General features: G+C 45.6%; 34 protein-coding genes, 1 pseudogene and 1 riboswitch. Of the genes and pseudogenes, 13 read left to right on the forward strand and 22 right to left on the reverse strand.

Going from position 1 to position 40,870, the window contains the following annotated elements; all coding sequences use genetic code 11:
• Positions 1-435 precede the first annotated feature (435 nt).
• Together ACN0V2_RS11485 and dinB are read right to left on the reverse strand one after the other, a co-directional pair.
• Complete coding sequence (locus ACN0V2_RS11485) at positions 436-1,089, reverse strand: hypothetical protein (protein ID WP_417550960.1); 654 nt, start codon at positions 1,087-1,089, stop codon at positions 436-438.
• A 58-nt stretch (positions 1,090-1,147) separates the two neighbouring features.
• Entirely contained in the window at positions 1,148-2,254 is a 1,107-nt protein-coding gene (dinB, locus tag ACN0V2_RS11490) for a DNA polymerase IV (protein ID WP_417550961.1), read from the reverse strand.
• Positions 2,255-2,411: 157 nt separating this feature from the next.
• Here dinB and ACN0V2_RS11495 point away from each other — a divergent pair, with 157 nt between their 5' ends.
• From ACN0V2_RS11495 to ACN0V2_RS11505, 3 genes are all read left to right on the forward strand, one after another.
• Entirely contained in the window at positions 2,412-3,950 is a 1,539-nt protein-coding gene (locus ACN0V2_RS11495; protein ID WP_417550962.1) for an AmpG family muropeptide MFS transporter, read from the forward strand.
• Between the two features lie 11 nt (positions 3,951-3,961).
• Positions 3,962-4,552, forward strand: coding sequence for a hypothetical protein (locus ACN0V2_RS11500; protein ID WP_417550963.1), 591 nt, complete (start codon positions 3,962-3,964; stop codon positions 4,550-4,552).
• 77 nt (positions 4,553-4,629) lie between these two features.
• Positions 4,630-5,010 carry a nuclear transport factor 2 family protein gene (locus ACN0V2_RS11505; RefSeq protein ID WP_417550964.1) on the forward strand — a complete coding sequence of 127 codons (381 nt, stop codon included), beginning with the start codon at positions 4,630-4,632 and terminating at the stop codon, positions 5,008-5,010.
• A gap of 9 nt (positions 5,011-5,019) precedes the next feature.
• Here the strand turns inward: ACN0V2_RS11505 and ppnN are convergent, their stop codons facing one another.
• From ppnN to ACN0V2_RS11555, 10 genes are all read right to left on the reverse strand, one after another.
• A complete protein-coding gene (gene ppnN / locus ACN0V2_RS11510; RefSeq protein WP_417550965.1) occupies positions 5,020-6,381 on the reverse strand; it encodes a nucleotide 5'-monophosphate nucleosidase PpnN in 1,362 nt (453 codons plus the stop codon).
• A 160-nt stretch (positions 6,382-6,541) separates the two neighbouring features.
• Positions 6,542-8,335, reverse strand: a complete 1,794-nt coding sequence (gene atzF / locus ACN0V2_RS11515) for an allophanate hydrolase (protein ID WP_417550966.1) — start codon at positions 8,333-8,335, stop codon at positions 6,542-6,544.
• Positions 8,335-11,931: an urea carboxylase gene (gene uca, locus ACN0V2_RS11520; protein ID WP_417550967.1), complete on the reverse strand. Its 3,597-nt coding sequence runs from the start codon at positions 11,929-11,931 to the stop codon at positions 8,335-8,337. The genes atzF and uca overlap by 1 nt, the downstream gene beginning before the upstream one ends.
• Before the next feature lie 88 nt (positions 11,932-12,019).
• A complete protein-coding gene (locus tag ACN0V2_RS11525; RefSeq protein ID WP_417550968.1) occupies positions 12,020-12,658 on the reverse strand; it encodes an urea amidolyase associated protein UAAP2 in 639 nt (212 codons plus the stop codon).
• A gap of 20 nt (positions 12,659-12,678) precedes the next feature.
• The gene (locus ACN0V2_RS11530; protein ID WP_417550969.1) at positions 12,679-13,419 is read right to left on the reverse strand and encodes an urea amidolyase associated protein UAAP1; all 741 of its coding nucleotides are present in this window, start codon (positions 13,417-13,419) and stop codon (positions 12,679-12,681) included.
• Entirely contained in the window at positions 13,412-14,197 is a 786-nt protein-coding gene (locus ACN0V2_RS11535) for an ABC transporter ATP-binding protein (RefSeq protein ID WP_417550970.1), read from the reverse strand. The genes ACN0V2_RS11530 and ACN0V2_RS11535 overlap by 8 nt, the downstream gene beginning before the upstream one ends.
• Positions 14,194-15,021, reverse strand: coding sequence for an ABC transporter permease (locus tag ACN0V2_RS11540; RefSeq protein WP_417550971.1), 828 nt, complete (start codon positions 15,019-15,021; stop codon positions 14,194-14,196). The genes ACN0V2_RS11535 and ACN0V2_RS11540 overlap by 4 nt, the downstream gene beginning before the upstream one ends.
• Before the next feature lie 24 nt (positions 15,022-15,045).
• Complete coding sequence (locus tag ACN0V2_RS11545; protein WP_417550972.1) at positions 15,046-16,113, reverse strand: putative urea ABC transporter substrate-binding protein; 1,068 nt, start codon at positions 16,111-16,113, stop codon at positions 15,046-15,048.
• A 60-nt stretch (positions 16,114-16,173) separates the two neighbouring features.
• Positions 16,174-16,274, reverse strand: a riboswitch (guanidine-I (ykkC/yxkD leader).
• Between the two features lie 267 nt (positions 16,275-16,541).
• Positions 16,542-17,042 carry a single-stranded DNA-binding protein gene (gene ssb / locus ACN0V2_RS11550; RefSeq protein WP_417550973.1) on the reverse strand — a complete coding sequence of 167 codons (501 nt, stop codon included), beginning with the start codon at positions 17,040-17,042 and terminating at the stop codon, positions 16,542-16,544.
• A 36-nt stretch (positions 17,043-17,078) separates the two neighbouring features.
• On the reverse strand, positions 17,079-18,464 hold the full coding sequence (locus ACN0V2_RS11555; protein ID WP_417550974.1) for an MFS transporter: 1,386 nt from the start codon (positions 18,462-18,464) through the stop codon (positions 17,079-17,081).
• Between the two features lie 50 nt (positions 18,465-18,514).
• Between ACN0V2_RS11555 and uvrA the strand changes: the two genes are divergently transcribed.
• Together uvrA and ACN0V2_RS11565 are read left to right on the forward strand one after the other, a co-directional pair.
• A complete protein-coding gene (gene uvrA / locus ACN0V2_RS11560; RefSeq protein ID WP_417550975.1) occupies positions 18,515-21,334 on the forward strand; it encodes an excinuclease ABC subunit UvrA in 2,820 nt (939 codons plus the stop codon).
• Positions 21,331-21,954: a CYTH domain-containing protein gene (locus ACN0V2_RS11565; protein ID WP_417550976.1), complete on the forward strand. Its 624-nt coding sequence runs from the start codon at positions 21,331-21,333 to the stop codon at positions 21,952-21,954. Before uvrA ends, ACN0V2_RS11565 begins: the two co-directional genes overlap by 4 nt.
• A gap of 6 nt (positions 21,955-21,960) precedes the next feature.
• Here the strand turns inward: ACN0V2_RS11565 and ACN0V2_RS11570 are convergent, their stop codons facing one another.
• The 3 genes from ACN0V2_RS11570 to gshB are packed head-to-tail and all read right to left on the reverse strand — an operon-like array spanning position 21,961 to position 24,999.
• Entirely contained in the window at positions 21,961-23,007 is a 1,047-nt protein-coding gene (locus ACN0V2_RS11570; RefSeq protein ID WP_417550977.1) for a TonB family protein, read from the reverse strand.
• A gap of 4 nt (positions 23,008-23,011) precedes the next feature.
• Positions 23,012-24,058 (reverse strand): FAD:protein FMN transferase, encoded by a 1,047-nt coding sequence (locus tag ACN0V2_RS11575; RefSeq protein WP_417550978.1) that lies wholly within the window; start codon positions 24,056-24,058, stop codon positions 23,012-23,014.
• Positions 24,055-24,999 (reverse strand): glutathione synthase, encoded by a 945-nt coding sequence (gene gshB, locus ACN0V2_RS11580; protein WP_417550979.1) that lies wholly within the window; start codon positions 24,997-24,999, stop codon positions 24,055-24,057. Before gshB ends, ACN0V2_RS11575 begins: the two co-directional genes overlap by 4 nt.
• Positions 25,000-25,177: 178 nt before the next feature.
• Between gshB and glyQ the strand changes: the two genes are divergently transcribed.
• Genes glyQ through ACN0V2_RS11605 form a run of 5 tightly spaced genes read left to right on the forward strand, consistent with a single transcriptional unit; the run spans position 25,178 to position 31,560 of the window.
• Entirely contained in the window at positions 25,178-26,113 is a 936-nt protein-coding gene (gene glyQ / locus ACN0V2_RS11585; RefSeq protein ID WP_292360530.1) for a glycine--tRNA ligase subunit alpha, read from the forward strand.
• On the forward strand, positions 26,110-28,188 hold the full coding sequence (gene glyS / locus ACN0V2_RS11590; RefSeq protein WP_417550980.1) for a glycine--tRNA ligase subunit beta: 2,079 nt from the start codon (positions 26,110-26,112) through the stop codon (positions 28,186-28,188). Before glyQ ends, glyS begins: the two co-directional genes overlap by 4 nt.
• A 9-nt stretch (positions 28,189-28,197) precedes the next feature.
• Positions 28,198-28,737: a D-glycero-beta-D-manno-heptose 1,7-bisphosphate 7-phosphatase gene (gmhB, locus tag ACN0V2_RS11595; protein WP_417550981.1), complete on the forward strand. Its 540-nt coding sequence runs from the start codon at positions 28,198-28,200 to the stop codon at positions 28,735-28,737.
• On the forward strand, positions 28,737-29,492 hold the full coding sequence (locus ACN0V2_RS11600; RefSeq protein WP_417550982.1) for a lysophospholipid acyltransferase family protein: 756 nt from the start codon (positions 28,737-28,739) through the stop codon (positions 29,490-29,492). Before gmhB ends, ACN0V2_RS11600 begins: the two co-directional genes overlap by 1 nt.
• Complete coding sequence (locus ACN0V2_RS11605) at positions 29,479-31,560, forward strand: EAL domain-containing protein (protein WP_417550983.1); 2,082 nt, start codon at positions 29,479-29,481, stop codon at positions 31,558-31,560. The genes ACN0V2_RS11600 and ACN0V2_RS11605 overlap by 14 nt, the downstream gene beginning before the upstream one ends.
• A 71-nt stretch (positions 31,561-31,631) precedes the next feature.
• Here the strand turns inward: ACN0V2_RS11605 and htpX are convergent, their stop codons facing one another.
• Genes htpX through ACN0V2_RS11630 form a run of 5 tightly spaced genes read right to left on the reverse strand, consistent with a single transcriptional unit; the run spans position 31,632 to position 36,525 of the window.
• Positions 31,632-32,513 (reverse strand): protease HtpX, encoded by an 882-nt coding sequence (gene htpX, locus ACN0V2_RS11610; RefSeq protein WP_417550984.1) that lies wholly within the window; start codon positions 32,511-32,513, stop codon positions 31,632-31,634.
• A gap of 54 nt (positions 32,514-32,567) precedes the next feature.
• Positions 32,568-33,677 (reverse strand): ATP-grasp domain-containing protein, encoded by a 1,110-nt coding sequence (locus tag ACN0V2_RS11615; protein ID WP_417550985.1) that lies wholly within the window; start codon positions 33,675-33,677, stop codon positions 32,568-32,570.
• 19 nt (positions 33,678-33,696) lie between these two features.
• Positions 33,697-34,602: an NAD(P)-dependent methylenetetrahydromethanopterin dehydrogenase gene (locus ACN0V2_RS11620; protein WP_417550986.1), complete on the reverse strand. Its 906-nt coding sequence runs from the start codon at positions 34,600-34,602 to the stop codon at positions 33,697-33,699.
• Positions 34,603-34,636: 34 nt separating this feature from the next.
• Positions 34,637-35,653, reverse strand: a complete 1,017-nt coding sequence (locus tag ACN0V2_RS11625; protein WP_417550987.1) for a beta-ribofuranosylaminobenzene 5'-phosphate synthase family protein — start codon at positions 35,651-35,653, stop codon at positions 34,637-34,639.
• An 8-nt stretch (positions 35,654-35,661) separates the two neighbouring features.
• A complete protein-coding gene (locus tag ACN0V2_RS11630; RefSeq protein WP_417550988.1) occupies positions 35,662-36,525 on the reverse strand; it encodes an NAD(P)-dependent methylenetetrahydromethanopterin dehydrogenase in 864 nt (287 codons plus the stop codon).
• 217 nt (positions 36,526-36,742) lie between these two features.
• Here ACN0V2_RS11630 and ACN0V2_RS11635 point away from each other — a divergent pair, with 217 nt between their 5' ends.
• Positions 36,743-37,102, forward strand: coding sequence for a hypothetical protein (locus ACN0V2_RS11635; protein WP_417550989.1), 360 nt, complete (start codon positions 36,743-36,745; stop codon positions 37,100-37,102).
• A gap of 77 nt (positions 37,103-37,179) precedes the next feature.
• Here ACN0V2_RS11635 and ACN0V2_RS11640 read toward each other — a convergent pair whose 3' ends face one another.
• Both ACN0V2_RS11640 and ACN0V2_RS11645 read right to left on the reverse strand, forming a co-directional pair.
• A complete protein-coding gene (locus ACN0V2_RS11640; protein WP_417550990.1) occupies positions 37,180-37,974 on the reverse strand; it encodes a quinoprotein dehydrogenase-associated SoxYZ-like carrier in 795 nt (264 codons plus the stop codon).
• Between the two features lie 17 nt (positions 37,975-37,991).
• Positions 37,992-38,924, reverse strand: a complete 933-nt coding sequence (locus tag ACN0V2_RS11645) for a quinoprotein relay system zinc metallohydrolase 2 (protein WP_417550991.1) — start codon at positions 38,922-38,924, stop codon at positions 37,992-37,994.
• A 91-nt stretch (positions 38,925-39,015) separates the two neighbouring features.
• Here ACN0V2_RS11645 and gltX point away from each other — a divergent pair, with 91 nt between their 5' ends.
• Together gltX and ACN0V2_RS11655 are read left to right on the forward strand one after the other, a co-directional pair.
• Positions 39,016-40,419, forward strand: coding sequence for a glutamate--tRNA ligase (gene gltX, locus ACN0V2_RS11650; protein WP_417550992.1), 1,404 nt, complete (start codon positions 39,016-39,018; stop codon positions 40,417-40,419).
• Positions 40,420-40,625: 206 nt separating this feature from the next.
• Positions 40,626-40,870, forward strand: a pseudogene (locus tag ACN0V2_RS11655) (PQQ-dependent dehydrogenase, methanol/ethanol family); the annotation flags it as partial.

The following is a 40,870-nucleotide window of genomic DNA, read 5'->3' on the forward strand; positions in this document are numbered from 1 at the left end:
GCCCAAAGAAAACGAACCAAAAGAAAAGGCACCCCATGTGTTGGCCTGCGGCTTCACTGCGTTGCGTTTTTTGTCAGGGAGACTCACCAAACTCGCTTCGCTCAAACAGGTAAGTCTCTTATCCTGACAAAAAGCCGCTACTCGTCAACACAAAAGGGGGATCCACGAGCACCACGCTTGAGGCATTTTCCTTGATGCCCTTATGCGAAGCCGAGCATCGCAGAGCTGGTCGGATCAGCATGACGGCTGTTTGAGCGTAGCGAGTTTCCGTCATGCCCGACCAGATTGAGAAGCGCAGGGAACCCGCAGGGCGAGTATGGGCTGTCTTTTTGTTTGGTTCGTTTATTTTGGACAAGCAAAATAAATGAACGCCCAGCGGCAGCGATAGAATGAAGTATAGGGTACTAATTATTGGGTTACGTAATTCAAACCAACCTATAAGCCTTTATCATCGATCTCCATGAAATTCTTAATCACTTCCAACGCTTTTGAATGCAATTCATCAAATAACGTATTCATGAGAACTTCAATATCATAAGATCTAAAATGTTGATCTAAATCCTCAGGACAAAATCTAGGGCCTGCAGATATACTAAAAATACCGCTGTCTATGCGTGGTATTCGGCGATGCTTTGAAACATTAACAAGATGTTCAAGTTCTTTATATGAAGTTGATTTTCTCAAAGCGAGTATTAAATCACGTGACCCCAAATAATAGGCTTTGTCCTCACAGTATTTCAAAATGCTATGCCACTTTATATATCTATTTTCAGAATCTTCATAATCATCCAAAAAAATATTCAGCAAGTACGGGATTGATTCAATCATTGAATGAAGTGCTCTAAAGAATGCAAATCCATGTGCTTCAAAGGCCAATCTGTAGTAGTGAGGCGAACTGTTATCCATTTCGTGAAGTTCACCATGGACTGCCTTTTTAAAGAAATCTAGTTCTTTAAGAAACTGTTCATAATGGAATCGGCAATAGCTATCTTGATATTCCAAACTACGAAATGCCAGATTAAAACGAATCTTTGTATGTTCGTCTAAATTGGGATGTAGTTTTTTTTGCAAATCTTCTAGCTTAAGCATGAAAGCATCCCCGATATCTTCTTATAAAAAAACTGTCCGTCACATCGACTCTTAAATTTCAAATTGAAAAATTCAGAGTGGCATCATTTAACAGCAAATCCAACTGCGCCTGCCCCTTCTCAACAACAACCCCCAAATCAAACCCACTCAAACTCAACCCCACCAACCTAATCGGTTTATACCCAGCCTCAGTCCGAGCCAACAACTTCGGAATCCATTCCTGCAAATCAGTAAAGCCAATACTGTGATCGAGTGTCTGAGCCCTAGTAACCTGCTGAAAGTCAGCATATTTCACTTTCACTGTAACGGTTCTGCCTTGCATATCGTGTTTGTTGAGGCTTTCAAGCACTTGTTCGGCGAGGTCGAGCAGGATGTTCGTCAACTCAGTAACGGACAGAATATCTTCAGCAAAGGTGGTTTCCTTACCAAGCGATTTACGGATTCGTGAGCTACGAACCGGACGTTCATCAATGCCCCGGGCGATGTTGTAATAATACTGACCAGATTTACCGAAGCGTTCGGTGAGTTCAGTTAAAGATTTCTGCCGTAAGTCATTACCAGTATGAATGCCGAGGTTTTTCATTTTGGCTTCGGTGGCTGGGCCGATGCCGTGAAATTTGCCGATGGGTAGTTTGTTTACAAATTCCTGGCCCTGTTCTGGGCGGATGAGATATAGACCATCGGGTTTATCCATATCGGAGGCAATTTTGGCGAGAAATTTATTGTAGGACACGCCAGCCGAAGCGGTGAGCCCGGTTTCTGCGAGTATTTCACTTTTGATGGCTTTGGCAATCAAGGTGGCAGAGCCGTTAAATGATTCAGTGTAAGTGACATCCAAATAGGCTTCGTCGAGAGACAGCGGTTCGACTTCCGAGGCATATCGCCAGAAGATTTCACGGATTTGGTTGGATGCTTCTTTATAGGCGTCAAAACGAGGACGAACAAAAATGGCTTCTGGACACAATCGATAGGCCCGCGATGATGCCATGGCAGAATGAATACCAAATTTGCGCGCTTCATAGCTGCACGCGGCAACCACGCCACGGCTATCGGGTTGACCTCCGACGATCAGCGGTTTGCCTTTAAGCTCGGGAAAGTCACGTTGTTCAACCGAGGCATAAAACGCGTCCATATCCACATGAATGATTTTTCGTTGTTTAGCCATTAAGAATTAGCGTTGATGAGTTCTCGATATTTTCTCATAAACCACATACGGATGTGGCAATAGATATTACTATCTTGATCCGACAGTCATTTCAGAGTGGATTGCAGGAAGCGTCAATGTTACTTTAGCGAATTAAACCTCATCAGTGAGCTTACGTTTGATTGCAAGTATCCGTTCCTGGCAGGAAAGTCTGCGGGCTTTTTTTACCCCCCAAGTTATTACCATGCTGTTTCTCGGCATTGCGGCGGGGTTGCCATTATTACTGATTTTTTCCTCACTCAGCCTATGGTTACGTGAAGCTGGCGTCGATCGCAGCGCCGTTACTTATTTCAGTTGGGCAGCGCTGGGTTATTCCTTCAAATTTGTCTGGGCTCCACTGCTAGATATTCTACCGTTACCGATCTTGCATCGGCTGTTAGGTCGACGACGTAGCTGGTTATTTCTGTCACAGATGATGATTATCGCTTCCATCGTTATGATGGCCATGGTCGATCCGGCAACGCACTCGCTGACCTTAATGGCTGTCGCGGCTGTGTTACTGGGGTTTTCAGCCGCTACGCAGGATGTGGTGATTGATGCTTATCGTATCGAGTCTGCTGATACCCGTTTGCAGGCATTAATGTCCGCCAGTTATATCGCGGGATATCGAATCGGCATGCTGATGGCTGGGGCGGGGGCATTAATGCTGGCCAGTTATTTTGGCTCGGAAATGGGTGAATATGATTATCTGGCGTGGCGACAAAGCTATTTGATAATGGCGGCACTGATGCTGATTGGTGTGGTCACCACCCTGTTAAGCCCTGAACCTGAAGTAAATAAAAAGGTTCATGAGGATCGCAAGCGGGATTATCTGGGGTTGATGCTGACGTTTGCATTGTCGATAAGCGGTTTTATTGCCAGTTTCTATCTCACCAGCGACTGGGCTGGTCAGGCTCGACTGCAGTTACTCAACGTGTTTAATAATGGCCCTATGTCGGCGGTCGGTGTTGAGTTAGTACGCTTAGTGCTCGCAATCATTGTGGCTGTGATTATTGCCAGAGTGTTGATATTAATGGGCTGGGTACAGAAAAGCATTGTGCATCGCAGCTATGTTGAGCCGGTGCAGGATTTCTTCAAGCGCTACGGCATGTCTATGGCGTTGTTATTACTGTTACTGATTGGCTTGTATCGGATTTCCGATATTGTGCTCGGGGTTGTGGCAAATATTTTTTATCAGGATATGGGCTTCACCAAACCGGAAATTGCCACGGTGGTAAAAACCTTTGGTTTATTTATGACCATTGGTGGCGGCTTTCTTGGCGGCATTTTGGCCTTACGTTTCGGAGTGATGCGGATCCTATTTTTAGGGGCGGTTTTATCGGCGTTGACCAATCTATTGTTTATGTTACTGGCCCAAATGGGCAATGATATCTGGATGCTGTATATCGTTATTTCTGCTGACAATCTGTCCGGCGGTATAGCCAGTGCAGCATTTATTGCGTTTTTATCCAGCCTGACCAATATCTCGTTTACCGCAGTGCAATATGCCATTTTCAGTTCATTAATGACCTTGTTGCCGAAAATCCTCGGTGGCTATTCCGGGACGATGGTGGAAAGCATTGGCTATGAACAGTTCTTTTTGCTGACAGCCTTAATGGGCGTGCCGGTGTTGTTATTAGTATTCCTGGCAGCCAGGCGTTTTCGCATTGATGGTTAGCTAATCAGCTTATGTGGCGTTGGCTATTCATTATCGTTGTTATTTTTTTCGGCTGGCGTCATTGTTCGACTGCTGAGATCAACTATGCTGCTCCTCATCAAGTTATAGATAACGCACCCCAACAATCCGAAGTGTCAGGCTTGCAGCCTATTCCTTTGCAGGACTATACGATACAACCGGTGGCGGAATTTACACTGGAAGCTAGAGTGTTATCACGTGAAGACTATTGGTTGGGGCGTGAAGCAGATTTATCACCCACCGATTTGGTATTGGGCTGGGGAGAAATGGCGGATCCGCAAGTCGTCAAGCAGATCACTATTCGTCAGTCCGGCCGCTGGTATTTCTGGCAGGTCGATTCATTTCCGATTCCTCGTCGGAACATTGAAACTCAAAGTGCCAATATGCATTTGATTCCGGCGAATGATGAAGTCGCCAGGACACTCAAGCAGATCCGTCCGGGACAGTTAGTGACTCTGCAGGGCTATCTGGTAAATGTGAATGCTGATGATGGCTGGCGTTGGCGCAGCTCGCTCACCCGTGAAGATACCGGTGCCAATGCTTGTGAGTTGATTTACGTAAAGCAGTTGAAAATCATTTCCTGACAGCTGAATTTAGCGGGAAATATCCCCGAAATGTTTATGCTATGTTGACTGCTGTGATCAATAACACGGAGTTAATTATGTCGAATACTGCTATTTCAATCGATGATTACGAGGCCATCAGCAAATTGATTCAACACTATATTGATGGTGCTGTGGCAGGCCGTGGAGAACTTATGAAACCGGCGTTTCATCAGGATGCGACCATTTATGGTTATGTTGGTCCGGATTTATTTGCCGGCCCCATTCAGGGTTTATATGACTGGAATGATGAAAATGGACCGGCCAAAGAGTTGAAGTCGATGATTACTCATATTGATGTGGTTGGCACAGCAGCCAGCGTTAGGCTCGAATCAGATAATTGGACCGGTCACCGCTTTACCGATTTTTTCAATTTATTAAAAATTGATGGTAAGTGGCTGGTGATGAATAAAGTATTTCATCTGCATGACGAGGCCTAAGCTGCTGGATTAATCCAGCAGCTTGTAACAGGGTTTGTAAGCATTTTCGTCCTGTCCCAGTTTCATACGTTTTTCACGGACAAAAATACGTAATAAGTCATCAATTGCTCGCATCAAGTCGGGATCGCCGTTGATGATGTAGGGCCCATGTTTGGCTACTTCGCGAATACCAAAGGCTTTGACATTACCAGCTACAATGCCAGAAAACGCTGATCGTAAGTTGCTGGCCAATTCATGACGTGGCATATCGGGATATAACCGGAGAGATGCCATATTTTCATGAGTAGGGATAAACGGCTGTTGTAGCATCGGATCGATATGTAATTGCCAGTTATAGTAATAGGCATCCTGCGATTCACGGCGAGCTTGATGCACTTGGTCGACAGACTCACGAATGATATGCCCAACGGTTGCCGGTTCGCCGATAACAATTTGATACAGCTCAGCTACCTCATCACCCAGACAACGGCGCAGAAATTTATCCAGCGTCTCGAAATACTCACGGCAGGATTCCGGGCCGGCAAATACCAGCGGAATGCCTTGTTTGTTTTCTGGATGTAACAGAATGCTCAGTAAGTAGAAAATTTCTTCCACGGTGCCAACGCCACCCGGAAACACAATAAAACTATGCCCGAGACGGACAAATGCTTCCAGGCGTTTTTCAATGTCCGGCATGATCACCAGTTCATTAACAATCGCATTCGGTGATTCTGAAGCAATAATGCCGGGTTCACTGATGCCGATATACCGACCGTTTTTAAATTGTTGCTTGGCGTGACCAACCGCTGCGCCTTTCATCGGGCCTTTCATCGCGCCAATACCGCAGCCGGTGATGATATCGAGACTTCTTAGTCCCAGTTCGTAACCTACATGTTTAGCGTAATCATATTCTTCCCGTGGAATCGAATGACCACCCCAGCAGACCACCAGATTCGGTGTCATATTCGGTTTTATGGCATCTGCATTACGCAGAATCATAAACACGCTATCGGTGATTTGCTCAGAGGTTGGTGACGTTTGCCGGGATAGAATTTTGAAATCGGTATAAATAATATCGCGCAGCGCTGAAGACAAATGCTCCTGAATACCGCGAATAATTTTATCGTCTACAAAAGACTGTGCAGGGGCATTTTTGATTTCTAACACCACACCACGCGATTGCGGTACCAACTTGATATCGAAATCCGCATAGGTATGAAAGATTTGCTCGGCATCATCCTGATGACTGTCGGTATTTAAAATCGCCAGCGCGCAATCTCGGAATAATTGATGCAGATCTTCGCTGGTATTACTGATGCGTTGGATTTCTTCCTGAGAAAGCAGATTTAAGGTTCTTAATGGGCGAATCGTGGTGTGTTGGATTTTGTTCATAGACTTCTATTGATAAAAAAAGGCGAGCCAACATACTCCCACTGTTGCGAGTGGGAATCAATGGAAGAGTGGATGCCCGTTAAAATAGTGGCCAGTTTTTTGTTACAGGAAAGCCAAGCCGGATTGATTCCGGCTCGGTTTGTTTTACAAATGAAGCTGTTTATTGCTGCTGAACGTATGCCCGCCAGCCTTTAAGATGACTAATATCGGTAGCGTTTGTGATGGCATACGGCTCACAGATAAAGCCCGTGTGCCATTGTTGATCGGCCAATTGGACCTTGCCAATACCTAATGGGGCAGGGATCCCAGCGACAAAAGAGCCAAAGCTGGCAGTGGGTAATTCCCATAATTCAACTTCAATCGATTCACCCTGTTGTTCATCTCTCACCAGGCCGGGTCTTGCAGGTGGACCGCCGGGAAGTGCATAAAGCCGATAATCGGGGCTTGTTTGAGTGGCTCGAATTAACTTGCCGCCGCGCTCCCGTAATTGCCAGTTGAGGGGCTGTCCCTCTAAATGTGCTCCACAGACAATGACCTGGATCCGGTCCATTACCCCGGTGTTTAACGCATGAGATTCAGCAAGCGGCAACGAGGTTGCTCCCAGCGGTAATTTCAATGTTTGTTGCAGTTGATTGGCATAAGACAACAAACGAGTATCACTGAATGCTCTGGAAAACAGTGTCACGCCAAACGGTAGCCCTTTTGCGTTGAAGCCTGCCGGAACGGCAACCGCGCTGCAGTCGAGCAGATTCATAAAGTTGGTGTAATAACCCAACTGGCTATTGAGTTTAATAGGTTCTGCCTGAACCTCTTTGATTTTGTAAATCGTGCCGGCGGTAGGGGTGAGAATAAAATCAAAGTTTTCCAGCAATGGCGTGACCTGCTGTTTGCAGCGCTGTAGTTGGTACTCAGCACTAAACAGATCTTCGGCCGAAGCAGTGTTATTGCTATCGAGAATTTGTTGTAAAACCGGCAGCATATCTTCACGTTTCACATTAGCAGTGGCAATGCGCCGTTCTGCCACCCACGGGCCTTCGTATAATAATCTGGCCGCCGTCAGAAACGGCTCAAAATCAATTTCATGACAGGTGCCGCCAAGTTTTTTCAGTGTTTCAACCGTGTTATAAAAGCCTTGTTTATTTTCCTGATCGCCAAAAAATGCTAATTGTCCAGCTTGCGGAATGGCAAAGTTAAAGCTATCAGCTGCAAGTTGGCCATAATTTTTTCGGTTGGTATCTTTATTGTGTCGGGAGTAATCATCCTTGGAATCAAACGCGGCAGCCACTTCAAATACCCGATTTGCATCATCCGTAGTCAGGCTGAAAATGGAAACACAATCTAAGCTTTTACAGGCAGGCACTACGCCGTGATTACTGAGTAAACCTCGCGACGGTTTTAAACCGATAAGATTGTTAAATGCAGCCGGTACCCGACCAGAGCCAGCAGTATCGGTGCCCAGCGAAAAACTCACCAGCCCCAATGCGACCGCTACCGCCGAACCGGAACTTGAACCGCCGGAAATATACTCTGGATCAAAACTGTTCTGGCAGGCGCCCCATTTATCCGGTGAACGCACACCGACCAGCCCGGTAGCAAACTGATCCATATTGGTTTTGCCAATCGGAATCGCCCCGGCATTAATCAGTAATTCCACCACATGAGCGGATTGCTCGGCTGTATAACGATAGGCTTCGCAACCAGCGGTGACATCGACACCGGCTAATTCAATATTGTCTTTTATCGCAAATGGAATTCCGTACAAGGGCAATTTATCAGGTGATTGGCCGATTAAATTGTCCAGATAAGGCTGGATGGCTTCGCGGGATAACAGGGTTATCCAGATATTTCGATCAGCATAGGTGGCGGCGCGTTTCAGCACCTCATCAATCATTTTATGCGGAGAGAGCTTGCCATCACGGTAAGCCTGATGGATGGCATCAATGGTCATATCCATTATTTTGCCTCCCCAGTAATAACGACCAGACGATCACCCATACCCACCTGCGCGCCGGCCTGTCGTGTAATTTCTGTGACGGTACCGGCTTGAGTCGCTGTTATCTGGATCTCCATTTTCATTGCTTCCAGGATCATCAATACATCGCCTTCTTGTACGGACGATCCGATTTCCACTTCCACTTTCCAGACACTGCAATTGAGCGGACTATCAACGGAAATCGCATTTTCTGGTAGCGGCGCACTTTCCTCATCAATGATCTGCGGTTCATTACCACTATCAAAATGTAAAAGACCTTCGCGTTTCCAATGTTCCAGCTCTTGTTCAAAGGCTTGTTCACGCTGACGGGTAAAGCTATCAATCGACTCTTTATGCTGCTCAATAAACTGGTTATAGCGTTTAAGATTGAAGGTGGTTTCTTCAATCTTCAGTGGGTAATTGCCTTGGGGAAAATCACGACGGATCTGTACCAATTCATCATGAGTAACTTCATAAAACTTGATTTGATCAAAAAACCGTAACAACCAGGGTTTGGTGAATTCAGTGGTTTGCAGATAACGATTCCACATCTGCAGGGTCCGACCAATAAACTGATAACCACCCGGACCTTCCATGCCATAAACGCACAGATAGGAACCACCGATACCAACGGAGTTTTCAGCGGTCCAGGTACGGGCAGGGTTATATTTAGTAGTGACCAGACGGTGTCTGGGATCCAGCGGCGTTGCGACCGGCGCGCCCAGGTAAACATCACCCAGACCCATCACCAGATAACTGGCCTCAAACACAATTCGCTTTACCTCATCGACTGAGCTGAGACCATTTATACGACGAATAAACTCAATATTATCCGGACACCAGGGGGCGTTATGACGTACCCCTTGCATATACTTCTGAATAGCTTGCTGACAGGCTTCGTCATTCCAGGAGATAGGTAAATGCACGATACGTGCAGGCACATCCATTTCTTCAATATTACTGATTTCCTGTTCAGCTTTTTTAAGGATGCCGACCAGCGTTTCCAGTGAAATTTGCAGGCCATCGTAGTGGATCTGCAGCGAACGAATACCGGGCGTAAGTTCACGTAATCCTTTGATATTCTGCTGCTGTAACCACAACATCAACGCATGTACTTTAAAGCGCAGATTGATATCCAGTTTCAGTTCGCCATATTCGACCAAGAGATAATGGTCGCCGGCCAACCGGTAACAGACATCAATACCCGTTTCCGGTGACACCAGCGTGTCATAGATTGGTGAGCCAATTTCCGTGGGGGCGACCTCAACAGTTTTGTGAATCAAATTGCTCAGTGATTCCAGCTGAGCCTGTTCCATGGCTCTGGCGGTGTCAATCGACACCGAAATAAAACGCACGGTATCGCCAGCTTTTAATTGGCCTATTTTCCACAGTTCTGCAGTAATTACCGTGGCCGGACAGACAAAGCCACCCAACGACGGACCATCCGGGCCCAGAATAATCGGCATATCGCCGGTGAAATCAATGGTGCCCACCGCATAGGCATTATCGTGAATATTGGAGGGGTGCAGACCTGCTTCACCACCGGTATTTCTGGCCCATTCTGGGCGCGGACCAATCAGTCTTATACCGGTACGACTGGAGTTATAGTGAATTTTCCAGTCAGCGGAAAAAAACGTTTCAATATCCTGTTCGGTGAAGAAATCCGGCGAGCCATGCGGGCCGTAAATGACCTTAATCTCCCAGTGAGTGGTGATTTGTGGAATTAATTCAGCAGGTGTTGTTGTTAAATCAACTGCCGCGGTTTCGTCTGATAAATGCAGCACATCACCGGTTTTTAAAGTGCGACCAACATGGCCGCCAAATTGACCCAGGGTAAAGGTGGAGCGAGAGCCAAGATAGTTCGGGCATTGAATACCACCTGCAACCAGCAGATAGGCTCTTGTACCGGCAGCTTTGATTTGACCTAGCGTAAGTTTGTCGCCGCTATTAATAGAATGTATTTGCCAGCAATCAATCGGCTCGCCATTGAGTTTGGCTTCGATGGTGGCACCGGTAATGATAATTTGGCTGCTGCAGTTAAATACCAGTTCCGGGCCGCTTAGCGTGATTTCCAGGCCAGCACAGTCTTCGGTATTGCCAAGTAGACGATTACCCAACCGGAATGACCAGTTGTCATAAGGACCGGAAGGCGGAATACCTATATCCCAATAACCTTGCCGGCCAGGATAATCCTGCACGGTGGTCATGGTGCCTGGGGATAGAACGCTAAACGTCCTGGGGTAATAGACAAAACTATCCAGATACCGAGTGGTGATGCTGGCGGATAAAAAGGCCTCATCATTCAGAATATGGCTGAGATAGTCGGTATTGGTTTCAATACCGTAGATGCTGATTTGTTTTAGAGCAGAAAGCAGTTTCTCATGGGCTATTTCGCGGGTTTCTGCATAACTGATTACTTTGGCCAGCATCGGATCAAAAAACGGCGAGATCTCGATGCCAGGTTTGATCCAGTGATCAATACGTAAGTCTGGCAATTCAGGAAATACGACTTCGGTTAACAGACCGGCTGATGGCTGGAATTTTTTGAATGGATCTTCGGCATACAAACGCACCTGTATCGCATGGCCATGAGGTTCAGGGGCCTCCACCGGTAAGGTGTTTTCCTGCGCCCCGACTTCGATCATCCAGCGTACCAGATCAACCTGATAGATTAATTCAGTGACGCCATGCTCAACCTGCAGCCGGGTATTGACCTCCAGAAAATAAAAGTCATGGGACTGAGCGTCATAAACAAACTCGACGGTACCGGCACTGCGATAATTAACGGCGGCCATTAACCGAACCGCAACCTCGTGCATTGCCTGACGAACATTGTCTGGAATATTTGGTGCAGGCGCTTCTTCAATCACTTTCTGATTACGCCGTTGACTGGAACAGTCACGATCGCCTAGTGCCAGAACATGACCCTGACCATCGCCGATGATCTGTACTTCGATATGCCGAGCCTGGGTGATAAATTTTTCAATAAACACGCCATCATTGGAAAAATTATTGGCGCCGAGTCGTTTAACTGAATTAAAGGCATTTTTCAGCTCATCTTCGGTATCACAACGGCTCATGCCGATACCGCCACCACCCGCAGTGGATTTCAGCATTACTGGATAACCAATGGTTTGAGCGATCGAGATCGCCTGTTCAATATCCTTAAGTAATTCTGATCCCGGCAATAACGGAACATCGTTTTGCTGAGCCAGTGCTCTGGCACTGTGTTTCAGACCAAAGGCTTCCATCTGCTCCGGTGTGGGGCCCAGAAAAACCAGATTATTGGCTTCACAAAGCCGGGCAAAGTCGGGGTTTTCACTTAAAAAACCATAACCGGGATGAATGGCTTCGGCGCCGGTTTCTCTGGCAATTTCGAGAATGCGTTGCTGATTCAGATAGGTATCTGCAGCGCGACCTTCTCCAAGCGAAAAGGCTTCATCAGCAGTACTGACATTTAATGAGTCACGATCCGCTTCGGCATAGATGGCGACGGCCTGAATACCCATTTGCTGTAGGGTGCGAATAATTCGGGTGGCAATGGCACCGCGGTTGGCAATTAAAATCTTCTTGAACATGGTTTTATCATCTCAAGGTGTGGGTCGTCCCACTGAAAAACTGGCGTGTTTCAAGTCGTCTCAAAACACGTTATTGCTGTTTGTAACATCAATCCCAGATATAAAGGCCTATCGGTGTCGGGTTATAGGCGTTACAAGGGTTATTAAGCTGAGGACAATTGGAAATCAATACAATGACGTCCATCTCAGCCTGCATTTCAACGTACTTACCTGCTTCTGAAATACCGTCTGCAAAGGTTAATCCACCTTGTTCAGTGACCGGTACATTCATAAAAAAATTAATGTTATGGGTAATGTCTCGTTTGCTGATGCCAAACTGTTCGTTTTCCGCGACCGCCAACATCCAGCTGTCACGACAGGCATGCATGGTTTTCTTCTCTAGTGCGTAACGAACTGTATTCGACTCCGTAGCACAGGCACCGCCCAATGTGTCGTGGCGACCACAGGTGTCGGCGGTAATGGTTAACATGGGGTTTCCCATATTGGTCAACAACGTGGTGCCGGCAGTCAGGAAAACATTTTTCTGTTCGCGAATGGTATCCATCGCGCTGTAGCGTTCTGCCGGGTCAGCAACACTGTAGAACAACGTATCTGCTGCCTGATTGCCGTGTAAATCGACAATCCGTAAGGTCTGGTTTTTTAGCAGCGGCTGCATCCAGTAATCACCGGCCAATACTTCTTCGTAACGGGCTGCCTGATTAATATTCAAATGACTTTCTTTAATCACGATCTGTTTGTCCTTTTTCGTTAATGATGTGCACACAGGTGATAGAGACGATTGTTTGCAAAACCACGTTGGTTTTCGGCACAGGCATTCAGGCAGAGATCGTCTTCAGTGACGGCGGCAGCATTACGGATTTGATAGCTAACGGGGATTTTCGGATAAGTCGCTGCCGTGTTCATCGGGTGTGGGCAGGTATGGAACAGCACCAGGGTATCCATTTCAAAGCGCAGATCTACATAATCACCTGCTTTACTATGGTTTTCGACATAGGTTAGGTTGCCCAGATCATCTGTTTTGATACGGCTAAACAAATTCAGATTGGCTGCCATATCGCGTTTATTCAAACCATATTTGGCCAATTCGACTAAAAAGGCCTGTTCGCCACTGATGGTCCAATCATTACGAAACTGTTGGTAATTTTTGATGCCCCATTTAGCCTCTAACGCAGCATTGGTCAGATTGCCGCCAACGGTATCGTGCCAGCCCAGCGTATCTTCCGTGATGGAGCAAAAGATGCGGCCCATATCAGAATAAAGGCAATGGCCTTTGGTGAGTTTAAACGTGTGCTGACATTTCAATGTGTCGGGAGCGTTGTAGCGTTCCAGCGTATTCTCTGGGTTGTAAAACAACATGCCAACATTGGCACCGCCATCCTGGTCAATCAGCCGCAGAGTCGTGCCTTTGCGCATCAGCATTGACCAGTGGGCTCCACCTGGAAGCGTGTCTTGATATAAAACATCATTGTCTTGGGTAATTTCAGTCATTGTTCATAGCCTGTTGTGTCATCAACGTATCTTGAAAATCATTGTTGGTTTGTTTTTTGGAACGTCCTACCGGTATGTCATAAGTAATCGAAGCTCCATAACGGTTTGGCTGATCGGGATCATGTCGCTGTTTATCAAAGACCAGCAGTTGGGTGCCTAGGGAGAAACCTTCGGACAGATCATGGGTGATCATAAATATCGTGATATTGCTCTCGCGCCAGATATCCAGAATCAGCTCATGCATATCAGAGCGAATACCCGGATCCAGTGCACCAAAAGGTTCATCCAGTAACAGAATTTGTGGTTGTTTAATTAAGGCCTGAGCGATTGCCAGGCGTTGTTGCATACCGCCTGACAATTCGCTTGGATATTTGGTTAAGGCATGGCCGAGGCCGACTTTCTCTAATAAAGCGACAGCACGCTCACGAATAGCCTGACGTTTTTTGCCAAAGCAGCGTCCCAGTAAGGGAGATTCCTTCAATTCCTCACCCAGCATCACGTTTTCGACGACGTTAAGGTGGGAAAATACCGAATATTTCTGAAAGACAATGCCGCGATCAGCACCCGGTTCATTGGCTATTGGTTTACCGTTTAACAGCAATTCACCCCTAGTAGGTTGCTCAGTGCCCAACAGCATTTTCAGGAAGGTGGTTTTGCCACAACCTGATGCACCAACCAGCGTGACAAACTCGCCGGCTTTGACATCCAGATTGATATTTTCCAGCACAATATTGTCGCCGTATTCCTTCCACAGATTTTTGATCTTGATATCGTTCATTTGCCTTCCCCCTGGTCGGTCGAATGCCAGGGAAAGACACTTTTTGACAGGCGTCTCAGCAGGTAATCCATCAAAAAGGCTAACAGCGTTATCCACACCACATAAGGCAAAATGATGTCCATCGACATATAACGCCGAACCAGAAAAATGCGGTAACCGAGTCCTTCGGTGGCTGAAATAGCCTCGGCAGCAATCAGAAATAACCAGGCTGAGCCCAGGCTCAAACGAACTGCATCAATCAACTTGGGCAACACTTGAGGTAACACTACCCGGAGAATTAATTGCCAGCTGTTGGCGCCCAATGTCTGCGCTTTAATGATGATTTCATGCGGTAATGCCATCACCCTGAGTTGTACGTCGCGGATCAGAAAAGGCGTGATGCCCAGCACAATCAGCATCACTTTGGAGAGTTCACCCAAACCGAAGATAATGAACAATATGGGCAAAATCGCTAAAGGTGGCACCAATGAAATAATGGTTATCACCGGCGCTATTCCAGCTCTGACCAATGGAATAATGCCGACCAGAATGCCAATAATCAGACCGGTCAAAGCACTGATGCCGACGCCGAGTGCTAGTCTTTGCAGACTGGCAGCCGTATCCGCCCACAATACATAATCACCGGTACGCTTGTTGGGTTCGAATGCCAAATAAGACACCGCATCAATAAAAGATTGCATTGACGGCATCAATTTATCATTCGGGTTAATCGCCAGACGTTCACTGGAAAAGTAAAAATAAACAATCCCAATAACAACGAATGGCAATAGACCCAGCAGGCATTTTCCTAAAGTACCTGGACGTTGATTGATCAGTCTCTTCACGAGAAACTCCCTGTGTTACTTAACTTAAAGGGCGTTATCCGCGGCCATTTTCATGAAGCTGGAATCAAATCTGAGTTTGACGTTGTTTTTATCGCCAGCCACCTCACCATCAGGATAGGCAATACCGATAAAATCGGCATCCATCGCGCCGTCGCCTAACAGACCATGATCAAACGAGAAGTCAGTAATGTGTTTCATCGTTGCTTGCAGCTGATCGCTGTTGGCAAAACTGACTGCTTCGGCGGCTGTGTAGAACATCTTGGTTGCATCCAGCTGTGCTTGATAGCCTGGTAGATCGGTTCCTGATGCTTCAGCCATCATCGTCAAGGCTTCTTCATTACCGGCTTGCATTTTGGCCATGATTTCATACCAGGCACCGGTTAACGCTTTGCCAAAAGCAGGGTTCGCTGCAAGTGTTTCACTGTTAACCACTAATAGGTCGATGATTTCGCCAGGGATTTCGGATGAATCAAATACTTTGGTGGTATCAGGAATTGCGGTTATTTCTGATAGTAATGGATTCCAGGTCACTGTAGAGGTGACATCCGACGCATTAAATACGCCTACCAAATCAGCGTCTGACGTATTCACGACGGTCACATCACGTTCACTCATCTCTACACTATCCAAAGCACGCGCTAGCAGATAATGCGAAACTGATAATTCGACCAGATTGACCCGTTGACCTTTGATATCAGCAAGCTTTTTATCAGCGCCTTTCAGAACGATGCCATCATTGCCGTTGGAAAAGTCACCAATAATTAAAGCTGTACTATCAACACCACCGGCAGCAGGAATGGTCAGGGCATCCATATTGGTCATGGTGCAACCATCAAATTGGCCAGCGGTATATTGATTAATTGATTCGATATAATCATTGATCTGCACGACATCAATTTCGATATCGTATTTATCTGCCCACTTTTTAACGATACCGGCATTATCAGCATAATCCCATGGCATCCAGCCAGCATAGATAGTCCAGGCTATACTGAATTTATCTTTGGTTTCAGCGTGTGCCGCTAATGGGGAAAGAATAAAAGAGAGGGAAAGCAGCAAAATGCTGCCGATGCGGTAAAAAGTGCGCTTCATTTTGGTAATACCTCACAGCTTAATTTAAGAACACGGTGAAAGAGATGTTTTATTCAAACAATCTCCCGGGCTTTTATCCCTCCGTGTAACCTTCGCTGTGAAGGTCGGTCACTCTCGGTCCAGACGTTATTTGCATAACCGGAACCCTAGAGACCTTATTGCTGTTCTGTTGGTGTGATAAAAACACCTCTAACACGCTGCGGGTGTTAACGCAGGATCTAGGCCAACTACATAAGATGTTTAGATATCAATTAAAAACAATAGCTTGAATTGTTTTTAGGTTAAGACAGTAAATTTTTATCGCACCATATTTGTGCGTCTTTAAATGTTAATGCTCAATTATGGAGCGGTTAGAGCAGTTTTGTCGGATAATTTTTCCAAAAAAAAGCCCCTATTTCAGGGGCCTTTTTTTAAGTTTCTGCTGATGATTAGAACGGAATATCATCATCGTAGTAATCGGCTTCACCACCTGACCCGTAACCCGGGCCGGCCGAAGCTGAGGCCGGTTGTGGGTTATTGTAATTACTTTTCGCTGCGGGTTGAGAAGGGCGACTTTGGTTGTAGTCCTGATTATCGCTGCTTCCGCCGCCACCAGCGCCTTTACTGTCCAGCATAGTCATTTCATTGCCAACGATTTCCGTTGTGTATTGATCTTGGCCTTGCTGGTTTTGCCATTTACGCGTCTGAATACGACCTTCAATATAGACTTGTGAACCTTTACGCAGATATTGCTGAGCGATTTCACCCAGTTTGTTACGTAATACAACACGATGCCATTCGGTGCGCTCTTGGCGTTCACCGGATTGTTTGTCACGCCAGCTTTCTGAGGTCGCAATCCGTAAATTACAGATCGAGCCACCATTAGGAAAAGCTCGGCTTTCAGGATCGACCCCGAGTCTGCCAACCAGAATAACTTTGTTTACTGACATGGTGAATTCCTTTACTAATTCAAATTTTTATTCATTTTACGCATAAATCAGGCACGCTTCGAGTTCATGCAAATCGACATCATCGGCAAGATATTTAACGTATGCGATCCGCTCTTCCAGCACAATGACGATCTCAACTACGCCTTTAATAGCATTCAGCCGTTCTACAAACTCATCAGCAGTCTCGGCGGTCACTTCGTTTAACGGAACAATGCGACTACTGTAATGTTTTGGTGCCTGCATCGGCAACATCATAATCAACCATCCAGCAGAGATAAGTCCTGCAGACCAGAAGATCCAGCTGATATCTCCAAAACTATAGATAATTCCGCCCAAAATACCACCGAGAAAGGCCCCGATAAATTGGGCGCTAGAGTAGATCCCCATCGCGGTGCCTTTGTTTTTAATCGGACTAAGCTTGGACATCATCGAAGGCAGGCTGGCTTCAAGAATATTAAACGCGGTGAAAAACAACCACAAGCAAATCATCAGCATCGCCAATGAACTTGGTAATAAAGCCCAGCCTATTTGAGCAACTGCCAGAACAGCAATTGCTCCGATAAACACCATTTTCATTTTGCGCTGTTTTTCGGCGATCAGAATAAACGGCACCATGCTAATAAATGCCAGAATTAACACCGGTAAATAGGTTAACGCTAAATCTGCTTTGGCCACTCCAGCAAAATCCTGCAAGGCGATCGGTAACGCAAAAAAGCTTAAGGTGAGTAATAAATGGAGAATCAGAATACTGAGGACCAGCCGCATAATCGATGAATTCGACATCACTTCACCAATTTGCGCACGTGCGGGTTTCATATCTTGATGTTGTTTGTGTTTATACGGAGTGGGCACCCACCAACGTAAAACAATCATGCCAAATATAGCCATTATTGCCGTGGCCCAGAAGATACCATCTAGTCCAACCAAGCTTTCCAAAGCCGCGCCACTGGCTAATGCCACAGAGAACGATAAACCAATACTAATCCCGATTGCGGCCATGGCTTTGGTGCGATGTTGATCGCGGGTCAGATCCGCCGTTAAAGCCATCACTACAGCGGCAATGGCACCACTACCTTGTAATAGGCGTCCTAAGATGACGGTATAAATAGAGTCAGCCATCGCGGCTAACAAACTACCCAAAGTAAACAGGATCAAGCCTATATAAATGACTTTTTTTCGACCAATACGGTCGGAGAGCATGCCGAAGGGAATTTGCAACAGCGCCTGCGTTAAACCATAGGCACCAATCGCGAGACCAATCAATAATGGTGTGCTGTGTGAATATTGTTGGGCGGAGAGCGAAAATACCGGCAAAATCATAAATAGCCCAAGCATTCGCAGGGCGAAGATAAGTGATAGACCGGAAATAGTACGTTTCTCCAGCGCACTCAGTGCGTCGGATGTGGCTTGCTTTTGCGTCATGATAGGGTGACAGAGTATATTGATCCGTTGGATTTTACTACGGAACAGGCATGAAAAGTATCAGCATTCGCGGCGCCCGTACGCACAACTTGAAAAACATCGATCTGGACCTGCCCAGAGATGCGCTGATTGTGATTACCGGATTATCTGGATCAGGCAAATCGTCACTGGCTTTTGATACCTTGTATGCGGAAGGTCAGCGACGTTATGTGGAATCGCTATCAGCTTACGCAAGACAGTTTTTATCGATGATGGAAAAACCGGATGTCGATCATATTGAAGGACTTTCCCCGGCGATTTCCATTGAGCAAAAATCGACTTCGCATAATCCGCGTTCCACCGTCGGCACGATCACCGAAATTTATGATTACTTAAGATTATTGTTGGCCCGCGCCGGTGAACCGCGTTGCCCAACCCATCATTTACCATTGGCCGCGCAAACGGTCAGCCAGATGGTCGATACCGTTTTGGCGATGCCAGAAGGCAAGCGTTTAATGCTGTTGGCGCCGGTGATTCAGGATAGAAAAGGTGAGCATCTGTCGGTGTTTGAAGGTCTACGTGCACAAGGTTTTGTACGCGCCAGAGTGAACGGTGAAGTGGTGGAATTGGATGATCCGCCTGAACTTGAGTTACGAAAAAAACACACCATCGAAGCTGTGGTTGACCGCTTTAAAGTGCGGGAAGATATTCAACAACGGCTGGCTGAATCCTTTGAAACGGCTCTTAAATTAGCCGATGGTGTGGCCAAAGTGGTGTCGATGGATGATGACACTGACCAAACATTATTTTCGGCCCGTTTTGCCTGTTCTGAGTGTGGCTATTCAATAGCCGAACTTGAACCACGGATGTTTTCGTTTAATAACCCAGCCGGTGCTTGTCCAACCTGTGACGGTCTGGGCATCAAGCAGTTTGTTGATCCTTCACGGGTTGTTGCTCATCCTGAACTCAGTTTGGCGGCTGGTGCGATTCGTGGTTGGGATCGTCGTAATGCCTATTATTACCAAATGATTTTGTCATTAGCCGAACATTTTAAATTTGATATTGATGCCGCATTTGATTCGTTACCGGAAAATGTCCGTCAAGTGATTCTTTATGGCAGCGGCCGCACTGAAATTGATTTCGGTTATATCAGTGATCGTGGCAAGCGGGTTAGTCGTAAACATGTATTCGAAGGCATTATTCCGAACCTGCAACGGCGTTACCATGAGACTGAATCCGGCAGCGTGCGTGATGAATTGGCTAAATTTCATTCAATTCGAGCCTGTCCCGATTGTCATGGCACTCGCTTACGGGAAGCCTCGCGTAATGTGTTTATCAATGAAACCAATTTGCCAGAAATAACGGCAATGCCCATTGGGGAAGTGACGCGTTTCTTCCAGGAATTACAATTGCCAGGCAAACGCGGAGAGATTGCCGGAAAAATTGTCAGTGAAATTGCTGCACGTTTAAGTTTTCTAGTGAATGTCGGTTTGGATTACTTGTCGTTAGCACGTAGTGCCGACACATTATCTGGCGGTGAAGCACAGAGAATTCGTCTGGCCAGTCAAATTGGTGCTGGTCTGGTCGGTGTTATGTATATCCTCGATGAACCTTCAATTGGTCTGCATCAGCGTGATAATGATCGGTTGCTGGAGACGCTGACTCGACTACGTGATCTGGGTAATACCGTCATCGTAGTGGAGCATGATGAAGATGCGATCCGTAGTGCCGATTATGTTTTGGATATTGGGCCGGGTGCGGGGGTACACGGCGGTGAAATAGTCGCTCGTGGCACACCTGAAGATATTATGAACAGTGAGCATTCGCTTACCGGTCAATACCTCTCAGGTCGTCGTAAGATCGAAATACCAGCCAAACGTGAAGCGGCTCATGCCGGTAAATCAATTGGTCTGCGTGGAGCCTGTGGCAATAACCTGAAACATGTCGATGTGGACATTCCGATTGGCTTGATGACCTGTGTGACCGGCGTATCAGGTTCCGGTAAATCGACGCTGATTAACGAAACCTTGCTTAAATTGACCTCTAAAACCCTGAACGGCGCCTCAGATGAACCGGCTCCACATACCGAAATTTTGGGCCTGGATCAGCTGGATAAGGTAGTAGCGATTAACCAAAGCCCGATTGGCCGGACACCACGATCCAATCCGGCTACTTACACTGGTTTATTTACGCCGATTCGTGAATTATTTGCCGGTACTCAGGAAGCACGAGCACGCGGATACGGCCCTGGGCGATTTAGTTTTAATGTCAAAGGCGGCCGCTGTGAAGCCTGTCAGGGTGATGGTCTGATTAAGGTCGAAATGCACTTTCTGCCCGATATCTATGTGCCCTGTGATGTCTGTAAAGGCCAGCGATATAATCGTGAAACATTGGATATTCGCTACAAAGGCAAAACCATTACCGAAGTGCTGGATATGACTATCGAAGACGCTAATGTGTTTTTCGAGAACATTCCGGTGGTAGCCAAAAAACTGCAAACGCTAATTGATGTTGGTCTGACCTATATCAAGTTGGGGCAGAACGCTACGACCTTGTCTGGTGGTGAAGCGCAGCGGGTCAAATTAGCCAAAGAATTGTCAAAACGCGATACTGGTAAAACCCTGTATATCTTGGATGAACCGACTACTGGCCTGCATTTCTATGATATCGAGCAGTTGCTCAAAGTGCTGCATCATCTGCGGGATCGTGGCAATACCATTGTGGTAATTGAACATAATCTGGATGTGGTGAAAACCGCTGACTGGGTGATTGATATGGGGCCAGAAGGTGGTGCTGGCGGCGGTGAAGTGATTGCTGTGGGTACACCAGAGCAAATCACTGAATATCCACGTTCGCATACCGGACATTATCTGAAGCCGTTATTAAAATGAGTCTGGAACAGGAAGTGAAACTCGCCGTTCATGGCGAGTCCAAACTGAATCTTGCCAAGTTGGATTGGCTGCAAGCAATGACCAGTGAACAAAAACAGCTGCATTTGCGAACGGAATACTTTGATACGCCACAACTGAAATTGAAACAGCAGGGCATTGCTTTACGGATGCGGCAAATGGATGATCAGTGGCTGCAAACAGTAAAAACCAGTGGCAAGGTCAAAGATGGATTGCATCAGCGTGAAGAGTGGGAACATCCCATTTTGAATGGTGAATTTGATTTGCCATTGTTACGCCAGACACCATTAGCGCCGATTGTTGATGACAGTGGTAGTTGGAAGCAATTACAGCGTTTGTTTTACACCGAGTTTCAACGCGATGTTTATATGCTTGAAGCACAGCAGGATACGTTGATTGAACTGGCTTATGATTTTGGTGAAGCAGGTTCTGGAGATAATAAGGCTGTCATTCATGAAATTGAGCTTGAGTTACGTCATGGCGCATTGGAAGTGTTGCAGCAAATTGCTGAACGACTGAAAACGGAATTGAAGCTGAGTTATAACAACCGAAGTAAAGCTGAAATCGGTTATCAGTTATATCAGCAAAACCAGGCGAGTTAGCTTCATTTAACGGGCTGACATACCCCGGGCACTTTCAAACTTCCACGTGCGAATAATGGTCAGCATATCGCTGTCTTGCAGCACATCTTCAGGGATTGCGGCATAAGGTGCCCCCAATCGCACAATCCGAACCGCAGCGTCATCCAACACTTTATGACCTGAAGATCGTGATACCACAATGCCATCGGGTGGCACACTGCCATCTGGTTTGATATCTACCGATAACATCAAGCTGCCATTAACACCCTTATCTTTGGCTTCCTGCGGATAATTCATATTACCGATCCGCTCGACTTTCATTTCCCATGCCCGCATATATGCTGCTGCAGAATATTCTTTAGTGGCTGCCGAAATGCGTCGTTTTTTTGGCTTCTCGCTTAACGCCTTGCTGTTATTTTCCAGAGTATTTTGTAATGACCCGATTTCGCTTTTAGCACGTGCAATTAATTCCGCACCTGATACTGCTGGTGCGGCAATTTCAGTTTCTTCAACGACATCAGCAATCTGCTCGGTGATGATTTCGGATGTTTCTACTTTTCGCTCAGCCGATTTTGTCGTCACTTTTTTGCTAGCAGTTTCCGGTTCAGGTTTTGTTTCGACCGGTGGTTCTTTAGCTGGAGGCTTAGGCGTCGGAACTTCAACTGGAGCCACTATTGGTGTGGGCTCTTCAATCGGTGGAGCTGGCTCCACAACAGGTTCAGCAATGACTGGTTCCATTGGAACAGGTTCCAACTCAGCAATCGCTGGCGGCGTAGGGTCGGTTGAAGCAGGTATCTCTTCGGCAAGTGGTACTGATAAATCTTGCGTCGGTTCAGGTGACTTTTCTTCAGTTTCACCACCGCCCTCATTATTCACCTGAGCAAGATAACTGGCTTCTTCAGGTTCTTGTTCAGTTTGCTGTTTAACCAATGTGATATCCAGTTGATTGACTGGGGCATTGGACGGCGGGGAGGTCACATTAAAACTGACAGCAAGCACCACGACCGCATGCAAAATAGCTGACCCGATAAGGGTCAGGATAATGCGATCAGTGGCGCTTGAAGTGCTAAACATTCACTTACTCTTGTGGGATTTCGCGAATCACTGGTTCACGGTCATGTCCGGTTAACCTAACACGCTTCTGCATCGCGGGACTCATTTCCACTTCCCCATCCTCAGTGACCAGCATCACCATATCAATACCCATTTCAGCGGCAACAGTTGGCCAGTCGCTGCCCGCGACAAAAATAGCAGTTGCGGCGGCATCTGCCATCGAGGCATTTTCATGAATCACTGTGGATGACATGGCTTGATCGGCAGGATAACCGGTACGCGGGTCCAGAATATGTGGGTAACGTTTTCCTTGATAGGTGAAAAAGCGCTCGTAATCTCCAGAGCTGAAAACGCTTTCATCACCACTTACTGCGACCGACGCTAATACCTTGTCATGTCTGGGATGACGAATACCAATGATCCACGGGCGCTCGCCATGTGAGCCAATAGCACGTAAATCGCCACCGATATTGACCACCGCATTCTGAATGCCTTGTTGTTGCAGAATCGCAATGGCGTTATCGACGGCGTAGCCTTTAGCAAAACCGCCAAACCCTAATCGAACTTGAGGATTCTTGCTGGTTAGCTGACCATTTTCGATAACAATATCATCCATGGTCGGACTAGCAGCGAGCCAAGCATCAATATCCGCTTGGGGAGGCGGTGGACGGGATTCAAACCAGTCATCCTGCTCATATCCCCATAATGCAAATAAATTACCGGCTGCCGGATTGAACAAATGACCACTGTCTTTTGCTAGTTTCTGGGCCAGTAAAATAACGCTGGCCACATTGTCATCCACCGCTATAGGTTGTTCTGCGGCAATCGCGTCATTTATTTTGGTTAGCACACTGGGCTGCCATGCATGCCACAAGTCATTTACTTCTGAAAAGGATTGTTCCAGTGCATCAATGGTATTGCCCGCTTTTTCTTCATCTACACCATAAAGACTGACATCAATTTCGGTGCCAAAAGCATAAAATTTGGCTTGTAACGCTCGGTCCTGGTCACCACACGCAGTTAAGAAACTTAGACCAATAACTAATAAAAGGCTGCGTAAAACAGTCTTCATAAATGTGCCTCAATACAATTCATCAAATCACCGGCGATATTCAGATTAAATTGCCGATCAAGCTCACGGATACAGGTTGGGCTAGTGACATTGATTTCGGTGAGATAATCACCAATTACGTCCAATCCCACAAATAACAGACCTTTTTCGCGTAATTTCGGTCCGACTTGCTGGCAGATCCAGCGGTCTCTTTCGGTAAGAGGGCGACCTTCACCTCGACCACCCGCTGCTAAATTGCCACGTGTTTCGCCATCTGCCGGAATTCGAGCCAAGGCATAAGGAACTGGCTCGCCGTTAATCAGCAGAATACGTTTATCGCCATCTTTAATGGCCGGTAAATATTGCTGCACCATTACCGATTTTGTACCTTGCTCAGTCAACGTTTCGACGATCACCGAGAAATTTGGATCGCCCTTGCTGACTTTAAATATTGATGCGCCGCCCATGCCGTCCAATGGTTTGATAATGATATCGCCATGTTGTTGCTGAAATTCACGCATCAATTGTTTCTTTCTGGTGACCAGAGTGGGCGGGCAACATTGGGGAAACCATGCGGTAAACAATTTCTCGTTGGCATCACGCAAGCTCTGTGGATGATTAACGACTAGGACGCCTTCAGACTGGGCTTGTTCCAGCAGGTAAGTGCTGTAGATATATTCCATATCGAATGGCGGATCTTTACGCATTAAAATAGCGTCTAATTCGTTCAGTCGACGGGTGGCGGGCTCACCTAACTGATACCAGTTATTGGCATCTTCAGTGACCTGCAGATCCCGCATACTGGCCATGACTTTGCCCTGACTTAGATACAGATCTTGTTGTTCCATATATTGAATGGTCCAGCCTTTGGCCTGAGCGGCCAGTAGCATCGCAAAACTGCTGTCTTTTTTGATATTGATGGCCGAAATAGGGTCCATCACGATGCCGATACGTCGCGACATAATTCTGCTCTTTAACGATTAATGGGTCGCTGCATTGTACCGTATCTGTTTCTTGGCGGTGACAGTCGCATGAGTCAAACTTACCAGCCCACTAATTCATTACCCAGTTGTCTCTACAAGCCACTGCTTTATTCGCTATAATCAGTGCATTTTTAGTCATGCGAAGACAATTTTCTCAATGAGTGATTCTGCGGCAACTGTGGCGGCCACGCCAAAAACTTTTCAAGAGCTGATTCTGCGTCTGCAACAATACTGGGCTGAGCAAGGCTGTGTGTTATTGCAACCTTATGATATGGAAGTCGGGGCGGGTACCTTCCACCCGGCAACCTTCTTACGAGCCATTGGTCCAGAGCCATGGAGTGCGGCATATGTGCAGCCATCACGCCGTCCAACGGATGGTCGTTATGGCGACAACCCAAACCGTCTACAGCATTACTATCAGTTTCAGGTGTTGATCAAACCATCGCCTTTGAATATTCAGGAGCTGTATCTTGGCTCATTAAGAATGCTGGGAATTGATACCTCCATCCACGATATTCGGTTTGTAGAAGATAACTGGGAATCACCGACATTAGGTGCCTGGGGACTGGGTTGGGAAGTCTGGTTAAACGGCATGGAGGTGACACAGTTCACCTACTTCCAGCAGGTTGGCGGTCTCGAATGTAAACCTGTAAGCGGCGAAATCACCTATGGTCTGGAACGTATCGCCATGTATCTGCAAGGTGTTGCCAGTGTTTATGATTTGGTCTGGGCAGATGGTCCACTCGGCAAAGTGACTTACGGCGATGTGTTTCATCAAAACGAAGTCGAAATGTCGACCTACAACTTTGAACATGCCAATACCGAACATTTGTTTCAGCAGTTCGATACCTGTGAAAAAGAGAGTGAAAGAATGATTGCAGCGGGCTTGCCATTACCTGCTTATGAAATGGTTTTAAAAGCATCACATACCTTTAATTTGCTCGACGCACGTAAAGCGATTTCGGTCACTGAAAGACAACGCTTTATCCTGCGGGTTAGAACACTGGCCAGAGCCGTAGCGCAGGCTTATTACGACAGACGTGAGTCCTTGGGCTTTCCGATGTTAAGTAAACAGGATGAGGTGCAATCATGAGTGATGTACGTGATTTCCTGTTAGAACTGGGCACCGAAGAGTTACCACCAAAAGCTTTATCGACTTTGAGTGATGCATTACTCAAAGGTATCGAAAAAGGATTAACTGAGGCAGAACTTAGTTTCTCAACTTCCAAAGCCTATGCCAGTCCACGTCGATTGGCGGTAGTCATCACCGGGCTACAGAATCAACAAGCAGATCGTAATATCGAAAAGCGTGGCCCTGCCGTTACTGCCGGATTTGATGAGGATGGTAACCCGACCAAAGCGTTGCAGGGGTTTGCTCGTTCCTGCGGTGTGGATGTCGATGCACTGGAAAAGCTGGAAACGGATAAAGGTGCTTGGTTAGTTTATCGCGAACAACAAGCTGGTCAGGCTGCCACTGAGTTACTGCCGGAAATTGTGAAGCAGTCCTTAGCGGCATTGCCAATTCCCAAGCGCATGCGCTGGGGCAGTTTATCTGAAGAGTTTGTCAGACCGGTACATTGGTTGATTCTGATGTTAGGCGATGAAATTATTCCAGCCAGCTTGCTGGGTGTGCAATCCAATCAACTAAGTTATGGACATCGTTTCCATCATCCACAGGCAATTCGAATCAGTAGTCCACAAACCTATGCGCCGCAATTGCTTAGCGAAGGCCATGTGATGGTTGATTTTGCTGAGCGTCGCGAAGCCATCCGCGGACAGGTCAATGAATTGGCCAGCCAACTCGGCGGTCAGGCCATTATTGATGATGAATTGCTCAATGAAGTCACCGGTCTGGTGGAATGGCCGGTTGCCTTATCGGGTGAGTTTGAAAAGCGTTTTCTGGAATTACCGTCACAGGCGTTAATCTCCTCAATGCAAGGCCATCAAAAATATTTTCCGGTAGAAGATGCTGCAGGTAAGTTGCTGCCGTATTTTATTACCGTGTGTAACATTGAAAGTCGTGATCCGGCGCAGGTTATTGCCGGTAATGAACGAGTGATTCTGCCTCGGTTAAGTGATGCGGCATTTTTCTGGGATACCGATAGAAAACGCCCACTAGCAGATCGCCAGGAACAGCTGAAAACCATCGTGTTCCAGAATCAACTGGGTACGGTCTATGATAAATCTCAACGTGTGGCGAAACTGGCTGGTTTTATTGCTAGCAAAATTGATGGTGATGTAGCACTGGCCGAACGCGCTGCCATGTTAGCCAAATGTGACTTGGTCACAGAAATGGTCGGTGAATTCCCAGAATTGCAGGGCATTATGGGCAGCTTCTATGCGCGTCTTGATGGCGAGCAGGAAGAGTTGGCTGCAGCGATGGATGAGCAATATCTGCCACGTTTTGCCGGTGATGCTTTGCCACTGGGTAAAACCGGACAGGCGCTTAGTTTGGCTGAAAAACTGGATACCTTGTGCGGTCTGTTTGGTATTGGACAACCGCCATCAGGAGCAAAAGATCCCTTCGCCTTACGCCGTGCGGCATTGGGCGTACTGAGAATTATCATCGAGAACAATCTGGATTTGGATCTGGCTGAACTTTTACAACAGTCAGTGCAAAGTTACGATAAGCAGCTTACTGAAACGGAAATTGTCACGCCGGTGATGCAATATCTGTTTGATCGTTTGCGCGGCTATGCCGCTGATGCCGGTCACCATGGTGATGTGTTTGAAGCTGTTTTAGCTTTACAACCTACACGTCCACTGGATTTCATGCAGCGCATGCAGGCGGTATCCGCATTCCGTGATATGGAACAGGCTGAAGCGCTGGCGGCAGGTAATAAACGCATTGATAATATCCTGCGTAAAAATGGTGCCTATGAAGCGGATCATCAGTTAAATGCGGCGTTATTGGAAGAAACAGCTGAACAACAACTCGCAGAAACGTTAAAACGTGTATCTGCAGATGTTGAACCGTTGATGCAGCAGGCTGATTACACTGCGGTATTACGCCGCTTGGCTGACATGCGTGAAAGCATTGATGCATTTTTTGACGAAGTCATGGTTATGGCAGAAGATGAAGCCATTCGTCATAATCGCTTGGCGTTGTTGAATCAGACTCGGGCATTGTTTCTGGGTGTGGCGGATATTTCCCGATTACAAAATTAGGATGCGTATATGTCGCTGATAATTCTCGATCGTGATGGTGTGATAAACCATGATTCGGATGATTTTATTAAATCGCCGGCGGAGTGGGAGCCAATTGAAGGTAGTCTGGAAGCCATTGCGAGACTGAATTATGCTGGCTATCGGGTGGTGATCATCACCAACCAGTCTGGCATTTCCCGAGGATTGCTGGATGTGGAAACGCTTAATCGTATTCACAGTAAAATGCGGCGTATGCTGGCCCAAGTTGGCGGGCGTATTGAAGCCATTTTTTTCTGCCCACATGGTCCTGATGATAATTGTGAGTGTCGTAAACCTAAAGACGCAGCGTTTAAAGAGCTGGCTCATCGCTTAAGAGTGAGTTTAGAGAATGTTCCAGCGATAGGCGATTCTCTCCGCGATATCCAGGCGGCAAAATCTGCTGGCGCCAAACCGATACTGGTGCGTACAGGTAAAGGTGATAAAACCTTTAAGAAAGGCATTCCTAAGGGCGTGCCGGTGTATGACAATCTGGCTGCAGTTGCCGATGCTTTATTGGAAGCCTCGATTTGATGCAGACTTTTCGTTCTTTTATTTTCCTGATTTTATATGCACTGACGGCCATTTTATTTTCTGTCATTGGTGTGCTGATTTGGCCAATATTGCCATTTAAACAACGGTACTGGGTGGTCAGTCGTTGGGCGATAATGAATATCTGGCTACTGAAAGTGATTTGTGGCTTAAAACTTGAGGTTGAAGGCCGGGAGAATATTCCGACAGAGCCCTGTGTGATTCTGTGCAAACATCAATCTGCTTGGGAAACGCTGGCATTACAAGCCGTATTTCCACCACAAGTCTGGGTGTTAAAACGCGAATTATTGTGGATCCCGTTTTTTGGTTGGGGGCTTGCGTCTTTAAGACCTATTGCCATTGATCGTAAAGCTGGACGTCAAGCTTTGAATCAAGTGATTGACCAAGGTAAGGAAAGGTTACAATCAGGTGCATTGGTGGTGGTATTTCCTGAAGGCACTCGTTTACCTCCTGGTACGATGGGAAGATTTGGTGTCGGTGGGGCGCGGTTAGCGGTGGATGCTCAGGTACCTGTAGTGCCAGTCGCTCATAATGCCGGTAGCTACTGGGCGAAAAGAGGTTTTTTGAAACGACCAGGTGTGATTAAAATGGTGATTGGCGCTAAGATAGATACTCAGGATTTGTCAGCTAATGCCGTTAACCAACAAGCATATGATTGGATGACATTAACCATGACCCAACTGGAAGGGAAAACACCGGTGCAATTCAATAAAGGTGAACAGCGTGGCGAGAGCTGAAGGCATTTTACGGCTATTAATTGTTGATGATTCGCTTACCGAAGCTGATGCCGTCATTAATATTTTGCGTAGCGCTGGGCACGCGGTCAGAGCAGGACGTGAAGATAATTTTGATGCGTTGGAGCAATGCTTAAACAAGCAAAGCTGGGATCTTATTATTTGCCGTGATCATTTGTCATCATTGGCTCCTATCGAAATAGTTAACTTAGTTAAACGATTAGGTAAAGATTTACCTTGTATTGTGATTACAGAAAATAAAGCTGCTGAAAAAGAGTTATTTCGCTCTGGAGTACAAGATGTCATTTTAAAAGGTGATGTTGAACGCCTTCAATTTGTCGCCGAACGAGAATTAGATAATTTGTTTATGCGGCGTCTTGGACGACGTAATGAACGCGCACTTCGTGAGAGCGAAAAACGTTCACGAGCGTTGTTAGAAAGCTCACGCGATGCAGTGGCCTACATGCATGAAGGCATGCATATCTATGTAAATCGGGCCTATCTCAATCTATTTGGTTATCAAGAACAAGAAGATATTGATGGCTTGCCGATCCTCGATTTGATTGATGGTGAAGACCACGCCAAGTTTAAAATGGTGTTTCGCCAATTTACCGAGCAAGCAGATGCAAAGCCGGCCACGGTTAGTGCTCAATGCCTAAAAAATGGTGGCTATGCCTTTGATGCTGATATCGAATTCAGTCACGCACAAGTTGAGGGTGAGGAATGTACTCAGGTTGTAGTACGTGATCGAAATGCCACTGTAGTTGAAGATGGCGAAGAACTAAAACAATTACGTGATTTTGATTTGCTGACGGGGCTATTTAATCGCACGCGGTTTGTAGATGAGTTACAACAAGCCGTGAATCAAGCGGCTGAAAATCATAGCGACTCCGCTTTACTTTACATGGTGCTGGATGACTTTCAGCAAATAAAAGAACTGGTTGGATTAACCACCAGCGATATGGTGATTAAAAGTGTTGCCGATCTATTACTGAAAACAGCTGAGGAAGGTGAAAAGTTGGGCCGCTATGGCGACCAGATTTTTACGATTGTTATTCCTAGTGACGATGAAAATATTGTTAACGCACGAGCCCAAGCTTTTCTAAAAACAATTGATGAATTCGTTTCTCACGCCAACGGTAAGATCATTGATTTGCATTGTAGTATTGGCATAGCACGTATTAGTGAAAATGTGGCTTCAGCACAAACTGCGTTGGAAAATGCCGATAAAGCCTGTACTCAGGCGCAACATGCTGGTGGTAATCAAACGGCGCGCTTCCAAGAACAAATGGTGCAATCTAACGTCGATGATCTCTCTGCTTGGCAGGCAGTTTTGCAAAATGCCTTAAATAAAGATTTATTCAGTATTCACTTTCAGCCCATTGTCGGATTGCATGGCCCTCAGCAAGAGCTTTATGACATTTTGCTAAGACTGAAAGATAACGATAAAACATTACGGGCTGAAGAGTTTATTCAGTATGCCGTCAAATTACAAATGATGACGGAAATTGATAAATGGGTGATTCGCACGGCGCTTAAAAAGCTTTCAGAACACCGTAAAACGCATCCTAAAACGCGATTTTTTATCAAACTTTCCGAGCAAACGCTGCGTGAAAAAGACTATGTCGATTGGTTATCAGCCACGCTGTCGGCACACAATTTAACCGGCCAGGCATTGATCTTTGAAATAAGTGAAACAGCTGCTTTAGATAATTTAGAAGATACCAAAATTACGATAGCCAAACTGAAGGCGATTGGTTGTGAATTTGGACTAGAGCATTTTGGTTCGGGAATCGATTTCTCACAAAGCCTGAGTGTTTTAGATGTTGATTATCTAAAAATTAACGGCAATTTTGTCGAAAATATGGCAAACGACACGGAAAATCAGGCCGCGATTAAAGCTATCGTAGAAATGGCAAAACAAGCAAAAAAACGGACTATTGCCGAGTTTGTTTCAGATGCCGTAAGTATGGCGCTTTTATGGCGATTAGGCGTTGACTACGCGCAGGGGTTTTATATACATAAGCCTTCTGAGAGACCTGATTACAATTTTGAAGACGAAGATCTCTAAGCCGATTATATCGTTTGATTTGGTTGAATAGATAAAGGCCGACTAATATAGAAGTCGGCCTTTTTATTTGTTTAAATTCGACCTGTACGCAATGCTTCAATACGCTTTTCAATTGGCGGATGCGTCATAAACAATGCGCTGATACCACCACGGCCACCTGAAATCCCCATAGCATGTAATTGATCAGGTAATGGTTGATCAGATGTTCCGGCAAGTCTTTGTAACGCAGCAACCATTTTTCCTGAGCCAACTAATCGTGCTGCTCCCGCATCGGCACGGAACTCACGCTGACGGCTAAACCACATCACGATAATGCTCGCAAGAATACCCAGCACTAACTCTGCGATGATGGAAGTGATCCAGAAAGCGGGGCCGTGGCCACGCTCAGTTTTAAATACGGTGCGGTCAACCAGATGACCAATCACTCTGGATAATACAATTACAAAGGTATTCACCACGCCTTGAATCAACGCCATGGTCACCATATCACCATTAGCAACGTGGCTTACTTCGTGGGCTAAAACAGCTTCCACCTCATCTTGTGTCATCGATTGCATTAAACCACTACTCACTGCAACCAACGCATTGTTACGATTCATGCCGGTGGCAAAAGCATTGGGTTGGGGCGATTGATAAATGGCCACTTCTGGCATACCAATACCGGCTTGTTGAGCTTGTCTAGAGACTGTATCAACCAGCCACTTTTCAGTTGAATTTTTTGGCGAAGTAATGACTTCGGCGCCAGTCAATCGTTTGGCTGTCCATTTAGAAATAGCCAATGAAATGAACGAGCCACTGAAGCCAATAACTGCTGCAAAAATCAGCAAGGAGGTCATATTTAAACCTGAGCCTTGCTCATCTAGCAAACTGTCGATACCGAGCAGTCGCATTGTCACGCTTAATACCGCTAACACCGCAATATTGGTGGCAAGGTACAACATGATTCGTTTCATTCGAGATTCCTTGAGATTAAGTTGTCGTTAATATGGGTTAGCAATGGTCAATTTTCAAGCTTGTGCGGATAAATTCTCAATCAATTTATTTGCAAACAGATGACCCGTCATGGCATTGGCGTCGGTTTGTTCAAGTAACAAACTGCAAACGATGCCGCCTTGCTCGATAGTACTGCCTGCTCCCGGCAAATCGTAACAATAATCCGGCCAATCAAAATTTTCCGGAATGATTGTTTTCTCGGGAGCAAAACAAAACCATAAGAGTTGTTTTTTGATGGGAAGTTCTAAGTTAATTATAGGCATGACAGCATCTGTGCTCATCATATGCCAATTAATGATGGGAAAATCAGAGGGTAATAATTGGCAAGATGCAGTAGGGCGAGGATTAATCTCAAGTAGAAAAACTCTACCAGATGAATCCAGCATAAAATCCAGCGACATTAAACCTGATAAATTGAGATGCCGCGTAAGCTTTTGCAGTGCGCTAAAGATATCCTGTTGTTGTATCTCATCTAGCTGTAGATTATTGCTAATGCCTTGTAAGCAAAAATTATTTAACTCGGCATTTATATTAAATTGCTGGTTGAAAAGTAATACTTGAAAGTCACTTCCGTTTGCCAGAAACAATACTGAGGCACTCATCCCATTTATTTGCTGTTGATAATAAACATCAGTCTGTTCAGTAATCGAATGTGCATCGACAACATGGTTTCCACCCCAAGCTGCAGCAGATTTGGCTAACCATTTTCCGTTAAGCGGTAGGTCTTTATTAAATGTTGTTGGCGGGTGGGATAAATTGAGTTTATCTAGCAAGGCAGTCCATTGCTCTGGGACGCAAATCTGTTGAAGGCTCTCGATGGAAGTGCCAGCAAATTTTATATTTGCAGGTAACTCCGCCAGCATAGGATAAAAACGCTCTAAACCGGTTCCACAAATTAATGTGCAAGGCTCTCCATCACTCAAACTAATGATGGTCTGTAACCACTGAGGCTTAGTAATTTTGTCGAGCGGCAGGAGTTTAAGATATCTATCGGTAACTCTCAGAGTATCACTGTCACCGAAGCAATCAGCAACACGGACAAGGTAACCTTCTCGTGCTGCTGATTGCGCCAGCATTCGTCCACTTTGAGCGACGACTAACAGGAGCTTGGGACGTTCAAGCATGTCCAGCTCCTAGTTGTGTTTAGACCAGTTTACGAGCACCTTCAAAGGCATTGCGGAAATCCAGATAAACCGGTTTATCACTTTCCAACGTTTCTCTGAGCAGAGCTTGTTGCAGTTTATATTTCACATTACCAATCGCCAATGCACCAATACCAACGGCTTTTGGGCACTGTGGTGCAAATTTAAGGGGTTCTCCGTTATCCATCAATTCCACCCCTTCAATTCCTAAGGGTGCCACGGCGTTAACATCCCCTGCGACTTTTAATTTTTTAGCATCTTGCAATACAGAAGCATTCAATACTTGAATGCCGGCTTTAGCGGCACAGAAAACCACATCAGCATCACTTAGTAGGCGGGCTTTGTCGGCATCAGATGCCGCAGTAGTTGCTCTTAAATTGACGCCATAACGTTTACGCGCTTCGTCAGAAAATTGCAGGGCGGTATCTAATGAAAAGTGATCGACAATCGTTGTTTCCGCACCTTGAAGTGCTGCAATAACGGCTGTTGCGAGACCAACTGGGCCCGTTCCACCAAATACAACGGCTTTACAGTCTTTATAGTCTTGATTGAAGTTTTTCTTCAGTTCGCGTTCGACGCAGGCTACCAAAGCCGCAGCTGTGGTGAATGCACCACTTGGGTCCGCAAATACAGGGATTTCAAAAGGCGGAACCATGGCCGACTTTGCTGCTTCCAACATATCCATCGCCAGCCCAATATCTCTGCCGCCGATAAACATACCGGTTTTTTTCACGCCAGCCGGACCACGGGAAAAAATGGCATCTTGCGTTAAGCCGGCTACTTCATTCAACTCAACATTATTGTAAGGCATTAAAATATCGTAACCGGCATCCAGAGCCATATTGATATCAAACGGACTGTTTTGTTTCATTGGGTTAAGCATATGAATAATGGAACGCTTGGACATGTTAATCCCTCATTGTTTTATTAAAATATAATGTCTAGCTATCGATTGTAATGCCAGCACCTTGATTTATACCAGCAGCTATTAATAATTCGATATCCTCAAACTGAATATCTGAGTCAATCATGCCATGAAGTTCTGCGGTCAGGCGATCTGCTTGCAATTGACTGTCGGTAAATACACAAGCCGTTGGGCCCCATGAACTTTGAGCCATGCCTTTAAAACCCAAAGATTTTGCATGTTCTATTAACTTACCTATTGGTTTGCTGGTGTATTGACCACCTTGTGCAGGTGCAAAATGTTGACCGATTAATCCTTGAATATCGCTAACCGCGGAACCAAATAAGTCTATATCCTGCTCAATTAATGCCGGCAATAACTGCATTAAGGTCAGATGACATATATTTTGGCTATGTTGCAAAGGAAATGTTGGCAGATTTTGGAACGCTTGTATTTCGATTTCCCCATGAATCCCCTGATGGTTTTTATCCATCAACATCACCAACCGCCATTGAGAAGGAAAAGCTTGCTGAAATAGTCGAGCAGGCGTCAAAGAATTAGGCCCTAAACCGGCATCGACCACAAAGCCGCCAGCATCAAAGGTACTAATACCGATGCCTGAGCGTTTGCCGCGATCTAAAGCTTGAGCAATCTTTGCAGTGGAGATGTCGATTTGATGATAGGTTGCCAGTAACCGACCGACTGCCAATGCCAACTGAGTGCCAGAGCCTAGCCCGGCATGTTCGGGAATCAATGAGTGGACATTTACAGAGGCTAGACGTGAATCTGTCGGGATATGTGGTGCCAAAGTAAGATAAAACTGATTTATCAGTTTGGTAATTCTGTTGTGTGTTGCGACGGGAACACTGACTACGGGATGTTGTGGTTCTTCTTCACCCGTCAGGCTGAGATGAGTATGGTGACTGTCAACGGCTAAACCAATACTGCCAAAATGGCGGCCTAAGCCGCCATTAAGATCGAGAAAACCGAGGTGGAGTCTTGCCGGTGCCCGTACCTGAATTGTTTGTTGCACGGGGGAGACCGGATCTTGCATTGTTATCACTAGCCGTTATCTATTTTGCAGGCAATATCGTAAATAGTGGTTTCATCCAAAAACAATTCATTGCTGTCAAACAGCGATGCTACTGCACCACGATGTACTTTCATTTTGAAGTTGCCAATCGCAATCGCACCGTAAAAACGTACACCTTGTTTTTCCGTTCCATTATCCATGACTTCCATGCCTTCAACACCTAACGGCGGCACAGCATTAACATCAGCGATAACTTCGAGTGTTTTGCTAGAGGTCCAAGTAACTTCAGGTACGATACAGACGCCGGCAGGACCAGCAGCAATGGCAACATGAGCATCTTTAAGCAATGCGGTAACAGCTTCATCACTACGGGTTTCGCCCGGAATAACATCTACTCCGTAGGCTTTTTTCATATGATCAACGGTGGATTTACTACGTGCCATACTGCGACAGGTTAAGGTTACTTTACTGGCGCCTTCTTTCAATAAATACAAAGCCGTACGTTGACCTACAGGACCTGCGCCCATGATGACTACATTTTTGCCTGTGATGTCATAGTTGGTCATTACCTTGCGAGCAATTGCTGCAGCGGTTGTATTCGAACCATTAGGATCCAACATAACTGATACGCGAACCGGACCAAAGAATGCTTTTTTAACGGCTTCACCTACAAGTTCGCTAGCAGCGACATTCGAACCACCGATGAAAATAGCGCTGTGTTTAAGGTTTTTTCCACCACGAGTGAAAATCATGCCGTGAACGTGAGCGGTGACATTATCCCGAGTTGCGCCGCCATGCGCGATAATATTATCTACCCCTGAATCATAGGCGACCGCCTGATCAAAAGTGCTTGCGACGGCATCGGTGTCGAGGTGAAGCAGTAATTTTTTCATCATGTTCTCCTGCATTTAGCATGGCTTGATGTGGGATAAATAAAGGCTGAATTTTACCCTATGTTGTAGATGTGAGGAAATTTAACTGTGGTTAGGTTCTGGAAAAAAGTTTGATTGGCAGTCTGTTAAAGTGGCAATATCCTGCTTCAATGTAGGAACTTATCTTTTTACATGCCAGTCACACCAGCACCTTATAATAAAATTTTAGGAGTAGAGAATGAAGAAAGCCAGCCTGACAATTCTGTTTGCCAGTATGACTGTTTTAGGTACGCCTGCTTTTGCGGATGGCCAAATGGATTTTTCAACAGTCACAAAAGTACAATATGTTACTGACTGCATGCAGGCAAATAACAAATTAAATGTCTATGAAGGTATTAACAAATGCTCTTGTGTTGTTGATAAATTAGATGAAGCCTTTACCGAGACTGAGTTTGTAGATGTCAGCACTGCCTATATGTATCGCAATCTGCCTGCCGATCGTGGCGCGCAGTTTCGAGATGATAAAGGCGTTAACACTATAATGGACAAGTATGAAGAAGTTTCGGCTTCAGCGTATAAAGAATGCAGAATTCAATAATTATAAAAAATCTATTAAAAAAGGCCGTTTTTAACGGCCTTTTTTATTGAAGTTGTAAAACTATCTTGTAAGTTAATTCAGATTTGTTTTTCCATTGAGTAAGTCATTTCTTTACTGTCATTAATCATCGCTTTTAAAACGCCATGTTTTTGGGGAGTAAAGTTAAAACGCACACTTGGGTCCTCACTGATAGAAATCCCTGCTTCTAATGTGATCAAGTTTTCGCCTGCAAATTCTATGACCATTTCTTTCACATAGTGTGGAGGGATGTAGCCACGGGTTTGTTGATCGAATTGTAAACCACTATTGTTTGGATGACTTACAACTACCTGTGCTTGAGTCATTTCGCCAATGTTGGCATCGCGCATTCGGATCTGCATTTTACCAAGACGAGCCATGGCAGCTTCCATGTCTTTACCAGCGGGGGCACTACAACCACCGGAAGCTTTTACAAAACGCGAAACCATGTGTAATGAGCCATCGTTCATTTCTGCGATCGCACGCATATCAGTGTATTGATCAATTCTTACCCGAGTAGCAATATCAATTTCACCCAACGATGGTGATAAGTGGAAATTCGCTGAATACGGCATTGGATTTTTATCAATAATGATATGAATATTTTTAATATATCTATCAGCCGTTTGCGGTTGAAGTGACTTTACACTTATCGGAACAATCGCAGCATCTTCAGCACGCATAGGAGCTTCAAGAACCAGAAGATCATCAGCGTTTTCACGAATTTCACGATCACCAAAATAAGTTTGTTTTAGCCCTGCCCATAAATCCTCTTCTGCAGTAGCTGCCTGAACACTAAAACTAATGAGCATTGCTGCGAGCATGCTTACAAAAACACAATTTCGCCCCATCATTTTCTCTCTCCTAATTATTATTCCCACTCCAATTCTACGAAAGCAGCGGTTACATTTCGACGATGATATTCTTCAAAAAGTTTCCATTTTTCAGCTTCTTGGGTGCCTACTGAGTCAATGGCTTCTTCAATGGTCCCGATATCATTAATAATTAATCTTATCTCTTCCCGTACGGTTGTCAGATATCGCAATAAATTCTGCCAGCCAGCGGATTCCTGTCCATCAAAAGCTGGCCCATGTCCTGGTATAACCCATGCCTCATCCAGTTCTGTTAGCTTGTTGATAGCTTCAATCCACCCGTTAATACTGCCATCCAAAACGGGAACACGTTCAACAAATAATAAATCTCCAGTCCATAATGTACTGGTGTTGGCATCATAAACCGTTAAATCATGGTCTGTGTGTGCTGTTGTGTAAGCCGTTAATATTAGCGGCCGGTTTCCAAGGTCCAATTTTAATGGCGAGTCAACCATTACAAGCGTCTCCGCTTCAATGAACTCTGTGCCTTTATAGGCATCGCCTAAAATTTCTGAAAATTGTTTGGCAAAATGTTGTTCACGACTCGCCATGGCCGCAGGTAATTTTTCATGACCTATAAATTCAGGATCATCATTTTTAAACGCGGCATTTCCCAAAATATGATCAGGGTGGACGTGAGTATTGATGACATAGCAGATAGGTAGATCAGTTTCTTGACGGATAGTTTTACGCAGCAACTCACCCTCACGGAAACTACCACCGCTATCAATTACGGCGACACATTCATTACCAATAATAAATCCCACATTGGCTATAGCTCCGAGGTTTTTATTATTTGCCACTTCGTGACTGCCTTGATGATAAAAAATACCCTCAGCTACGCGTTGTACCGAGTAGTTATCTGCCTGAATACCGCTGGCAAAGGCAAAAGATGAAACCACTATCGATACAAATGAAATCAATGAAGGCATAACGATGTCCCACTAAATGAAGGCTTCCAAACTGTTACAATAACGCACTTTACCGCAACTCATCTATATAGCTAGCAGAGAACTTTTCACTATGACAATTCGCACACGTTTTGCACCCAGTCCAACTGGATATTTACATGTTGGTGGCGCCCGTACAGCCCTATTTTCGTGGTTATATGCCAGAAAACATGGGGGGCGATTTGTATTACGTATTGAGGATACCGATTTAGAGCGTTCCTCCGCCGAGTCGGTGAATGCCATCCTTGAAGGTATGACATGGATGGGGTTGGATTATGACGAAGGCCCGTTTTATCAAACACAACGCTTTGATCGTTATAAAGAAATTATTCTACAGTTAATGGATCAAGGTGATGCCTATCACTGTTATTGCAGTAAAGATGAATTGGAAGCGATGCGTGAAGAGCAGCGTGCCAATAAGCAAAAACCTCGTTATGACGGTCGGTGCCGCCATATAACAACTCCTCGTCAAGGTGTTGAACCAGTGATTCGCTTTAAAAACCCTACCGTTGGTCAAGTGGTTGTTGAAGATGCGATCCGTGGCAATGTTGTTTTTGAAAACAGTGAACTGGATGATTTAATTATTGCTCGTCCAGACGGCACACCTACTTATAACCTAACGGTGGTCGTAGATGATCTGGATATGCAGATGACCCATGTCATACGTGGTGATGATCATTTAAATAACTCACCACGACAAATTAATATCTTTAAAGCTTTGGGCGCTAAACCACCAGTATTTGCACATGTTCCAATGATCTTGGGTGACGATGGAGCAAGACTTTCCAAGCGTCATGGTGCCGTCAGTGTGATGAGTTATCGGGATGCAGGATATCTTCCCGAAGCGTTATTGAATTATTTAGTTAGATTAGGCTGGTCGCACGGTGATCAGGAAATCTTTTCTTTAGCGGAAATGACCCAGCTATTTGATATTCAAGACGTCAATAAAGCTGCCTCAAGCTTTAACACCGATAAATTACTCTGGTTAAATCAACATTACATCAAAACCAGCGCGCCAGAACACGTTGCACAGCATCTCAGCTGGCATATGGGAGAGTTAGGTATTGATCCTGCTGATGGTCCTGCATTGGTGGATGTTGTGGTATTGCTTCAGGAACGAGCCAAGACGCTTAAAGAGATGGCTGAGTCTAGCGTGTATTTTTATCGCGATGTGGATAGCTATGATGAAAAAGCAGCACAAAAAAATCTCAATGAAACCAGCTTGCCATTGCTGGAAGCAGTACTCAAAGAACTCGTTGAACTCAGTGATTGGCTGGCAGAACCAATACACGATGTAATCAAAAATTGTGCTGAAAAACATGAGGTTGGCATGGGTAAAGTGGCACAGCCTATTCGAGTAGCCATTACCGGTAATACGGTTTCACCCTCTCTGGATGCAACTCTAGAATTATATGGTCGTGAGCGCGCACTTCGTGCAATTGCACATGCAATACAGTGGATCAAAGATCATGCCTGAATTTTTGGCTAAATTTAAAGTCCTTTATTTTCAATGACTTAATGTGTCGGGAAATACTTCCCGAAAATTAGATGGAAATACTCACAAAAAACTTGAGTAAAGTTCTTGACGAAGCCGGGAAGTGGTATTAAGGTTCGTCATACGCATGAGGTTCATTTCGAACAAGTCGTGACGTAAATACTAAAAAGTATATAGAGGACAACTTTATGAAGCTGAAAACATTAACAATCGCAATGATGGGTTTAGCAGTACCAGGTCTGGTCGCTGCTGATGAACTCCTTGAAATGCAAAAAAATGACAACAACTGGGTTATGCCAGCTGGTGACTATGCTAATACTCGTTACAGCGAACTGACTCAAATCACAAAAGACAATGTCAAAGATTTGAACATGGCTTGGTCTTTCTCAACTGGTGTATTACGTGGCCACGAAGGTAATGCTTTGGTCATGGA

This window comes from Methylophaga sp., assembly GCF_048266885.1.
In the GTDB taxonomy this organism is placed as follows: domain Bacteria; phylum Pseudomonadota; class Gammaproteobacteria; order Nitrosococcales; family Methylophagaceae; genus Methylophaga.

Bases quoted from the DNA above. Each gene is read 5' to 3' on its own strand.
- ACN0V2_RS11485 (WP_417550960.1), bottom strand. From the start codon at position 1,089: ATGCTTAAGCTAGAAGATTTGCAAAAAAAACTACATCCCAATTTAGAC.
- dinB (WP_417550961.1), bottom strand. From the start codon at position 2,254: ATGGCTAAACAACGAAAAATCATTCATGTGGATATGGACGCGTTTTAT.
- ACN0V2_RS11500 (WP_417550963.1), top strand. From the start codon at position 3,962: ATGTGGCGTTGGCTATTCATTATCGTTGTTATTTTTTTCGGCTGGCGT.
- ACN0V2_RS11505 (WP_417550964.1), top strand. From the start codon at position 4,630: ATGTCGAATACTGCTATTTCAATCGATGATTACGAGGCCATCAGCAAA.
- ppnN (WP_417550965.1), bottom strand. From the start codon at position 6,381: ATGAACAAAATCCAACACACCACGATTCGCCCATTAAGAACCTTAAAT.
- atzF (WP_417550966.1), bottom strand. From the start codon at position 8,335: ATGGATATGACCATTGATGCCATCCATCAGGCTTACCGTGATGGCAAG.
- uca (WP_417550967.1), bottom strand. From the start codon at position 11,931: ATGTTCAAGAAGATTTTAATTGCCAACCGCGGTGCCATTGCCACCCGA.
- ACN0V2_RS11530 (WP_417550969.1), bottom strand. From the start codon at position 13,419: ATGACTGAAATTACCCAAGACAATGATGTTTTATATCAAGACACGCTT.
- ACN0V2_RS11535 (WP_417550970.1), bottom strand. From the start codon at position 14,197: ATGAACGATATCAAGATCAAAAATCTGTGGAAGGAATACGGCGACAAT.
- ACN0V2_RS11545 (WP_417550972.1), bottom strand. From the start codon at position 16,113: ATGAAGCGCACTTTTTACCGCATCGGCAGCATTTTGCTGCTTTCCCTC.
- ssb (WP_417550973.1), bottom strand. From the start codon at position 17,042: ATGTCAGTAAACAAAGTTATTCTGGTTGGCAGACTCGGGGTCGATCCT.
- ACN0V2_RS11555 (WP_417550974.1), bottom strand. From the start codon at position 18,464: ATGACGCAAAAGCAAGCCACATCCGACGCACTGAGTGCGCTGGAGAAA.
- uvrA (WP_417550975.1), top strand. From the start codon at position 18,515: ATGAAAAGTATCAGCATTCGCGGCGCCCGTACGCACAACTTGAAAAAC.
- ACN0V2_RS11565 (WP_417550976.1), top strand. From the start codon at position 21,331: ATGAGTCTGGAACAGGAAGTGAAACTCGCCGTTCATGGCGAGTCCAAA.
- ACN0V2_RS11570 (WP_417550977.1), bottom strand. From the start codon at position 23,007: ATGTTTAGCACTTCAAGCGCCACTGATCGCATTATCCTGACCCTTATC.
- ACN0V2_RS11575 (WP_417550978.1), bottom strand. From the start codon at position 24,058: ATGAAGACTGTTTTACGCAGCCTTTTATTAGTTATTGGTCTAAGTTTC.
- gshB (WP_417550979.1), bottom strand. From the start codon at position 24,999: ATGTCGCGACGTATCGGCATCGTGATGGACCCTATTTCGGCCATCAAT.
- glyQ (WP_292360530.1), top strand. From the start codon at position 25,178: ATGAGTGATTCTGCGGCAACTGTGGCGGCCACGCCAAAAACTTTTCAA.
- glyS (WP_417550980.1), top strand. From the start codon at position 26,110: ATGAGTGATGTACGTGATTTCCTGTTAGAACTGGGCACCGAAGAGTTA.
- gmhB (WP_417550981.1), top strand. From the start codon at position 28,198: ATGTCGCTGATAATTCTCGATCGTGATGGTGTGATAAACCATGATTCG.
- ACN0V2_RS11600 (WP_417550982.1), top strand. From the start codon at position 28,737: ATGCAGACTTTTCGTTCTTTTATTTTCCTGATTTTATATGCACTGACG.
- htpX (WP_417550984.1), bottom strand. From the start codon at position 32,513: ATGAAACGAATCATGTTGTACCTTGCCACCAATATTGCGGTGTTAGCG.
- ACN0V2_RS11615 (WP_417550985.1), bottom strand. From the start codon at position 33,677: ATGCTTGAACGTCCCAAGCTCCTGTTAGTCGTCGCTCAAAGTGGACGA.
- ACN0V2_RS11620 (WP_417550986.1), bottom strand. From the start codon at position 34,602: ATGTCCAAGCGTTCCATTATTCATATGCTTAACCCAATGAAACAAAAC.
- ACN0V2_RS11625 (WP_417550987.1), bottom strand. From the start codon at position 35,653: ATGCAAGATCCGGTCTCCCCCGTGCAACAAACAATTCAGGTACGGGCA.
- ACN0V2_RS11630 (WP_417550988.1), bottom strand. From the start codon at position 36,525: ATGAAAAAATTACTGCTTCACCTCGACACCGATGCCGTCGCAAGCACT.
- ACN0V2_RS11635 (WP_417550989.1), top strand. From the start codon at position 36,743: ATGAAGAAAGCCAGCCTGACAATTCTGTTTGCCAGTATGACTGTTTTA.
- ACN0V2_RS11640 (WP_417550990.1), bottom strand. From the start codon at position 37,974: ATGATGGGGCGAAATTGTGTTTTTGTAAGCATGCTCGCAGCAATGCTC.
- ACN0V2_RS11645 (WP_417550991.1), bottom strand. From the start codon at position 38,924: ATGCCTTCATTGATTTCATTTGTATCGATAGTGGTTTCATCTTTTGCC.
- gltX (WP_417550992.1), top strand. From the start codon at position 39,016: ATGACAATTCGCACACGTTTTGCACCCAGTCCAACTGGATATTTACAT.